We start from the raw sequence: 57,671 nt of genomic DNA, 5'->3' as shown, positions 1-57,671 counted from the left end.
GATATTGGTCAGGTAAAACAAGGACAGCGCGTAACTTTTACAGTTGATGCTTATCAGGGCGAAGAGTTTAACGGTGTCATTACACAAGTAAGACTTAATGCAACGACAACTTCAAATGTTGTGACTTATACTGTGGTAATTAAAGCGGATAATTCAAATTTAAAATTAAAACCAGGGCTTACGGCTACAATTTCTATTTACACATTAGAATTAAAAGATGTTTTAACAATAGAAGCCAAAGCGGCCAATTTTGAACCAGATGCTAAAATTTTAGCCAATTATCAAAAACAAAATAATATTTCTGTTAGTCCATTAGCATCTCCTAAAAATGAGGATAAAAAAACGGCTCAGGTTTGGATTTTAGACGGTAAAAATATAGTACCTACAATAGTTAAATTAGGAACAAGTGACGGTATTAATGTAGAAGTTTTAAGCGGATTAAAACAAGATGATCAATTGGTTTACGGCTTAAGAGAAATTACAAAACAAGATGCGCCAGAAACGTCTGGAGACAATGACAGTCCTTTTATGCCTAAACCTCCAGGAAAAAAGAAATAACAATGGCTAAAACAATTATAAAAATAGAAGATCTAAAGCGTTCGTTTGTAATGGGCGAAGAAACCATTCACGCTTTAAAAGGAGTTTCTTTTACTATAGAAGAAGGTGAATTTGTAACTATCATGGGTTCCAGCGGATCGGGAAAAAGTAGTCTTTTAAATATTTTAGGCTGTTTGGACCAGCCAACTTCGGGAATTTATGATATTGATAATGTGGCTGTAAAACAGCAGACTAAAAAGGAATTGGCCAAAATTCGAAATGAGAAAATAGGCTTTATTTTTCAATCTTACAATTTACTGCCCAAAACTACAGCGATCGAGAATGTAAAATTGCCTTTGATGTACAATACAAAATACGATTCAGAGGAAATGGATGTATTAGCATTAGCCTCTCTCGAAAAGGTAAATCTAAGCAATAGACTGCATCATACTCCAGCACAGCTTTCGGGTGGTCAGCAGCAGCGTGTTGCAATTGCGCGTTCTTTGGTCAATAATCCTGTTGTGATTTTAGCCGACGAAGCCACGGGAAATCTTGACACCAGAACTTCTTATGAAATTATGGCATTATTTCAGGAGTTAAACAAACAAGGAAAAACAATCGTTTTTGTAACTCACGAACCGGATATTGCCACATTCAGCAGTCGCACCATAGTGCTAAAAGACGGACATATTATAAAAGATAGTCCCAATACTAATATTCACTCTGCAGCAGAAGCACTTGCTGCACTGGGAAAAGAAGATGAATAATTATGAGAATTCTAAATTTATTTAAGATCGCATGGAGAGCCATTATTCTAAACAAGGTTCGAACTCTGCTTACAATGCTCGGAATCATTATTGGAGTAGCTTCGGTTATTGCAATGCTCGCTATTGGTGAAGGTTCTAAAGAAAGCATCAAAACCAAAATTTCGAGTATGGGTTCTAATATGATTACGGTTCGTCCTGGCGCCGATATGCGTGGCGGTGTTCGTTTAGATCCGAGCGCAATGCAAACCTTAACTTTAGGCGATTATGAAGCACTGAAAACACAAACCAAAATGCTTTCAGCAGTTTCTCCGTTGGTAAACGGAAGCGGACAATCTATTTATGGCTCACGCAACTGGCCAACTTCTATTTACGGAATCACTGAAGAATACTTAAAAATCAAAGTTTGGGAAGTAAAAACAGGAAGTATTTTTACAGATCAAGAAGTAAAATCGGCTGCAAAAGTAGCTGTGATTGGACAAACTGTAGCTACAAATTTATTTCAGAATGAAAATCCAATTGGTAAAATGATTCGTTTCAATAGTATTCCGTTTAAAGTAATTGGAGTGTTGGAGAAAAAGGGAGAAAGTACTTTTGGACAAGATCAAGATGATGTTATTTTATCTCCTTATACTACAGTCCAAAAACGTATTCTAGCTCAAGATTATTTAGAATCTATTGTGGCTTCTTCTTTAAGCGAAGAAAAATCACAGCAAGCTGTTGACGAAGTTTCGCAGATTTTAAGAGAAAGACATAAAATTACAGGAGACAAAGAAGATGATTTTAATGTTTTCTCCATGGAAGAAATGATTTCTACTTTTAGTTCAACGAGCGAAATGCTTACTATTTTATTAGTTGCAATTGCCAGCATTTCATTATTAGTGGGCGGAATTGGAATTATGAATATTATGTATGTTTCGGTAAAAGAAAGAACAAGAGAAATAGGATTGCGTCTTGCTGTTGGCGGAAAAGATACCGATATCTTGATGCAATTTTTAATAGAAGCCATTATGATTAGTGTCACTGGAGGAATAATTGGTGTATCTTTGGGATTAGGGACAACTCTTTTCATCGAAAAAGTACTCCATTGGCCAACAGCTGTAACAAGTTATTCTATTGTAATTTCGTTTTTAGTTTGTGCCATTACAGGAATATTTTTTGGATGGTATCCTGCTAAAAAAGCGGCTTCTTTAGATCCGATTACCGCATTGCGTTATGAATAAAACGATAAACTAATGAATTTTAAACAGAATAAATTAATAATAGGGTTTCTGCATATCATGATATGGTTTGTATTATTTATGCTGCCCTATTTGTTATCATCAGGTCAAAATCAAGCAATAAAAGCGGTACTTTTCTTTTCTTGGATTCCGTTATTCTTGTATTCTATCATATTTTATTGCAACTATTTTGTTCTTATTGAACGTTTTCTGTTTTCAAAAAAAATAATTTGGTTCGTTATTGCAAACCTAATACTGATTACTTTATTTATTTGGGCAAACCAATCGATCAAAGAGATTTTCTTCGATTTTCACGTACCGCATAATGATAAAAATGATGACTTTAGACCTTCAAGAAGTCTTTTTATCTATAGTGATTTTATATTATTTAGCGTTCCTGTCGTTTTTTCTATTGCAGTAAAAACAACAGAACGCTGGATAAAAACCGAAGTCGAACGCAAAGAAGCTGTCACTATCAAATTAGAATCAGAACTGCAGCATTTAAAATATCAATTACAGCCGCATTTCTTTTTTAATTCTTTAAACAACATTTATTCTTTGGTAGACACTTCTCCCGAACAAGCCAAACAGACCATTCATAGTTTGAGCAAATTGATGCGATATTTATTGTATCAGACTAATGATGAAAAAGTTAGCCTAAAAAGTGAAATCCAGTTTATCGTAAATTATATTGAATTGATGAAACTGCGATTTACAGAAAACACCAAAATTGAATATGACTTTCCTGTTCTAAAAACAGATCTGCAAGTTGTACCGCTTTTATTTATTTCTTTAATCGAAAATGCTTTTAAACACGGCGTATCGGCAAGTCAGCAATCAGAAATTATCTTTAAGATGACGATTGATGAAAACCGAATTGATTTCAGTATCAAAAATCATAATTTTCCTAAAACCGAAAGTGATAAAAGCGGTTCGGGAATTGGCTTGCAAAACATGAAAAAAAGGCTGAAATTATTGTATCCTGATAAACATGAATTTAATGCAGCTGTTGTAGATGGCTTTTTTATAGTAAACCTTACTTTAGAAACTTAATTTTTGTAATTAATAAACGAATCTATGTCTGATAAAATAACTTGTCTGATTGTTGATGATGAACCAATGGCTTTGAATTTAGTTGAAAGTTATGTGGCAAAGACTCCTTTTTTGCAATTACAAAAAAAGTGCAACAGCGCCATCGAAGCTTTGGAGTTTCTAAATGAAGAACGTGTTGATTTAATTTTTTTAGATATTCAAATGCCTGATTTAACAGGTTTAGAACTTGCCAAACTGATTCCGAAATCTACACGAATTATTTTTACAACGGCTTTTGATCAATATGCCTTAGAAGGCCTTAAAGCTGAAGCAATTGATTATTTATTAAAACCTTTTGATTATACAGAATTCTTTACTGCTGTCAATAAAGCGAGAGAATGGTTTTCGATGGTGAAAAATGCCAAAAAAGAAAAAACCGATCAGATGGAATTCATCTTTGTAAAATCAGAATACAAACAGCTGAAAATAAATCTGGATTCGATTTTATATATTGAAGGTTTGAAAGATTACATCAAAATTTGGGTTAAAAATGAACCGCATCCTATTCTCACTTTAATGAGTTTGAAAACAATGGAAGAAGAATTACCTGCAGATAAATTTATGCGTGTTCACCGCTCTTTTATTGTGGCACTAAAAAATGTTGAAGTAATTGAAAGAAGCCAGATTGTAATCAACAAACAAAGAATTACAGTTTCAGATCAATATAAAGCACAATTCATGAATTATTTATCTGAAAATTCATTGGACTAAAATCCGACTTTAAATGTAAAAAAAGCATTTCCTTTAATACAAGCCCCACAGAACCATCTTCTTGCTCAAGTCCTTTAAATACAATACTTCGCAGATTATTTCGTTAATTTGTATATTTGTGTATCCGAATTTTAATCAAGCTTAAGCCACTAAATGTTTGAACTTCTACCTGTAGATCCAAAAACTATTTTTCTGCTTTATTTGTGGGGGAATTTTTTTACCTGCATTCTTATTTTCAGTTTTTCTTTTTCTTATGCGACGAGCGATAATAGAAAAACATTAAAATGGTTTGGCTTAGGCAAATTGATTCTTACGGTTGCTTGGGTGCTTGCTCTTTTTCGAAATATCATCAGTGATTTTGTTTCAATTAATATTTCCAATTCCTTAATTTTTTGTGCCTGCTGTTTTGAAACGATAGCAATGTTATCGCTTATTAAAGCACATGCAAAAAAACATTATCAGCTGCAAATTGCAATTACCGCAGTTTTCATCTTGATTTTTAATATTGGAACTCTTTTTGAAGCCACAATGAATACTCGAGTTATAATTGGCGGCATCGGAATTTTTGCTATTTATTTACTCCCAACAATTACTTATTTTACAGAGAAAGAAAAAAGCTTTTTTAAAACCTTTTATGTACTCTGTTACATCGGATTTGAAATTTTAATCGTCATACGAACAATCTACAGATATCTGTATCCGCAAAATCTTATTATTTCTAATGATCTTTTTGATAGTTTGTATAGCATTTGTTTGTTTCTTCTAACTCTTATTGGAATCGTAGGATTTTTGCTTTTAGTAAAAGAAAAGCAGGATCATAAAATTAAAAAGCTTTTAAACGATAAAAATCAGTTCTTTTCAATTATTTCTCATGATTTAAGAGGACCATTAGGATCATCTGTTTCGCTTTCTGAAATTCTATTGGAAAATATAGAACAATACAGCCGTGAAGAAATTAAGGAAATATCTGAAATGCTTCATGATTCAAATAAAAACATCTACAAATTATTGGAGAATCTGTTGGATTGGTCACGAGTTCAAACGGGAATGATTGCTTTCAATCCTAAAAAACTATTGCTAAATGCCTTGATACAAGAAAATATTGAATTAAGTAAAAATGTCGCTTTACATAAAAATATAACAATACGATTTGAATCTGTTGATCTGATTGAAGCCGAAGTAGACCAAAACATGATTAGCACCATTTTACGTAATTTACTAAGTAATGCAATTAAATTTACTGACAAGAATGGTGAAATTAAAATTAAGCTTCAAAAAATAAATCATGAAGTAGAAATTTCCATTACAGATAACGGAATTGGAGTTCCTGAAAATATAAAAGAAAAATTATTCAAAATCAACGGAAAAGTTCTTCAAAAAGGAACAGAAAACGAACTCGGAAGCGGACTCGGATTATTACTTTGCAAAGAATTTGTAAATATTCATGAAGGCGAAATTTGGGTAGAAAGCGAAATAGGAAAAGGAAGTGTTTTTAAATTTACGTTGCCAATAAAAGTTGTTTAAATTATAAAAAATCCAACATAAAAAAATCCAAACCCCAGTTAATTTGGAATTTGGATTTTTAGTATTGGAATTTTATAAACGTCTAGTCTAATACAAAACTTACACTAACATTTGCTGTAATTTCGATTTCACCAATAGCAAGAGTTTCGTTTGAAGCTCCCATTGAATCTGCTTCTTTCATTCTCATCGCAGCGTACATTGGCTGAGGGTGATAAACTTGCGAATTATCAGAAATTGTAAAAGCTTTACCTACTTTTTGTCCTAATACAGACACATACTCTTCAGCTTTAGTTTTAGCATCTTTCATAGCTAATTTTCTAGCTTCAGATTCGTATTGAGCCATTTTAGATGATTCAAAAGAAACTCTGTCAATTCGGTTAATTCCTTGCTGAACAAGACCTTCCATCAACTCGTCGTACTTAGCTAAATCTTTTACTACAATTTCTACCGTTTGTGTAGCGTTATAAGAAGTTTTCTTTTTCTCATAATCGTACTGCGGATTTAAAGCAACTTGTTTTGTTTTAAAATCTGCTGTTGGAATATTCATTTTTTTAATGAATTTCAAAACAGCATCCATCTTTTCGTCGTTTTGTTTTTTAACGTCTTTAGCATTATTCCCTTTTGTTTCAACAGAAGCTGAAATACAAACCTGATCAGGGGCTACTTTTACTTTTCCTTCTCCATTAACATTAATTAGAGGTACTTGTTTGATTTCTTGGCCGTAAGACATAGTCATAAACATGATTGTTAAAAATAATACTAGTTTTTTCATTTTTGTTAAATTTTAATATTTAATAAAAGCTTTTCAAAAGTTATGCCAGCATTACAATTTCCCCAATTTTGCCATTACAAAAAGTATAACAATCGGGATTGCAAGCAGAATTACCATCATTGTATGGTCTGCAAATAATGAAGGCATTTTTATTAAAGTAATTAAATAACCGCCTATAGCACCTCCAAAGTGCGCCGTGTGTCCAATATTATCATTTTTAGCTTTCATTCCGTAAATTGAATATAATAAATACAAAATTCCAAAAAGATAAGCCGGTATCGGAATTACAAAAAATATTCCGAGCATCATATTCGGTTCAAGTAAAATCGCCGAATACAAAACTCCAGTTACAGCACCAGAAGCGCCAACTGCACGATAACTGTAATCGTTTTTATGAAATAACATCGTAAGAAGACTTCCAAAAATCAAGCTTCCAAAATAAACCAAAACAAAAGAAAACGTTCCAAGCCAATCTAAAACAACTGGCGCAAAAAAGTAGAGTGTCAGCATATTGAATATTAAATGCATCATGTCTACATGCAAAAATCCTGAAGACAACATTCGCAATTGCTCGCCAGAACGAATACTTCCTACATGAAATTCATATTTTCTAAAAAAAGAAAGATCATTAAATCCTTTGTAACTAATAACAGCGTTTGCAACGATAATACCTGCTAAAATGATATTCATAAATAATAATTATTGTGAATTGTAAATATAATCATTCTTAAAGATAAGTTAGCAAGAAAGCAAAATATCACTCTTTAATCATTTTTCATTTATATTTGTAAAAAAAATTACATGCAATTTATTGTTTATATTTTAGCCTATCCAATACTTTGGCTTATCTCTATATTACCTTTTCGTTTATTTTACTTATTCTCAGATTTTGTATATCTCTTGGTTTACAGAGTAATAGGATATCGTAAAAAAGTGGTTCGTGAAAATCTTGCACTTACATTACCCCATTTAAGTGATTCTGAAAGAAAAGATATCGAAAAGAAATTCTATAAACATATGTGCGATATGTTTTTAGAAATGATCAAGACAATGAGTATGTCTCCTGAAGAAATGGAAAGAAGATTCCAGGTAACCAACATCGATCTTGTGCTTGACTATGCTAGAAAAGGCAAAAGTGTAATACTTGTGGCTTCGCATTATGCAAGTTATGAATGGCTTTTAACTATCAATCCTAAACTTGGATTTCAGGGTGTTGCCGTTTATAAAAAATTAGCGAATCCTTATTTTGATAAATTGGTTCGAAAAATCCGTTCTAAATACAATACAGAAATGATCGAAACCAGAAAAGCAATTCCAACAATGGCACAAAACCAACGTAATGGGGTTTTAAGTCTCTATGGTTTAGCAAGTGATCAATCTCCAAAATTAGATCGAATTTTTCACTCAATGAAATTTCTGGGAATTGAAGTTCCCGTACATACTGGAGCCGAAATGCTGTCTAAAAAATATGATTTAGCTGTAATAATGGTAAAAGTTAAAAAAGTAAAAAGAGGATATTACGAAGCAACTTTTCTTTCGCTTGCTGATAATCCAAAAGATTATGAAGATTTTGAAATTACAGAAATGTATCTTAAAGAATTAGAAAAACAGATTCTTGAAGCTCCAGAATTTTATTTATGGACACACAAAAGATGGAAACATCGTATTCAATAATTTTAAAATAATACAACAAAAAGTCCGAAAAGCAACTTCTGTTTTTCGGACTTTTTGCTTTAAAATGATCAAAAAAAGCATTTCCAAGCCTTCGATAGCAGATTTGATGTGTTTTTGTAAAGATTTTTTTGAATGGATAAAAAAAGGAAACAATTTAAATTTGAAGTTCTCTAATTATCTAAAAAAAACAAAAAATCATAAACCATGATCAAAAACTCACTATTAACAATTCCATTATTGTTTCTGTTTTTTACTGTTTCTGCTCAAAGTCCAAAACGAGGAATTGCTTACGGAGGTCATTCTAAAGCAGATCTTCTGGCATTAAAACCTGGACTTACTTGGTGGTACAATTGGTCGCCAGAACCTGAAGCGGCTGTAAATGCTGATTACGAATCATTAGGAGTCGAATTTGTCCCAATGGCTTGGGGAAAAGTCAATGATGTCGATGTTCAAGCTTTTATCAATAAAATAAAACCTGGAGCAAAATATCTTCTCGCATTTAACGAACCAAATTTTAACGACGGCGCAAGATTAACACCTCAGGAAGCTGTAAATGCTTGGGTAAATATTGAGAAAATTGCTGCTGCTAAAAATCTTGAAATCATAAGTGCTTCACCAGCATATAATGGGCCAAGTAATTATGGCGGAATTTCAGATCCTGTGGTTTGGCACAACCAGTTTTTTCAATTGTGTCCAACTTGTAAAGTAGATTATATTGCTTTTCATACTTATGATGCTACTGCAGGTTCTGTGATTGGTGTCACCAGTCTTCTGAAAAAATTCAATAGACCACTTTGGATCACTGAATTTGCAAATAGAGTTATTCAAAGTGCTGCGGACAAAACTGCTTTTATGAAAGACATTGTAACCAATTATGAAAACGATCCTGATATCTTTCGTTATTCTTGGTTTTCTGGCAGAGTAAATCCAACTTGGACAGATATGTTAGAAGGACAATTACTAAGTCCTACAAGCGGTGTTTTAAGGCCAATTGGTACAGAATATATTAATGTTCCTTATACCACGAAAAAAATGAATGTTCCGGGTCGTGTTACAGCAAACAAACATTACAGAAGAAGAGGAACTGGTTTGCAAGCAACAACAGACTCAAACACTGGGCAAAATGTTTGTTACATTAATGAAGGAGATTGGAACGAATTTATGCTGAATGTTGCCGATGCAGGAACTTACAATCTAACTTTTAGAGTCGCTTCTCCTGTTCTTGATGGAAAGTTTGATATTCTAGTAAACGATGTTGTGGTAAAAGCAGACGAAACTTTTCCGCCAACTGGAGACTGGCAAACTTTTGCTGATAAAGTAGTAAATGGAGTTGCATTGCCAAAAGGAGAAGTTTATCTGAAAATCAAATTCAAATCAAATGATTTCAATTTTAATTTTATCGATATAGCTGTTGCTAATCTAGGCGTTAAAGATAATGATTTAGAAAAAGAGAGTTTTACGATTTATCCAAATCCTGTAAAAACACAATCAACTTTACATATTAAATCAAGCACAACAGAACCTTTAACTATCAAAATAATTGACATGAAAGGCGATGTTTGTTTTTCTTCTTCAGATTATTCAACAAATGAAGATATTAAGATTGGAGAAAAATTGGCAAAAGGAGTTTATATTGTAAATGCGTCATACGGAAATATTAAAAAATCGATTAAAATCATTAAAAACTAATTCATTCCGTAGGAACGTCTGATTAATCTCAGATGAATTCCTTTCGCAAAATCAGGTGTCCCTACGGGACACAAATGCAAACAACATCATTTTTTTTTCTACCGATGAGACATTCCTATGGAATGATTTTTTTACAGAAAAAGCCTCTTTCGAAAATTTCAAAAGAGGCTTTTTTATTTTCAAAACAGAAATCTTAAATTCCAGCAATCACTTTAATTTCATCAATAATTCGAAGAGCTAATTTATCAGCCGCATCTTGAGAAGGTGCTTCAGTATAAATACGAATAATTGGTTCTGTGTTTGATTTTCTTAAATGAACCCATTCTGTAGCAAAATCAATTTTTACACCGTCAATTGTTGAAATATCTTCGTTTTTATATTTCTCGGTCATTTGAGCCAAAATCGCATCAACATCAATTTGAGGTGTTAATTCAATTTTATTTTTACTCATATAATATTCTGGGTAAGAAGCTCTCAAAGCAGAAACTGGCATTTTTTTATTCGCTAAATGCGTTAAAAACAAAGCAACTCCTACCAAACTGTCTCTCCCGTAGTGCAATTCAGGATAGATAATTCCACCATTTCCTTCACCACCAATAATGGCATTATTTTTCTTCATTAATTCTACCACATTCACCTCTCCTACAGCACTTGCTTCGTAGCTTCCGCCGTGCGCTTTAGTCACATCTCTTAAAGCACGAGAAGATGACATATTAGAAACTGTATTTCCTGGAGTTTTGCTCAAAACATAATCTGCGCAAGCAACCAAAGTATATTCTTCACCAAACATTTCTCCGTCTTCGCTAATAAAAGCCAAACGATCCACATCTGGATCTACAACAATACCAAAATCAGCTTTTTCCTTTACAACAAGCTCAGAAATATCAGTTAAATGTTCTTTTAAAGGTTCTGGGTTATGAGGAAAATGTCCGTTTGGTTCACAGTACAATTCTACCACTTCAACTCCCATTAATTTTAGAAGTTTAGGAATAATAATTCCTCCTGATGAATTTACACCGTCAACAACCACTTTAAATTTAGCTTCTTTAACCGCTTCGATATCCACTAAAGGTAAGTTTAAAACTTCGTCGATATGAATATCCATGTAAGCATCATTCGAAATAATTTCGCCTAAACTATCAACATCAGAAAAATCGAAAGCTTCAGCCTCAGCAATTTCAAGAATTTTAGCTCCGTCTGCACCGCTTAAAAATTCGCCTTTTGCATTTAATAATTTTAAAGCGTTCCATTGTTTTGGATTGTGAGATGCCGTTAAGATAATTCCTCCATCAGCTTTTTCCAAAGGAACTGCCACTTCTACAGTTGGCGTTGTAGAAAGTCCAAGATCAATAACATCGATTCCTAAACCAATTAAAGTATTCACAACTAAATTATGAATCATTGGTCCTGAAATTCTTGCATCACGGCCAATTACAACAGTCAATTTATCTTTAGCAATATTATTTTTTAAGAAAGTTCCATAAGCCGATGCAAACTTTACTGCATCAACAGGAGTTAGATTATCTCCTACTTTTCCTCCGATCGTTCCGCGGATTCCAGAAATAGATTTTATTAGAGTCATTTTTGTGAGTTAGGGTTATTTTTTTACAAATATAAAAAAGTTACTGAGTTCCTAAGGTGCTATGTTTCCAAGATTTTAATTTTAACCTATAAGAAACTACTTGCAACTCGCTATTTTTATAACAAAATGATTTAAAAAAGTTTTTATACATTTACTAAAATAACTTAGAAACTTATCTGTTAAGTATCTTAGAAATAGTAAAAAAAATGAATTTCTTAGCCCATATATACCTTTCTGGAGAAAATGATTTAATAAAAATCGGGAATTTTATGGCAGATGGAATTCGCGGAAAACAATTTGAACATTTTCCTAAAGATGTACAAAAAGGAATTTTGCTGCATCGATTTATTGACACTTATACCGATTCTCACGATATTTTTAGAACCAGTACAAAACGTTTACACGAAAGATACCATCATTACGCCGGAGTTATTGTAGACATTGTGTATGATCATTTTTTGGCAAAAAACTGGACCAATTATTCAGATGAAAAATTAGAAAGTTTTATAAGCCGATTTTACAATTCGCTTCATGATAATTACGATATTCTAACTGAAAAAACTCAAGGTTTAATGCCTTATATGATCGAAAGAAACTGGCTTTTGAGTTATCGTACAAAAGAAGGAATTCATCAAATTCTGACTCAAATGGATCGAAGGTCTAAAAATATTTCTCAAATGCAATTCGCAATTGAAGAGTTGAATGAATTTTACGACGAATTTGAAGAAGAATTTACTTCATTCTTTGAAGACATAAAAATACACGCCAAAGAAAAATTACTTTCTCTTTAACTGTTTTGTTTTCAATTAAATCTATTTGCTTATGAAAAAAATTACGCTTTTAATAGCACTTCTCTATATAAATATCTCTCAAGCGCAGCAAACCAATCCGACTGGTTTAGTTGTTACAAAAGCAATGGTAGTTTCTGCCCGAGAAGAAGCTTCAAAAATTGGATCTGACATTATGAAAAAAGGCGGAAATGCTTTTGATGCAATGGTTGGAACCGAATTAGCTCTTGCAGTTGCTTTTCCTTTTGCGGGAAATATTGGCGGTGGCGGATTTATGGTTTATAGAAAAGCAAATGGCGAAGTTGGTTCTTTGGATTATCGCGAAAAAGCGCCATTAGCTGCTACAAAAGATATGTTTTTGGACAGCAATGGAAATGTTATAAAAGGAAAAAGCACTGAAACTGCTCTCGCTATTGGTGTTCCTGGAACTATTGCGGGCGTTTTTGCTGTACATAAAAAATACGGAACTATGCCTATTTCTAAAATTTTGGAACCCGTTATCGCTTTAGCTGAAAGAGGTGTTGTTGTAACAAAAAAACAAGAAAAAAGTTTAAAAGATTACCATGAAAGCATTGTAAAAATAAACGGTGAAAATTCGCTTTTATCTGGAAATTTTAAAGAAAATGATACGATCAAATATCCTGCTCTTGCCAAAACTTTAAGAAGAATTCAGAAAAAAGGAAGAAACGAATTTTACAAAGGTGAAACTGCAAAAATCTTAGTTGATTATCTTCAGAAAAAAGGTGGTATTATCACTATGCAAGATTTAGCTAAATATGAAGCAAAATGGAGAAAACCGCTTCAATTTACATATAAAGGTTTAAAAATTACTTCGATGTCTCCTCCAAGCAGTGGCGGAATTTGTTTAGCGCAGATTTTAAAAATGCTTGACCCATACGATTTAGCAAAAATGGGACATAATTCACCCGAAGCAATTCAAGTTATTGTTGAGGCTGAAAGAAGAGCTTACGCAGACAGAAGTTTCTTTTTGGGTGATCCAGATTTTGTCAAAATTCCGATAAAAGAATTATTAACAGAAGATTATTTACGAAACCGAATGGCAAGTTTTAATCCTGAAAAAGCAACTCTTTCTTCAGAAATAAAAGAAGGAAAAGTAAATTATGCAGAAAGCACTGAAACGACTCATTATTCTATTGTAGATCAATTCGGAAATGCAATTGCGGCAACTACAACTTTAAATGATGGTTATGGTTCTAAATATTATTGCGACGAATTAGGTTTCTTTTTGAATAACGAAATGGACGATTTCAGCGCTAAACCAGGTTCTCCAAATATGTTTGGTTTGGTTGGAAATGAAGCCAACAGCATTGCTCCACAAAAACGAATGCTGAGTTCGATGACACCAACTATTGTGGAGAAAGATGGCAAATTATTTATGGTTGTTGGAACTCCAGGCGGATCAACGATTATAACTTCGGTTTTACAGACGATCTTAAATGTTTACGAATACAATTTAAGTATGCAGGAAGCTGTAAATGCACCTCGTTTTCATCATCAATGGCTACCCGATTTAATTACATTTGAACCAAACACTTTCGAAACCAAAACAATTGATCAGCTAAAAGCGAAAAGCTATTTAATTAATGAAAAACCAACTCCAATTATTGGAAAAGTAGATGCCATTTTGGTTTTACCAGATAAAAAATTAGAAGGAGGTGCCGATTTTCGAGGAGATGATACCGCTGTTGGGTTCTAATCGTTTTCGGTTTTTATTTTTTTTATCTAAGATTATAACCTAATTTTGTAAGTCAGATAATTTTAAAACGGAATGCTAAAAAAATATTTCAGAAGACTAGAAAGCATAATTGCCTTGGCTCAATCATTAATGACTCCAAAGCAGTTTCTTTTTTTATCAAGCGTTTTAATTGGAATATCTTGCTCGCTGGCAGTAATTATCCTTAAAACATTCGCGCACAGCGTTTTCTCCTTTGCGACATACATCAACGGAATTCTAAAGTTGAGTTTCATTAATAGTATTCTTCCAATTATTGGTATCTTATTAACGGTATTTGTTGTAAAAAAAGTACTCAACGGAACCATTCAAAAAGGAACTTCACAAATACTTTATGCCGTTGCAAAAAAAGCAAGTATTATTCCGAAAAAGCAAATGTATGCGCAGATTATTACAAGTTCGTTAACCGTTGGTTTAGGAGGATCTGCCGGTTTAGAGAGTCCGATCGTGATAACTGGAGCTGCATTTGGTTCTAATTTTGCTCAAAATTACAAACTGCAATATAAAGACAGAACTTTATTAATTGGCTGCGGTGTTGCTGCGGGAATTGCGGCTGCGTTTAACGCTCCCATTGCAGGAGTTCTTTTTGCAATTGAAGTTTTATTGGTAGATGTCAGTATTTCTGCCTTTACTCCTATTATGATTTCTGCTGCAACAGGTGCTTTGGTTTCTGCTATTGTTTTAGATGAAAGCATTCTTTTGAGTTTTAAACAGCAAGAAACTTTTAATTTTCATAATATTCCTTTCTATGTAATTTTAGGAGTTCTTACTGGCTTGGTTGCGATTTATTATTCGAGAAATTTTCAGAGAGTTGAACATTATTTTGCGAAACAGCAAATTAATCCATACAGAAAAGCTTTAATAGGTTCGTCACTTTTAGCATTATTAATATTTATTTTCCCAACATTGTTTGGTGAAGGTTACGAAAGCATTAGAACACTTGCAGAAACAGATCCTGGAAAATTGCTAGACAATACTTTGTTTGCTGATTTTAGAAACAGCCAATGGGTTTTACTGCTTTTTGTTGGTGCAACAATGATGATGAAAGTTTTTGCTTCGGGATTGACTATCGGAAGTGGTGGTAACGGAGGAAACTTTGCTCCTTCTCTATTCTTAGGATCGTATTTAGGCTATTTCTTTTCTAAATTTATTACTTTAATCGGTTTATCAAAGCTTCCAATTACCAATTTTACGATGGTTGGAATGGCTGGAATTTTGAGCGGTTTATTTCATGCTCCATTGACAGCTATATTCTTAATTGCTGAAATTACTGGAGGTTACGGATTAATGATTCCGCTTATGATTGTTTCTTCAATCAGTTTTGCGATTTCTAAACGCTATGAAAAATATTCGCTGGACGTAAAAGGATTAGCCAAAAAAGGACATGCATTTACTAGCAATAAAGATTCTAATATTTTATCAACTTTAGATATTGACAGCATTATTCAATGCGATTATTTAACTGTTCATCCTGAAGAAAATTTAAGCAAACTGGTTGATCTTATTTCGCATTCCAATCAAGTTGTTTTTGCTGTTGTAAATAACGATAAAGATTTAGTCGGGGTTGTACATTTTAATGATATTAGAGAAATTATTTTCAATGCTTACCGCGTAAAATACACACAGATAAAAGATGTAATGAAAGCGCCAACAGCAACAATTTCTTCTCTTGACAGCATGGAAATTGTGATGAAGAAATTTGAAAACTCGAAATCTGCTTTTCTTCCTGTTTTAAGAGATGGAAAATATCATGGCTTTATTTCCAAATCAATAGCGCTAGAAGCTTATAGAACAAAACTGCGTTCTATGACTATTGAATAACTTTAATATCGGATACGTTAAAAATTTTATTTATCCGATATTAAGAAGTATCTTTGTAGGATTATGTTTAATATTGACCTAACATACCGAGAAGAATTTCAATCAACCTTTGATCGATTGTATCAAAAAAGGCAAGAACTGCAAGACAGCAGACCATTGCCCAATATCGCCTTGAACAAAATCCGAGAAAGTCTTTCCTTAGAATGGACTTATAATTCCAATAGTATTGAAGGAAATACGCTAAGCCTAAGAGAAACTCAAATGGTTATTCAAGAAGGAATTACCATTAAAGGCAAATCGCTTCGTGAACATTTTGAAACCCATAATCATGATAAAGCTATTGACTACCTCTACTCTATTGTAGATGAAAATTATAAGCTAAGAAGTATAGATATTTTATCTATTCATGGTTTGGTAATGCGTTCTATAGAAGAAGATTTTGCAGGCAGAATTCGTAATGGAGGAGTTCGAATTTCAGGAGCAAATTTTATGCCTCCAAATGCCAATAAAGTCTCTGATTATTTAGACGAATTAATAGAGTTTATCAATACAAATCCGTTAGGTTTAAACGATATTGAACTAGCAACAATCTATCATCATAAACTGGTCTGGATTCATCCTTTTTTTGATGGAAATGGGCGCACGGTTCGTTTAAGCATGAATTTATTATTGATGCGATGTGGTTTTCCGCCAGCCATTATTCTTAAAAATGACAGAAAAAAATATTACGAAGCACTCAATCAGGCGAATAACGGTAATTACCAGAAACTAACACTTTTAATGTGCCAGGCGCTCGAAAGAACACTCAATATTTATCTAGGAGCAATGCCTGGAAGCACTTATGATTATCAATCTATACAAAATATTGTTAGTGAACCTGATACACCTTATGGTCAAGAATATGTCAGTTTACTGGCTAGAACAGGAAAAATTGACGCTTACAAAGAAGGCCGAAATTGGTACACTACAAGAGAAGCTATTGAAAACTATATGGCAACCCGAAAAAGAAAGCGCTAGTTTAAACTAGCGTTTATTGTTACTATTTATAACATAAACTTTTGCTATCGAGCACTAAAAGAACAAATCAAAGTGGTAACTTTGCGTTTTGCTCAAAATTATGTTAGATAAAGACAATACTATTGAAGTTCTTGGTGCAAGAGTTCATAATCTAAAAAATATCGATATCTCTATTCCGCGTGAAAAACTAGTTGTAATTACTGGTTTATCAGGTTCGGGAAAATCATCTTTGGCATTTGATACGATTTATGCTGAAGGACAGCGTCGTTATGTAGAAACTTTTTCGGCTTATGCCAGACAATTCCTTGGCGGATTAGAACGTCCGGATGTTGATAAAATCGACGGACTTTCTCCAGTTATTGCAATTGAACAAAAAACGACCAGCAAAAGTCCTCGTTCGACGGTTGGAACTATTACAGAAATTTACGATTTCCTAAGACTTTTATACGCGCGTGGCGCTGATGCATACAGTTATAACACTGGAGAAAAAATGGTTTCTTATTCTGATGAACAGATTAAAGATTTGATTATTCAGGATTACAATGGAAAACGAATCAATATTCTTGCTCCAGTTATTAAAGCCAGAAAAGGTCATTATGCCGAACTTTTCCAACAAATTACCAAACAAGGATTTTTGAAAGTTCGTGTAAACGGAGAAGTTCAGGATTTGGTTTCTGGAATGAAATTAGATCGTTATAAAACCCACGATATTGAAATTGTTGTAGATAGAATGGTAATTGAAGATAATCCAGATACACAAAAAAGATTATCTGAAAGCATCAATACCGCGATGCATCACGGTGAAGATGTCTTAATGATTTTAGATCAAGATTCTAATGAAGTGCGTTATTTCAGTAGAAATTTAATGTGTCCTTCAACAGGAATATCATATCAGAATCCAGAACCAAATTTATTTTCGTTCAACTCTCCAAAAGGAGCTTGTCCACATTGCAACGGATTGGGAACGGTACACGAAATCAATGTTAAGAAGATTATTCCAAATCCGAAATTATCTATAAAAGCTGGTGGTTTTGCTCCGCTTGGCGAATACAAATCTTCATGGATTTTCAAACAATTGGAAACCATAGGAGAAAAATTCGGATTTAAAATTACAGATCCAATTGAGAAAATTCCTGAAGAAGCGATGCAAATGATTTTGTATGGCGGAAAAGATAAATTTTCGATTAATTCTAAAGACCTTGGCGTTACAAGAGAATATAAAATCGATTTTGAAGGAATTTCTAATTTCATCAAAAATCAATATGACGAAAGCGCTACAACTAGCATAAAACGTTGGGCAAAAGATTTTATGGACGAAATTAACTGTCCTGTTTGCGATGGTTCTCGTCTTAAAAAAGAAGCTTTATTTTTTAGAGTAAATGAAAAAAATATCACCGAATTGTGTGATATGGATATTTCTGATTTAACAGCGTGGTTTCATGATTTAAATAGCCATTTAACAGATAAACAGCTTTTAATTGCTTCTGAAGTTGTAAAAGAAATTAAAGACCGATTGAACTTTTTGATGAATGTTGGTTTGAATTATTTGGCTTTAAGCCGAAGTTCAAAATCACTTTCTGGTGGTGAAGCACAGCGAATTCGTCTGGCAACTCAAATTGGTTCGCAATTGGTTGGTGTTTTATATATTTTGGACGAACCAAGTATTGGTTTGCACCAAAGAGATAATGAAAAATTGATTCAGTCTCTGGAACAATTACGCGATATTGGAAACTCTGTAATTGTAGTTGAACACGATAAAGACATGATCGAAACTGCAGATTATGTAATTGATATTGGACCAAAAGCTGGAAAATACGGAGGAGAAATCATTAGTATTGGAACTCCAAAAGAAACATTGGCTTCAAATACCATTACCGCTCAATATTTGAATGGTAAAATGAAATTTGATATTCCGAAGAAAAGAAGAAAAGGAAATGGTAAATTCTTGAAACTGACAGGAGCAACAGGAAATAATCTTAAAAATGTTTCGATTGAAGTTCCATTAGGGCAATTAACCTGTGTTACAGGAGTTTCAGGAAGCGGTAAATCGACTTTGATTAATGAAACGCTTTATCCAATTTTAAATGCGTATTATTTTAATGGCGTAAAAAAACCACAGCCTTATAAAAAGATTGAAGGTTTAGAACATATTGACAAGGTAATTGATATTGACCAAAGTCCGATTGGTAGAACACCACGTTCAAATCCAGCGACATATACAGAGGTTTTCACCGAAATTAGAAATCTATTTACTATGACTTCTGAAAGTATGATTCGTGGTTATAAAGCGGGTCGTTTCAGTTTTAACGTAAAAGGCGGACGTTGCGAAACTTGCGAAGGTTCTGGTGTAAGAACAATCGAAATGAACTTTTTACCAGACGTTTATGTAGAATGCGAAACTTGTCAAGGAAAACGTTTCAATAGAGAAACTTTAGAAATTAGATACAAAGGAAAATCAATTTCTGATGTTTTGGATATGACGGTTGATGAAGCAGTTCCATTTTTTGAAAATATTCCGAAGATTTACAGAAAAATCAAAACGATTCAAGATGTTGGTTTAGGTTATATTACGCTTGGACAACAAAGTACAACCCTTTCAGGTGGTGAAGCGCAACGTATTAAACTGGCTGGAGAATTATCTAAAAAAGATACTGGAAATACATTTTATATTCTCGACGAACCGACTACTGGTTTGCACTTTGAGGACATTCGTGTTTTAATGGAAGTAATCAATAAATTGGTTGACAAAGGAAATACAATTCTCGTTATCGAGCACAATATGGATGTTATAAAACTTGCCGATTATATTATTGATATTGGTCCTGAAGGTGGAAAAGGTGGCGGACAATTGGTTGCTAAAGGAACACCAGAAGAAGTAGCTCAGAATAAAAAGAGTTATACAGCTAAGTTTTTGAAAAAAGAGTTAGAGTAATATTTTAAATATATGAAGAAAATCATTTTCCTTTTGTTATTGGTAAATCATGCTATATTTAGTCAACAAATAGAAACTTTTAACTTTCCTAAAGATACTTATCGAAGCGTAAAAAATAGATTTAGCATTAATCCAACACCAAATTATCAGGTTTATAATGAATATTACTTTGAAATTAATTTAGAAGACTTTTTTTTCAACAAAAACAAACCTATTAAAGATGTTAGTTATTATTACAATAATGATAAAGCCAAAATGTATTTCGTAGAGTTTACAGTTGATGGTAAAATACAAAAGATTGAGAATTTTTATGACCATAAAAAAATAACTTTCAATTACTCCAACAAAATTATTACAAGACAAGCGTACGCTATTGGAACCAATATTGCGGATAAATTATCTTCTACAGATAGTATTTTCTACGATTACAACAATAATATCATAAAAAAATCACTTACCAATTATGATCAAAAACAAAATATTATCGAAAGACATATTGAAGATTATCAATACATAGACAAGAATAAATTAGTAAAAAAATATCAATATGACATCAGAGAAAATGCAACATTCATTTCTGGGTCTTTATCTCTTTATGAATATAGTGATAATGAGATTACTGAAAAAATATATAATCTTGGAGTCAAGAATCATACCATTCAAGAATTAAAAAAAGATTCAACAATATTCAATTCCAATCATCAGAAAAAAGTTTACCATCTAAATGAGAAAGGAGAAATTTCAAAAATTGATATTTCTTTTTCAAATAAAATAGAAAATTCAATCACTATAAAATATGACGACTTTAACAGAATGAAATCGGTTAATTCTGCTCAATATAAAGTCACGGATACTTATGCCTTTGAATTCGATGTAAAAAATAACATTGTTGAATTATCTAAAGAAGGAGTAATTCTTAATTATAAATACGATGAGAATAATAATGTCATTTCTGAAATAATAAAATCTGACAGTAACAACGATAAAGATTCTGATGTTTTAGAATACGATTATGAATACGACATGAATGATAATTGGATTACAATTACAATCATTAGAAATGGATCTACGCATTCTAAAAGAACTCGAAAGATAAATTATTATTAAAAAAAATATTTTTCTTACTTCACAAGCAACTGGTATTCAACACACATATACAAAAAAGTCTAATTCCTTTACTTTTACAATCTAATAATAACAGATTTCTAGAAAAAAGCGTTAATTTAGTGTCCGCTTTTTCTGAAAAATTCAAAGTTTTTAAAGAAAGATCTTTCAATTAAACCAATTGTTTATTTGAAGCCAAGTGCCCTAGCCCTGATGGGAGCGGCATCTCCCGATTTAGAAAAACAAGGCTCTTTAGCTGTAGTTTTTGTTTATCGGGAATATAGCGGACAGCAGGAACTAGCTCCTTCTTCCGATTACATAAAACATAATAATAAATTAAAATACCTAAAATGAGATTAGAAGATTTTGATAATGATGAAGATAAAGTAATTCAGGACCGTTTGAAACAAAAAACGTGGAATGAAATTAGAACCAATGACAGCTGGGCAATTTTTAAAATTATGTCTGAGTTTGTAAATGGTTATGAAGCAATGGGACGTATTGGTCCTTGCGTTTCTATTTTTGGATCTGCAAGAACAAAACCAGATGATAAGTATTATAAATTAGCTGAAAAAATCGCTTACAAAATCAGTAAAGCAGGTTACGGTGTGATTACAGGGGGTGGTCCCGGAATTATGGAAGCTGGAAATAAAGGTGCACATTTGGGTGGTGGAACTTCTGTTGGTTTGAATATCGAACTTCCGTTTGAGCAGCATTTTAACCCGTATATTGATCACGATAAAAACTTGAATTTCGATTATTTCTTTGTTAGAAAAGTAATGTTCGTGAAATATTCGCAAGGTTTTGTAGTGATGCCGGGTGGTTTTGGAACTTTAGATGAAATGTTTGAAGCGATTACTTTGATTCAGACTAAGAAAATTGGAAAATTCCCAATTATTTTGGTAGGAGTTGAATTCTGGTCTGGATTGATTGACTGGGTTAAAACCGTTTTGGTTGAAAAAATGCACACAGTAAGTCCAGAAGATTTGAATTTATTTAAAATCGTTGACACTGAAGATGAAGTTGTAGATGTATTAGATAAATTCTATAAAAAATACGATTTAAGTCCGAATTTCTAAATTTAATTATCTCAGGCGAGATCGTATTTCGCTACGAACATAATACCATTTATCGTTAAATTACGTAAAGTATCGTAAAAATTGAAAGCTGTTTTTTAAAACAGCTTTTTTTATGCTATTTTTACAGAAAACCAAAGTCACAATATGTCCGTAAATTAAGTATATCTGCTAATTTTTTAAGCCATTATTTGAAAGCACTTTATAAAATTATTTGCCTCATTTTAGTTTTATTCTGTTCGATGAAACTTTCTGCACAACATCTTTCTAAGATGGAAGTGGCGGTAAATCTTGAGCTTAAAACACTGAATGTAAAACAGGACATTGCATATCATAACACTTCTAACGATTCCTTAATTTCGATTACTTTAAACGATTGGAACAACGCATTTGCTGATAAAAACACACCACTGGCCAAACGCTTTTCTGACGAATTCTACAGAGGTTTTCATTTAGCAAAAGCTGCAGATAGAGGAAAAACTACCATAATAAATCTAATGGATTCCAATTTTATGGCTCTTGAATGGGAAAGAAGTGCCGAAAATCCAGATTATATTATCGTGAGATTAAATCGCAAACTTCCTCCAGGTGAAAAAATCGATTTACATCTCAATTATATTGTAAAAATTCCGAATGATAAATTCACTCGTTTTGGTTTTGATCAAAATGGCGGTATGGCTTTAAAAAATTGGTTTTTAACTCCAGCTAGATTTGAAAATCATCGTTTCATAAAGTACAACAATTTCAATTTAGACGATATTGCTAATGCTGTAACTGACTATGAAGTTGAAATTAAAATTCCAAATCAATACTCAATTGTAACCGATTTAAATCCAGTTACAAAAGATATCACAAACCAAGATTACAGCATTTATTCTTTCGAAGGAAAAAATAGAACTGATTTTAGCCTTTACATCGAAAAACAAAATACTTTTAGAACCTATGATAATGGATTATTAGAAGTTTCAACCAATTTGAAAAACAAAAAAATTGACGAAATCCAGAAAGCCATAATTATAGATCGAGTAGTTTCTTTTGCTAATAATTTTATTGGAAAATATCCACATCAAAAAATAACAGTTTCTCAAGCTGATTATGATCGAAATCCATTTTACGGACTCAATCAGCTTCCTTCATTTATTAGTCCGTTTTCAGATGATTTTATCTTTGAAATTCAGTTTTTAAAAACATTTTTGAATAATTATCTCAAAAATAGTCTGACTTTAGATCCTAGAAAAGACAATTGGGTTTATGATGGAATCCAGATTTATACCATGATGAAATACATGGAAGAAAATCATAAAGACCAGAAAATGTTAGGTAAACTTTCAGACATGAAACTGTTTAAAAGTTATAACATTACAAACATCACTTTTAATGAGCAATACAGTTATTATTATATGCTGATGGCTCGTAAAAATCTAGATCAGCCGCTGGGAGATCCTAAAAACACGCTAATAAAATTTAACGAACAAATTGCTAGTAAATATCGCGCAGGTTTAAGTTTGAGTTATTTAGACGATTATTTAAATCATAATATTGTTCCTGAAAGTGTAAAAGAGTTTTATAATCTTAACAAATTTGGACAGTCAAATCGCTATGATTTTGAAAAAATCTTAACCCAAAAAAGTCCGAAAGATATAAATTGGTTTTTCAATACAATTATTGATTCTCGCGATATTATAGATTATAAATTCACTAATGTTTCGAGAACAGCAGATAGCGTTAAGTTTTCTGTCAAAAGTAAAACAGGCATCTACGCTCCTATTCCAGTTTACGGAACTAAGAAAAATGAAGTTGTTTTTAAAGAATGGATTGAGCCTAAAACCAAAGATTCTGTTTACGAATTTGAAAGAAAAAATGCAGACAAAATTGTAATTAACTATGACAATGAAGTTCCAGAATACAATCAGAGAAACAACTGGAAATCATTAAAACATGTTTCGTTAAATCGCCCTATAAAATTTAATTTTGCTAAAGATTTAGAAGATCCAAACTACAATCAGATTTTATATATCCCAACACTGAATTATAATTTATATGATGGTTTCACGCCTGGAATTCGTTTTCAGAACAAAACTATTTTAGACAAGCCTTTTAATTTTGATATAAATCCTGCTTACTCTATAAATGCTGGAACATTTTCTGGCTCTTCAGCCTTTTCGTGGAATCAGTATTATAGAAATAGCACTTTATTTAATGTACGTTATTCTATTAGCCAAAATTACTTTCACTACGCTCCCGATGCAACTTATTTAAGATTGAATCCGATGGTAGTGTTTCGCATTCGCGAAAAAGATTTTAGAGACAATAGAAAACAAACTTTTCTATTTCGCCAAGTAATAGTAAACCGTGAGGCTAGTGCCTATATTACTGATAATTCTGAACCAAATTATTCTGTTTTTAATGCTCGATATGTTAATAGCAAAACAGAATTGATTGATCATTTTAGCTATATGAATGATTTACAATTTTCAAGCGGATTCGGAAAAATTTCAGGTGAAGTCGAATACAGAAGATTATTTCAAAACAATCGAAAGCTAAATTTACGATTATATGCTGGCGCTTTCCTATATAATAAGACAAATTCAGATTATTTCAGCTTTGGTTTGGATCGCCCAACCGATTACTTATTTGATTATAACTTATTTGGAAGATCTGAAACAACTGGTTTTTTTAGCCAACAATATGTAATTGCTGAGGGAGGTTTTAAATCACAATTAGAACCATCTTATGCTAACCAATGGATGACAACTTTAAATGTTAGTTATGCTGTTTGGAACTGGGTGGAACTTTACGGAGATGTTGGTTTTTTAAAGAATAAACACCAAAGCGAGTTTTTTGCGTACGATAGTGGCGTGCGTTTAAACTTGGTTCCAGATTACTTTGAACTCTATTTTCCGGTATATTCTAATAACGGATGGGAAATATCACAACCTAAATACAATGAAAAAATACGATTTATAATCACTTTTTCGCCAAAAACTTTAGTCACACTTTTTACCCGAAAATGGTTTTAATCAAATAAATTTTAAACAAAAACTTGCGAAATTATCAACAAAATTAATTTTTACATAAAAATCACTTAAAAAAAATACGTAGTTTTTTGAATTTGAATACAAATAATTAAATTATATTTAGTTTAAAGAATTATGATTATTGATTGTTTTTAAGTAATTTCGCGACATAAACAATGACCTCTCAAAATGATGATAAAAGAAAAAAGCAATACTACACTGACATTTGAAGATTTCAAAACTGAGGTATTGAATGACTACAGAATCGCTGTAACAAGCCGTGAATGTAGTCTTTTAGGTCGAAAAGAAGTATTAACAGGAAAAGCTAAATTTGGAATTTTTGGCGACGGAAAAGAAGTTCCACAGCTAGCAATGGCAAAAGCTTTTAAGAATGGAGACTTCCGTTCTGGATACTATCGCGATCAAACTTTTATGATGGCTATTGGCGAATTAAATGCAAAACAATTTTTTGCTGGTTTATACGGTCATACTGATTTAGCTTTCGATCCGATGTCTGCAGGAAGACAAATGGGCGGACACTTTGTAACGCACAGTTTAAACGAAGACGGTTCTTGGAAAGACTTGACAAAACAAAAAAATTCAAGTTCAGATATATCTCCAACTGCTGGGCAAATGCCTAGATTATTAGGTTTAGCACAAGCATCAAAAATATATAGAGAAGTTGACGGAATCACAATTAAAGATAAGTTTTCTGTTAACGGAAATGAAGTCGCTTGGGGAACTATAGGTAACGCAAGTACTTCTGAAGGTTTATTTTTTGAAACCATAAATGCAGCTGGAGTTCTGCAAGTTCCAATGGTTATGAGTGTTTGGGATGATGAATACGGAATTTCTGTTCATGCTAAACATCAAACTACCAAAGAAAATATCTCTGAAATTTTAAAAGGATATCAACGCGATGAAGATTCTAAAGGTTATGAAATCTTTAGAGTTAAAGGCTGGGATTATGCCGAATTGGTTTCGACTTATGAAAGAGCCGGAGCAATTGCACGCGAAGAACATATTCCTGTTTTAATTCACGTTAACGAATTAACTCAACCTCAAGGTCACTCTACTTCTGGTTCTCACGAACGTTACAAAAGTGCAGAAAGACTGGCTTGGGAAAAAGATTTTGACTGTATTCGCCAAATGCGTCTTTGGATGATTGCCATTAATATTGCTTCTCCAGAAGAATTAGCAGAACTTGATTTCCAATTAAAGAAAGAAGTTCTTGAAGCTAAAAAATATGCTTGGGATGCTTTTATTAATCCAATTATAGAAGAACAAAAAAATCTTCTTAATTTATTAGAACAAATTGCTGAAGCAAGCATTGATCATAAAGATAGAATCAAAAAATTAATTTCTGAATTGGCTGCAATTAAAGCGCCTTTAAAAAAGGAATTATTGGTTTATGCTAGAAAGATTCTTCGTTTTATTGAAGTTCCAAACAGCAAAGTTATTTTATCAAACTGGATTACAAACTTCTTGAATGAAACCCAAGAAAAATTCAGCAGCAATCAGCATTCAGAATCTGCTCAAAATGTATTTTCAGTACAAAAAGTTCTTCCAAAATATGCAGAAAATGCAAAACCAGATTTGGACGGAAGAATGATTTTGCGTGATAATTTTGATGCCTTATTTGCAAAATACCCTGAGACTTTAATTTTCGGTGAAGATGTTGGAAACATTGGAGACGTAAATCAAGGTTTAGAAGGCATGCAGGAAAAATACGGAGAACTTCGTGTTGCTGATGTTGGAATTCGCGAAGCGACTATTATTGGTCAAGGAATTGGAATGGCTTTAAGAGGTTTACGCCCGATTGCTGAAATTCAATATTTAGATTATTTATTGTACGCTATTCAGATCATGAGTGACGATTTAGCTACTTTACAATATAGAACGGTTGGAAAACAAAAAGCGCCGTTAATCATTAGAACTCGCGGACACCGTTTGGAAGGAATCTGGCATTCTGGTTCTCCAATGGGAATGATTATCAATGCTATTCGTGGAATTCACGTTTTGGTTCCAAGAGACATGACACAAGCCGCTGGTTTTTATAACACTTTGTTAGAATGTGACGAACCTGCTTTGGTAATTGAATGTTTAAATGGATACCGCTTAAAAGAAAAAACACCTTTAAATTTTGGTGAATTTAAAACACCAATTGGAGTTGTAGAAACTTTAAGAGAAGGCTCGGATATTACTTTAGTTTCTTACGGATCAACTTTAAGATTGGTTATGCAAGCAGCTAATGAATTAGCAGAAAAAGGAATTAACTGCGAAGTTATTGACGTTCAATCTTTACTTCCGTTTGATATTAGCAAAGACATTGTAAAAAGTGTTGCAAAAACAAATCGCCTTTTAGTAATTGATGAAGATGTTCCTGGTGGAGCTTCAGCATACATTTTACAGCAGATTTTAGAAGAGCAAGACGCTTACAAATATTTAGACAGCAAACCACAGACTTTAGCAGCAAAAGCACACAGACCTGCATACGGAACTGACGGTGACTATTTCTCTAAACCTTCTGCAGAAGATATTTACGAGAAAATTTACGATATGATGCATGAAGTTAATCCTTCTAAATTCCCTGCTTTATACCAGTAATTTAGAATGTTTTAGATATTAAAAAAGCTCCAATATTTTGGAGCTTTTTTTGTTTCTGAGGAACGAAGGATCACACTCGTAAATCGACAAAGATTGGCGACATTCTATGCGTAGTTTCTAGTGTGATCCTTCGTTCCTCAGGATGACAAAATTGTGTATAATGATTAAAAATCAATTAATTAAATATCTCGTAGCATTGCTCTCGCTCTTTCCAGATCTTCAGCCGTATCAATCCCAATACCCACATGAGTAGTTTCGACCATTTTAATACGTTTTCCGAACTCTAAATAACGTAATTGCTCTAACTTCTCAGAAGCTTCTAAAGATTTCATTGGAAGGCTGTAAAAGTCTAATAAAGCTTGTTTTCTAAAAGCGTAAATTCCGATGTGCTGAAAATATCTTACGCCAACGTTTTTCTCTCTTGGATACGGAATTACAGAACGAGAAAAATACAATGCAAACTGTGATTGATCTACAACCACTTTCACATTATTTGGGTTATTGATTTCCTCTTCATTTGTAATTTCACGCATTAACGAAGCCAAATCAACCTTTTTATCTGGATCATTTTTAAAAACCGATAAAACTTGCGCTAAAGGTTCTGCTTCTGTAAAAGGCTCATCGCCTTGTACGTTTACTACAATATCGACATCAAGATTTGCAATAGCTTCAGCAATTCGGTCGCTTCCTGATTCGTGTTCTTTGATGCTCATAATCGCTTTTCCACCATTAGAAACAATTTCATCAAAAATTAGATCAGAATCAGTTACAACAAAAACATCATCGAATAGATTTGTTGCTACTGAAGCTTCGTAGGTTCTTAGAATTACTGTTTTGCCTCCCAAATCCTGCATTAGTTTTGCAGGAAAACGTGTTGAAGCATATCTGGCTGGAATTACCGCTATTATTTTCATTCTTATATTTTGCTGAGTTTAAAAAACTCAAAATTTAGTAATTTAATTTTCACCCGTTTTAAGTGTTTGCAAATATGCAAAAATTACTTTTAAATTTTCTGTTTTCTATTTCTGTAAAGGATGAAAATCATGTTCAATAATTTTCTGTCTACTAGCAAACAATACATTGATTATTCTTAACGACTTTCTTGTCTTATTTATTAAGACAAAAAATTAAGCCAAAACTGTAACACGAAGATAAGTTGCGGGAATTAATGTAGAATTTGTGTCATTACTTTTGTTTTGGCTATTAACTAATCCTTCAAGTTTAGCATACAAATCTGAAGTTTTCCCATTTTGTTCAGCAGCTTCAAAAGCATTCATAGTTGGGCCATAGTAATTTTTTAATCGATTTAGCCACTCCGAAGGTGGGAATGCTGCTTTAAATGTAAAGGTATCTCTCTCAAAAGAAATATTTTCTTTAGGAACACCCGCATTTGTAAATCTTTCGATTACGTTATCCTCAATACCCCAAAGCATTGGGCTTACAAAACCCTCAGGAGGCGGTGGTGTAAATTCAGAACTAATCTTCAAGATTTGTGCAATCAACGTTGGATCTCCCGGTATCCAATTACCCATAATAATTTTACCTCCAGGTCGTGTGACACGAACCATTTCTTTAGCAACATCAAAAGGTTTTGGAGCAAACATTGCTCCAAAAATGCTCATCGTAACATCGTAAGATTGATTTTTCAATTCATTCAAATCGGTTGCATCACCTTCTTTAAATACAATATTAACCAATCCTTCCTTTTTTGCTCGAAGATTGCCAGCTTCAACTAAATTTCTTGCTATATCAACACCTAAAACATTGGCTCCTAATTTTGCCGAAGGTATTGCAGTAGTACCATCGCCACAGCCGAGATCTAAAACGTTACTATTCTCTTTAATTCCAATTTTGGCAACCAATTCCGCACCACTTTCTCTCATAGATTCTGCAACGCGCGTAAAATCGCCTTTTTCCCATAATGCTTTGTTTGGATTCATCTTACTTTTATCAGTGATTATAGTGCTGATGCCGCACTTTTACATAATTTGTAATCATCTTCTATCATTTTTTAAATTATCACCAGTTAATCACAAAAGGCATTTAAAAAACTAATTAAAAAAGAAGATACAAACCAAATAATCAACTGACAAACAATTACTTATGTAAAAATAAACAAATTTGCATGAAACATTTTACTATCTCACCAATTTATTTTTTAAACAAATTGTGTAGATTATAACTTTTAGACCATTATCACATAAATGGAAAAAGATTGGAAAACAATTTAAAAAAAATATTATTACAATATTTTTACTGAAGTCATACTCAACGAACCTGCCAAAAGTTTATCATTAAACAATTCCAATTCATCGTTTTTATCTTTTAAACCTAAAGTATATAATAACGGAAGATAATGTTCTGGTGTTGGAACAGCTAATTGAACGGCTTTATTTAATTTTTCGAAATCAATTAACGGCTGAAAATTTCCGTCTAACAAATAATTATTTACGGTTTCTCTTGCTTCAATTGCCCAATCGTAACCGTAATTGTCTTTATCAAAATTTCTAAAATCAACCATTCTTAGGTTGTGGACAATGTTGCCGCTTCCGATAATTAAAACACCTTTATAACGAAGCGCTTGCAGTTTCTGAGCCAATTCAAAATGATATTGTCCCGATTTAGTGTAATCGATACTCAACTGAATTACAGGAACATCTGCGTTTGGATATAAATGTTTAATTACGCTCCAAGCGCCATGATCTAATCCCCAATGTTCGTCTAATTCGACCATAACTGGATCTAAAATCTTCTTTGTTTCAACTGCTAATTCTGGGCTTCCTTGTGCGGGATATTGCACATCAAAAAGCGCTTGCGGAAAACCACCAAAATCATGAATCGTTCTTGGCATTTCCATCGAGGTCACTTTTGTTCCTTTGGTAAACCAATGCGCAGAAACGCATAAAATAGCATTTGGCTGCGGAAGTGTTTTTGCCAAATCTCGAAATCCAGTGACAAACTGATTTTCTTCAATGGCATTCATTGGACTACCATGTCCTAAAAACAGAACTGGCATTTTATCGGTATTCGAAAACGTAGATGAAATCGAATGTAAGTCGTTTAGTGTTGTCATTGCAAAAGCATTTATTGTTAGCCACGAATTCACGGATTTTTGTTTAAATAATTCGTGAATTCGTGGCTAAAAAACTATTCTTCAAAACTCTCGTCTTTAAATCCTATCAAATATAGCTTATTTTTAGCACGTGTCATAGCAGTATAAAGCCATCTAATATAATCAGTGTCAATGCCATTTGGAAGAAATGGCTGTTCGATAAAAACCGTATTCCACTGCCCCCCTTGCGATTTATGACATGTTATCGCGTAAGAGAATTTCACCTGTAAACCATTGAAATATTCGTTTTCTTTTACCTTTTGAAATCTCTTGTATTTGGTTGGCTCATCTTCATAATCTTTCATCACTTCTTCATACAAACGATTCGATTCTTCGTAAGTTAAAGAAGGCGATTCACTTGTCAAAGTATCTAAAATTAAAACCGTCTCAAAAGGTTTTTGCTGTGGATAATCGACCATTCTTATTTTTACTTTCGCAAACTTAAATCCGTACAATTCTCTGATTCCGAAAAGTTCTAAAACTTCGATAATATCACCGTTGGCAATAAATCCAGCTTCGTCGGTCTCTTTTAGCCAGAAATAATTGTTTTTTACAACCATTAAAAAATCTCCAACCGAAAGTTCGCTTTCCTTAAATAAAATTCGGCTTCTGATTTGCTCATTGTATTGATTCGCTCTTTTATTTGAACGAACAATAAAAGCAGTATCTTCAATGCTATAGTTGCTATAAGCGGTATTAATCGCGTCCTGAATATCGTAACCGTCTGTTAGTCGAACGATATCTTTAAACTTCTTTACATTGAATTTAAATTCGGTTATAAAACTTTCTTTCAATAACTCACGTAATTCTGTTGCGTTGTATAAAATCCCTGAACTTTCTTCCTGACGCATCACTTCGTCCAATTCGATATGTTCGATTTCTTTATCGTAATGAATACCCAAGGTCTGAATATCAAGCGCTGGACTAATATCTAAATTCACAGGAGGCAACTGTGCAGTGTCTCCCAAAAGAATCATTTTGCAATTGTTTCCAGAATATACATAATTAATCAAGTCGTCCAGAAGCGAACCGCTGTCTAAAGTACTGTCTGAAATCATCGAAGCCTCATCAACGATAAAAATGGTGTTTTTATGTTTGTTGACTTGTTTGGTAAAAGCGACTCCTCCGCCAGAAGATTTCTTAGGAAAATAGATCTTTTTATGAATTGTAAATGCTGGGTTATTTGAATAATTGGCAATTACTTTTGCAGCGCGTCCCGTTGGTGCAAGCAAAACGTATTTTTTGTTGATGTCGCCTAAATTATTGACAATAGTCGAAATAACGGTCGTTTTACCTGTTCCAGCATATCCTTTCAAAACGAAAATTGTATCATTTTGAGGTTCGGTTAGAAAAATCGCAATTTTCTGAAAAAAAATATCCTGTTTGTAAGTTGGAGCAAAAGGAAATCGTTTTTGTAAAATACCGTAAAACTGTGCAGAATTCATAAAGTAATATTGAGAGACAAAGGTCGACTTTTTTAATTTTAAATTCCAAGAATCAAATTCCAAATTCCAAACTTTAAAATTTACCTGCAATTATGCTCAATATTCAAAAAAACAAGCAAATTATATTCATAAAAAACACAACTTATTAATTTTCAAATAAATATACTTTTTCTTAACCTTCTTTTAAACTTAGATTGAAATTGTTTTTTGAAATTGCAATTATAATTGTTCCTTTTTAATTTGTAAGTTTGTGGTCGCTTAAATTCTTTCTTGATTTAAAACAGGTAACGAATTGTAAATCAACTATGTCATTACAAAATACTAACATTACTTCAAAAAATTACAGAAAACTTTCTATTCAGGTTTCACTGACTGGATTTTCATATTGCTGTTTTGATACTTTAAATAATATTATTACTTCTTTTAAAGAAATAAAGTTCGACACGTCGACTAAAACAGCAAAAATTGAAGATTTATTTAGCGAGGCATTCAAGAATAATCCTGAATTAAAAGAGACTTACGATGAAGTAATGGTTATTCATAATAATAATCTTTCGACTTTTGTGCCAACTGCTTTGTTTGATGAAAACTATTTAGGAAGTTATCTTCAATACACAAAAAAAGTATTTGAAACGGATTTTTTCACTTTCGATCAAATTCCAAACTATCAAATGAATTCTGTTTATATTCCATACATAAACATCAATAATTTCTTGATTGACAACGTAGGATCTTTTGATTACAAACATGCTAATACAATTTTGGTCGAAAAAATTCTGGACAATTCGCGCAATAATGACGATAAGAAAATGATCGTGAATTTTAATCCTGAGAATTTCGAAATTATTGTGGTTCAAAATCAAAAGCTTCTGTTATTCAATTCTTTTGAATATCATACACCAGAAGATTTCATTTATTATGTTCTATTTACAGCTGAACAATTGAGTTTGAACCCAGAAAGTTTTAAATTAGAATTACTGGGAACAATTACAGAAAATGACCCTTATTTTGAAATTGCTTACAAATATGTTCGCCATATTTCTTTTCTAGACGTTACTAAACTTAAGGAAAAGAACAATTTTACAACTGCTCAAAATCAAAAACATTATATCTTATTTCAATCATGAGAATCATTTCAGGAAAATACAAAGGACGCAGAATTTTTCCGCCAAAAAATCTACCTGTGAGACCAACCACTGATATGAGTAAAGAAGCATTGTTTAATGTTTTGAATAACCATTTTAGTTTTGACAGCTTAAAGGTTTTAGATCTTTTTTCGGGAACGGGAAACATTAGTTACGAATTCGCTTCACGCGGAAGCGCTCCTATCACCTCTGTTGATGGTGATTTTGGTTGCGTTAAATTTATTAAACAAGTTTCGTCAGAATACGATTTTGATATTGCTGCAACTAAAAGCGATGTTTTTAAATTCTTAGAAAATTCTAAAACAACTTACGATATTATCTTCGCAGATCCGCCTTACGGATTAGATCAGGCGACTTTTGAAAAGATTGTTTTGACAGTTTTTGAAAGAGGTTTGCTTGAAGATGACGGAATGATGATTATTGAGCATTCAAAATATACAAAACTTGAACATATGAGTAATTTCTCGTTTCAGAAAAGTTACGGCGGTTCTTTCTTCAGTTTTTTTGAACTAAATTCAACCGATGATGACGAAGAATTACCTCACGACCTTTCAATAAAAGAATCTGAAGAAGACGAAGGATAGTTTTTTTCATTTTTTAATATATTGCCCTCTTGTAATGAATTTTACAAGGGGGTTTCTTTTGACTAATTTTTAAAATCAAAAATGTCTTAATATATTATAAAAAAGTCCTAAACGGTTATTTCTGTATAGATTTTCTACATTTTTTTGTATAAAATTCAAATCATGAAAAAATTCCTTTTATCACTTGCTTTCATTTCCTTAATCTCTTGTTCGAAAGATGATGATTATAAAGAAAAAAAATACAACGGACCACGATATATGGATCCGCCAGTTTGGATTCAGGGAACTTGGAAAGACAACAAAGACAGAATGATTCAATTTACTGAAGACAATTTGTTATACAAATATCCTATGCAAAAATATACTTCTGCTACTACTGAAATATTTGATTATGAAAGATATTACTTAAAAGAGTATGGTAATTATCAAAATCCAAATGTTCAGGAAGTTGAATTAATAGATTATTATAGCATAAAGTATAATTGCCTAAATGATGCACCAAGCAAAAAATTTAGTTTTATACGAATATCAGAATCTGAAATTGAATCTACAGGTTTAATGCCTGGAATATATATAAAACAATAACTTAAAAAGAAGAGAAAACTCTTAAAATTAAGAGTTTTCTCTTCTTTTTATTTCTTTGATGGCTTTTTTACTCCTAGATAAAAAGAAAGTCCCACTCCAAAACTATCATGTCTTTCATATTGAAAATTTTCATGAGTAATCTTGCTTAAGCCTTTCGTTAGATTTATTCGATTATAAGAAGCACAAATTGCAATCGAATTTGAATTATTCTCAGAAAGAAAAATTTCATAGCCAATTTCTATTCCAAAATAAACTTGCCAGCTTGAAATACTTCGCTCTTCATCAAAAGAATGGGAAGGATAAAAATAATCAGTGCTACTGAAATTTTCTGTTGCTCGTATCCGCGCTAGATTCAATTTTGGCATTATATAATAAGTAAACGTCTTTTCTTCATACTGATTTAAAAAAACATTATAAACTTTTAAACCTAAACTAGTATTTATAGCAGAACCTTTTGTAGACAGTTTTTCTAAAACATAATTATCATAATCATAATGTTCTTTGTCTTTATTATCAGAGTTTAAATAACTTGCTGAAAGCTGAAAAGCTAATGATGGAAAATCTCCGTGATCTATTCCTGCCTCTACACTTCTTATTGTTCCAGTATTTTTATTCCCAAAATACATAGAATAATTACCAAAAGCCCTCATTTCTTGAGCTTTAACATTAAAAAAACACAATAAAAATAGTAGGCATAAAACAGCATTTCTTAGATTATAAAATTTCATCATTCAAATATTTAATTTTAAATTAAATATTCAAAAATCATTCCAAAAAAGAAAGAATTAACTTACTTTTTTATTCCAAAATAATAACTAACTCCTGCTCCAGCTAATAAAGTGCCATAATCTGTAATGTTGTAAGGAAGTCTATTTAAAGTTTTTCCCATATTAATTTTATTTACTGTAACACTTAGAGCTATAGCATCTGAATTAAATATTGGAAATTCCATTCCAAAAGTTAAACCAAAAGAATGCTGCCAATCTGCTCTGTGTCCTTTTTGAATTAAATTATTCTGTGGATCGTCATAATCTATAAATTGATAATTCCCATTAGCAACAATTCTTGACATGTTTAATTTTGGGATTATGTAATATGAGCAGGCAGCGGTATCAAAAGTTTCTCCGCTATACCAAAAGTATATTTTAGGTCCTACATTAAAGTTTAGCATATAAACATCTCCAGATAGTTTTTCTAAAGTATTAGTGTAAAAATCATAAAACTCTTGATCGTTGAGTCCCATAAGAGAATAACTAAGGCTTACTTCTGGTTTAAATAAAGGATGGAACTCAAATTCTGCTCCCCCACCAATATCGACAATTGCACCTTTTTTAAAATCATTGCTAACACTATAAGCTGTAACATTTCCGAAACCTCTAATAGCTTGGGCTTTTCCGGCTGAAAACGACAACACTAATAAAATAAATAAAACTCCTTTTTTTAGATTACAAAACTTCATTACTCAAATATTTGATTTTAAAAAATCAAATATTCAAAAATCATTCCAAAAAAAGAAGGAATTAACTTACTTTTTATCTAATCCTATTTTCACTATCATTAACGCTTTTTTCTTTAAACTCGGAATCTTTTACTTTCCCAAAAGAATAACGAATTGCAATCGAAATCTCATTTGCATCGACCAAATATTTAAACTTCGAATTTATATTGTTTACCGTAAAACTATCGGTATAACTCGTGGTTTTAAAAACATCATTGTAATTTAAAGTACAATTCCAGTTTTTGCCAAATGCTTTTGCCAGCGACAAATCGACTATAAAATTGGCTTTTCGTTCAAAAATTCCATCGTTTTGTTTTGTCATTCCCCAAAAAGATAAAACGAAAGTAAAATCTTTAGGTAATTTAAATGTATTATTGGAGTAATAATATAAATATGGTTTTGAAGGATGTAAAACCGCTGTATCATCTTCAACCTTACTTTTTACAAAAACCAAATTATTCGTTGTCGTCCAGAATTTATAGGTAAATGGAAGTGATAAATCTATTGTAAAACCAGTTTCTCTCTTAAAATTAATATCAGTAATCATCAGCACATTTGTTTCTTCATTAAAGATAAAACTCGGATTGGTCACGTTTTTGGTTTGAAAATAACTCAATTTTAAAGTTTTGTCGTGGTATTGAAATGAACTCGAAACTTCATCCACAAATGCCGGACCTAAATTTATACTGCTTCCATACAAAAAATACGGATTGATGTAAGTTGCTATTTGGCTTAACGAAGAATATTTTGGCCTCTCAATGCTTTTCGCATAATTTACATTGATGCTTTTTGTACTGTCTATAGAAAATGTAAAATCGGCTTTAGGAAATAAATTAGTGTAATTTTTATCAATTGAAGGAGAAACTTCTGTTCTAAACTTTGAATACACATTCGTATTTTCAGTTCTTAATCCAAATGAAAAATCGATCTTTTTTAGTTTTCCCGAAAACTGAATATATGCCGCCAAATTTTCTTCTTTAAAATCATAATTTGAAACTGTAATTTCATCTTTTTCAAAATCAAAAATCGTCGCATCAGACTTTGATTTCGCTTTCAAATATAATCCGCCGTATTCCAGATTCATTTCATTTTTAAACTTTTTCTCCAAATCAATTCTTCCCGAAAAAACATCAACATTAAATTTCTGATCACGGTTTTGCGACAATTCAAAATTGGTTTCATTATAATTATTGGCCACTAAACTTTCTAAATGCTGATTAAACTTTGAATATTGAAAACCAGCAAAAAACTGTGTATCAATCGATTTAATCTTTTTAGAATAATTCATAAAAGCATTTACAAAATCCTTTTTACTTGCATTATCACTTAGAGTAAAAACATTGTTTTCCTCATTTTGATTTTTATTGTACGTAAAAGTATTGATGTCGAAAGTATCATTTTGGAGTTTTCCATTTACATTAATTGAGAAATAATCTTCCTCTTTAATTTTGTAAAACACGCCACCTCCAAAAACATATTGATTGCGTTTTGTATTTGCCATTACATCATAATTAGAAACAATCGAAGCTTTTGGAATCTCATATTCTAAAGTATGATTTTCCCAAGGATTCAATTTATTATAATTGAAATTGGCTTTCCATTCTAATTTGCCTTTTTTAAAACTGGAATTAAAACCTAAATAATTATTGTAATTTCTTTTAAAAGATGCCACCTCAGAAATTTCAGTTTTAAAGCTGTCTTTTTTACTTAATTTTCTTGTGACTAAAATCACTGCGCGGCCTTCGGCTTCATATTTTGAAGACGGATTTTTAATAATTTCAACTGTTTTAATATCGGCGACTGTCAAAGCATTCAAATCGTTTATAGTTGCTTTTTGCCCGTCAATATAAATCAGCGGATTTCCTTTTCCAACAATCGAAATACTTTCACGATCTGTACTTACTTGAACCGATGGAAGTTTTGAAAGCAAATCAATAGGATTTGGAATTGTACTGTAAACCGAATTGGCAACATCAACTTTTATATTTCCGTGTGAGTTTGTAAATGTTTTTTTCTCCTGACTGATTACAACTTCATTTAATTGATTCGAAATCGAATCTTTGGGAGTTTCATTTTGAGCATTTGCTATAAATGAAAGGAAAAAAAGTAAAATTGCAACAAGCAGTTTTAATGGCAGATAAATATTCATTTTAAAATTGATAATGGTTAGCATTGCTGCAAAAATGCTTTGAAAACCTGCTTCTGAAAGTTAATCGTAGGTTAATGCAAGGTTAATCTGCTATTTGTTGCCTAAAAGCTGTATTTTTGAAACAGATTTTCAGATGAATATGAAACAAAAAATCAATTTACTAATCGCATTTTCTATTGTCGCATTAATTGTACTGACGGCTGTGCAATGCTATTTGGTAAAAACCACTTATGACTACAAAGTGGCACAGTTTCATACACAAATCAAAAATGAAATTGCGCAGATTACCAATGATTACAGTGATATCGATTCTGTTTTAGTTTCTAAAAAAGAAGCGTTATACAAAAGCCTTTCTGAAAATTATATGAAAGGTAAAAACACCAAATTGAACGTAAAAAATGGTGTTTTAAAAAATGATTTTCAAAGGGCTTTAACGAAGGAAATTCAGCGGAGATTTGAAAGGGATTTGCCAAATTTCAAAATTGATTTTGCAATTGTACTCAACAAATTTATTCTTTATAAAAGCACTCAAAAAGTAGACACTATTTTCTCTGAAAAGCCATTTATAAAAAACAAGCTTTATGGAAATTTAGCTTCTTTAAATCAAGCTTTTTTGGTTCGAAATTATGTTGGAACGACAAACGGAACTTTTGAAAATCAAGAATATCAATTATTGACTGAAGATTCGATGTATGTTTCGGTTATCGATTGGGAAATAATCATTTTAAGACGAATGACAATTATTTTGATTTTATCCCTTATCTCTATTACAACCTTGATTAGTCTTTTTATAATTGCGATAAAAGGATTAATTAAACAAAAAAAAGTGAGCGATGTTAAAACCGATTTTATCAATAATATAACACACGAACTTAAAACGCCTTTGGCAACTTTAGGAATCTCAACAAAGATTTTAGAGCAAAAAAACATTCGTGATAATGACGAAAATTTCAATGCGATTGTCAATACCATTTCACGTCAGAACAATCGTCTTCAGAATTTGATTGATCAAGTTATGGCAAATTCTTTGGCTGAAAATGAAATTGAATTGCAAAAAGAAAAAATCGAAATAGAAAATTTTATGCTTTCTATTATAAATGATTTTAAAATTACTTTTCCTAAAATCAACCTAAAAACCGATTTTCAAACGGAGAAAACTATTTTGGTTTTAGACAAATTTCATTTGACAACGGCTTTCTTAAATGTCTTAGAAAATGCTGTAAAATATGGTTCGAACACGATTACAGTAAAAACTAAAATCGTAGAAAACCAATTTTCTATTAGCATTGAAGATGATGGAATTGGTATTGCTAAAAACAAACAATCGCTTCTTTTTGAGAAATTTTATCGTGTAGAACAAGGAAATCTTCACAATACAAAAGGCTTAGGATTAGGTTTGTATTATGTTAACCAAATCGTAAAAGCGCACCAAGGTTCTATTAGCGTTATTAGCGATTTAGGAAAAGGAACTCAGTTTACTATTTTATTAAAAGTTTAATTCCCTTATTTTGAAAAGATTACTTTTAGCCGAAGACGATTTTGATTTTGCCGCGATTTTAAAACAATATTTAGAACTGCATCAATTTGAAGTAATCTGGGCAGAAAATGGCGAAATAGCTTTAGACTATTTTAAAAACCAGACTTTTGATATTTGTATTTTTGATGTAATGATGCCCAAAATGGATGGGTTTTCATTGGCCGAAAAAATAATTACCATCAATCCCGAAATTCCCTTTATTTTTCTAACTGCAAGAAAGTTAAAAGAAGACAAAATCATTGGCTTGAAACTTGGCGCAGACGATTATATTGCGAAACCTTTTGAAGTTGATGAATTGGTTCTTCGTTTACAGAATATTTTAAAAAGAATTGATCAAAAAAGAAGTTTAGAAGGAAATAATATAATTGAAATTGGTTCGTATATTTTTGATAATGAACGATTAACGCTTAATAATAAAAATCACGTTCAGCAACTTACAGAAATGGAAGCTTCTCTTATTGAGTATTTATATCTAAATCACAATCAGTTATTAAAAAGAGATCAAATTTTAATGTCGGTATGGAAAAAAGACGATTATTTCTCAGGTCGAAGTATGGATGTTTTTATCAGCAGGCTTAGAAAATATTTCAATTCTGATCCAAAAATTAAGATCGAAAGTGTTCGCAATATTGGCTTAGAATTTAAAATAGAAAAACCTTGATTCGTCAAGGTTTTTCTATTTTAATAGGAGAATTATTTTCCAATTACCCAACCTAAAGTAAAGTTTCCGGCAGGAATAAATTGAGTTTCGTATTTGTCAAATTGAACTCCGGGACCAACACTAAATTCTAAATTAAATCTTCCTTTATAAGTACGTTGCAATCCCCAAAGCACCGCAACTGCAGTTGAGGGGACATAATTAAAATGCTCTGAATTCCCTGTAAGAGGTTTGAAATAGTAAGTAGCATTTAATGCTAAATAATTTCCAGAATTGCGCTCTGTTCTTTTACCTTTATTTGCTCTTTTTTGTAAATTATAATAATGGCGAAATTGTTCTGTAATTAATGGAGCAATATAAGTATTTGATTCTCCATAATAGTCATTGTAACTATAGCCTATACCCAAAGCAACCTCAGAATAAAGTGTGTTTTTTTCTGAAAATCCGTGTTCATAAACGAAACCAGGAAATAGCAAATTGATTTTAAATTGATTTTTAGCAACGGAAACTGGAGCTTCTTCTTGCGCTTGAACTGCGCTAAATGGAATAATAAATAAGAGTAATAAAAAGTAGTTTTTTGTCATTATATCAATTGGTTAGTTGAGGCAAAAATAACAATTAAACCATGCGAAATTCTCAAACTCAGTTTTATTTTCTTACAATTCTATCCTTGAAATCATATAATTTTCATAAACAATTGTATAACAACATGTAAGGTTCTAGAGTATAACTTTGTTATAAACTTTTAAATCTAACAATCATGAACCTAAAAAGATTTTTCGGAGGATTATTAACGATTCTCGGAATTGTAGGACTTATTTATACGGCCGTGATTTTTGCTGATACATCGGGCGAAACCAGAGATATAAAATCATTAATTATTTACGGAATATTAGGAATCGTATTTTTTACTTCTGGAATTAGTTTGGTACGTACAACAAAAGACGAATCTTAGACCTAAACATTTTAGAAACACATAGAGATATAAACTTATAATTGAAAAGTCGTTTCACTTAAATTGGCAATCAAATTACCAAGTCTGAAAGCAAGCTTTTCAAATAATTTAGTTTTATGTTTCTATGTGTTTTGCATTTGTATTACTTCATTAAAATTGCAGCAATTTTTTCGTAAAGCGGTGTTTTTAATCCATACTTTTTTCCTTCGTTTACTACAAATTGTGTAAGCGAAATTACTTCTGTATTCTTTCCTGCAAGTAAATCCCTGTGCATAGATGATGTTGCTTCTTTTGGCGATTTTTCCAATTTTACAACAGATTGAGCAACAATATCATGTGGCAGTTTTAAGCCTTTCGCTCTCGCTACATCTTCAATTTCGTGAAGCAATTCTATATACGTTACTTTAGATTCAGAATTACTTAAAATCTGTCCAATATTCTGATTCAAGTAAGAAGTGGCAGAAGCTAATGCAGAAATAAAAATGAACTTTTCCCAAACGGTTTCTTCAATATTTTCAACCAAGTAGCTTTCTATTTTTGCTTTTTCAAAAATAATATGCAATTCTTCTAAAACGGCAAAAGGAGTCGTTTTTGATCCAAAAAATACTTTTTCGTAAAAACCAATCTTACGTATTGTTCCTGGTGAAAAAATCATCGAAACGATATAAACACAGCCCTGAAGCACTTCATTTTTAGGAAATATTTTTTTAATTCTTTCTTGTGCATCGACACCATTATATAATGGCAGAAATACTGTTTCCGCTTTTACACAATCTTTTAAAGAAGTCAAACTTTCTTCAATATCGTATGTTTTGGTAGCGCAAATCAAATAATCTAAAATTCCAATTTCTTCTGGATTATTAGAAACCAAATCTGGAAAAACAACTGTTTCGGTTTCGTCCGTAACAATTTTCAATCCGCTTTCTGTAATGGCTTTTTGTGTTTCGCCACGTGCAATAAAAATAATCTCTACATTATCAATGTTTTTATATGCTTTCGCTAAAAGTCCACCGAAGTAACCTCCTACACCACCAAGCCCTAAAATTCCTATTCTTGTTTTCATGATAATTTAATTAATGCCACGAAGGCGCTAAGTCGTAAAGTTTTTTTGGATCTAGTAAAGTAATTTTAAGCCCAAAGGAAAAACAAAAACTTAGTGTCTTTGTGTCTTCGTGGCTAAAAAACTATTCCTCCAAAACTGGATTCAAGTTTAATTCTGTAAAATCTCTTTCTGTTTTCGAAATGATGATTGTCGCCACAGTATTTCCAATCAAATTGGTAATCGCTCTGGCTTCGCTCATAAATTTATCAACTCCCAATAAGAACGCCAAACCTTCAACTGGTATTTTATGTAACGCTGTTAAAGTCGAAGCTAAAACAATAAATCCGCTTCCTGTAACTCCTGCCGCACCTTTCGAAGTAATCATCAAAATTCCGATTACAGTTAGAATTTCAAAAAAACTTAAATGCACATCATACAATTGCGCGATGAAAAGTACCGACATCGAAAGATAAATCGAAGTTCCATCGAGGTTAAAAGAATAACCTGTTGGAATCACCAATCCTACAACCGATTTACTGCAACCCATTCTTTCCAGTTTGACCATAATACTTGGTAAAGCCGCTTCAGAAGATGAAGTTCCTAAAACCAATAAAAGTTCTTCTTTTATATATTTTAAAATCGAAAAAATACTGATTTTATAATATCTCAAAATACTTCCTAAAACAAGAAACACAAAAAGTGCCATCGTCAAATAAACGCAAAGCATCAATTTTCCTAACGGAATTAAAGTTGCTAAACCAAATTTACCAATTGTATAGGCCATTCCGCCAAAAGCTCCAATTGGCGCCAGATACATTACATATTTTAAAGCCGTAAAAACGACTTTCGAAAATCGCTCTAAAACCAAAATGGTCTGTTCTCTTTTTTGATAGAAATTCAAGGCGATTCCGCAGACAATTGCAGCGAGCAAAACTTGTAACGTAAAATTAGACAAGAAAAACTGCAACCACGAAAAATGTTCAGAAGCACCTTTTGTATATTGACTAGCATCGCCAAAAGTTAAACCTGATTTATCAATTTTTCCTGGTTTAAAAATATAGGCAACTGCAACGCCAATTGCCAGTGCAACAGTCGAAACTACTTCAAAATAAGCCAAAGCTTTAACGCCAATTCTTCCCACTTTCTTTAGATTTCCCATTCCTGAAATTCCTAAAACAATAGTCAAGAAAATAATTGGGCCAATAAAAAGGGAAATTAGCTGAATGAACTTCTTCCCTAGAAATTCCATTTTTACGCCATTTTCTGGCGAAAAATGTCCAAGTAAAATGCCAGCAATAATGGCAATTAAAACCCAAAAAGTGAGATTCGTCAATACTGAATGGGAAAGACTTTTCTTGGTTTTAGGAGAAGGATTTGGAGTGGTTATATTCATGAAAAAATGATTAGATAGTTTCACAAATATATAAAAAATGCAGACCTGTAAGCCGGATTCTGTTCTTGTCTGGTTTTGCAACAAGACAATACCTTATCATTTATCTAGATCCACCATTACTGATGGACTCAATCTACCTACCCTTCGGCAACGAACGAGAAGCCCTTAAATGCCGATATACTTGGTATTTCACCGCATAGAGTTTACCTGGTTTCACTACAGCATTACCTGTACATACTTTCTGCTGCACTTGTCCTAATCCCTTTCGGAACCGACGGGCGTTACCCGCTATGCTTCTCTATGGTGTCCGGACTTTCCTCCCTCCCGATGAATCGGGACGACGATAAGGCGGTCTGCGCTGCAAAAGTAGCGATTTATGAACTAACAATAATGATTTTAAATTTCAGATTTTATGACTTTTACTCTAACTTTTTAATTTTAAAATAGTTATCTTTAGAAATCTATTATTAATAAATTCAGTTTATCATGAAAAGAATGTATCATTACGCAACTGTTTCAAAAGCTTTAGATCAATTGAATGAAAAAGGATTTACGTGCGATTTTAATCGAAATGCTGATGCGATTAAAAAGAATCCTGAAAAATTTGAAATTGTACATGTGTATCGATACGAGGGGAATTCGGACCCGGCAGATGAGGCAGTTGTATACGGAATTAAATCGACTTCTGGTAAAAAAGGAGTTTATGTTGCTGGCTTTTCAGCCGATTCAGATCAGGAGACAGCAAAATTTTTATTTGATTTAAGTATTAGAGGACGTTAGAAAATCAAGTAAAAAAATGAGAACAAAAAAATTATTCAATAATCTATGCCATTCCTGGAAACGGAATTCAAACCTTTCTAGGAATGACATAAAACATTATCAAAATTTACTTTTCAAATCCATTCTTCCATGAAGAATTCTTATAATTTCAATTTCTCCTTTTGAAATAACCTGATAAAATAAAATGTGTTCATTAGATTTATAACCCAATAATTTTTCTGTAACATTATCGTATTTCTTTCCAAGATTAGGATTTTCAGCAACTTCCTGACAAGAATCTAAAAGTAACAAATAATACTTATCGGCTTGTTTTTCTGACCATTCATCAAAAGTATAATTCCAAATATCAGCTAAATCTTCAACAGCTTTATTTGTCAAATAATATTTAGCCATTTTTTCTCTTTGCTCTTAAACTTTTAAGCTGTTCTTTCGGATCAAAATTTTCGGCACGTCCACTATTAACTCCATCCTGAATTGCTTTTTTTAAAACAATCAATTTACTTTCTTCTTCTTCCAAAAGTCTTAATCCTGCCCTAACAACTTCACTAGCATTCTTATATCTTCCGTCTGAAAGACTGTTTTCTATGAAGTTTTCAAAATGATTTCCAAGCGATATTGAAGTATTTCTTCCCATAACTTTTTCTTTTAACAATGTAAAGTTACCAAAAATTGGTAATTATTCATAATTAACTTAATTAATTTGTTCCTTGCAATGACATAAAATCACAACAAAAAAGTCCATCATTAAGACAGACTTTTATAACACAACATATGTAAAATTATGCTGTTGGTATTTTTAACTTCCAGCCGGGTTTAATCAAGTCTGGATTTGAGATAATGTCTTTATTCGCTTCAAAAATATCTTTCCAAGAAATACCGTAAGCCGCAGCAATTTTAGATAGCGAATCCCCTCCTTTCACAATATATTCTTTTGTTGCACCTTCTGTAACTGCAATATTCATTACAACATCTGCCGATCTGTATTCAGGATCAATTTTTTCGTACGCATTCCAAAGTTTTTCCTTATCAGAAGCCGATTTAGCTGTACCATCAATATAGAGCACATTATCATGTTCTCTCACCTGCAAATTAGCAATTCCAATTTCGGATGCTAAATTTACTACCTCTCTGTATTTATCTTGCAAACTCATAACCGCCCTATTTAATAGTTAATTTATTGTCTACTTTCTTGGGATGCAATTCTTGAATACTTTGTATTAAAGGCTGCAATCTATCTTTTGCAATTTCTCCCGAAAGTGTAACAACACCTCCAACAACAGTTGCGCTAACACCATCATAAGCATCAACTACTTTACTGACAGCTTTATCCAAATCGGTATCTGAATTAATTACAACAGTAGCTGCGGCTGGCTCTTGATTTGCTCTTTTAATTTCGCAGGTGTTCACAACAGATTTTACGCCTTTGGTTGCTCGTACACTTTTTTCGATATTTTTTTTGAAATTTTCATCATCACAAGTTCCTGTAATAGTGGCAACACCTTCATGAACTGTAACTTGAATTTCTGGAGTATCGTTTAATTTTTCACTGATTGCTTTTTCAATTTCTGCATCTTTTGGAGCACAAGCTATTAAAGAAATCGCAAGTCCCGTTCCTAATAAAATTGATCTGATTTTCATGATAATCTCTTTTAATAATTACTTTTTTAAAATTAAATAGATTAACTATCAAAAGATTATATGATATTGTTACGGATTTTATAAGTTTTCCAGTAAAAGAATAAATAAAAACGTCTTTTTATATAAAATATAACGTTAGGAACTCAAACTCAATCTACTCAAAAAGCTTCTAAAAGTTTTATGATTTTCAGATTTGTGATTTGGTAATTTTCAGACTATATTTGCTATCGAATAAAAAAGAATATGGAACAATTTGTAGTATCGGCACGTAAATATCGCCCGCAGACCTTTAAGGATGTTGTGGGACAAAAAGCCATTACAAACACTTTGTTGAATGCTATTGAAACCAATCACTTAGCTTCTGCTCTTTTATTTACAGGACCGCGTGGAGTTGGTAAAACTACTTGTGCGCGTATCTTGGCTAGAAAAATAAATCAGCCTGGATATGACGACCCTACAGAAGATTTTGCATTTAACGTTTTTGAGCTAGATGCTGCTTCAAACAACTCGGTTGATGATATTCGTAACCTTATCGATCAGGTTCGAATCCCGCCACAAACTGGACAATACAAAGTATATATCATTGACGAGGTCCATATGTTGTCTTCGGCAGCTTTTAATGCTTTTCTTAAAACGTTAGAAGAACCGCCAAAACATGCTATTTTCATTTTAGCAACAACAGAAAAACACAAAATCCTTCCTACGATTTTATCTCGCTGTCAGATTTTTGATTTCAAAAGAATTACGGTAAAAGATGCTAAAGAACATTTAGCTGATGTTGCTGAAAGTCAAGGAATCGTTTTTGAAGATGATGCACTGCACATTATTGCTCAAAAAGCAGATGGTGCAATGCGTGATGCTTTGTCAATTTTTGACCGTGTAGTTTCTTACTGCGGAACAAACTTAACTCGTCAAGCCGTAACCGAAAACCTAAACGTTTTAGATTACGAAACTTATATTACTGTTACCGATTTAATTCTAGAAAATAAAATTCCAGATCTTTTAGTAGCATACAATGATATTCTTGCTAAAGGTTTTGACGGACATCATTTTATTGCTGGTCTAGCATCGCATTTTAGAGATTTATTAGTGAGTAAAACTCCTTCGACTATTGCTTTATTAGAAGTTGGAGAACAAGCTCAGCAAATGTATGCGGTTCAATCTCAAAAATGTTCTCAGGAATTTTTATTGAAAGGAATTGACCTTGCAAATGACTGCGATTTAAAATACAAATTAAGTCAGAATCAACGACTTTTAGTTGAATTATGTTTGATGCAATTAGCCTCTATCAACTTTGATGGAGAAAAAAAAAAGCTGAGCAATTCATAATTCCGCCAACTTATTATAAAAATGGAAGCTTTTCTATTGTTGAAGTTGTAAGTCCAAGCAAAGAAAATCAAAATACAAAAGCACAAACAAGTTCGGAAGAAAATGCAAATAGCAATGCTACTAATACTGCTGTTGTAAATACTCCAAACACAGTTCAAACTCCAGCTGAAACTCCAATAGTTCAGGCTCAGGAGACTCCTAAAATAGATACAAGTGGTTCTCCAAAAGTTTCAGCTTTTTCTCTTGCCAGTATCCGTAAGAAAAAAGAATTAGAAGCAAGCAGTAAATCGTATGTTAAGCCATCTTCTGTTTTACCGACCGAAGAGTTTAACGAAACCGATATGCGTCTTCATTGGAACAAATATGCCGAACGTTTAGGTCAAAAAGGTCTCAAGATCATGGAATCGATTCTATTGATTAGTGATCCTGTTCTGAACGGAACAACAATTTCTTATGAATTGCCAAATGAAGGATCGAAACTAGAATTTGAAAGTCAGATGAATGGTTTGTTAGGGCATTTAAAAGGCCATTTACATAATCACGATATTACAATTGAAGTAATTGTAAATGAACAGGCTGAAACGAAAAGAACTTACAACAACCAAGATCGATACAATCGTTTCTTGGAAATCAATCCAAACATCGAGCTTTTGCGTTCTACATTTGGATTGGATTTGAAGGATTAATTTTTTTTTAATAGCCACAAATTCACGAATTTTTCTTTTTTATGCTATTTTTTTCTGTTTCGTGTTACTAAATAATTACTCCAATTATTTATTTTTGAACCCGAAATTATAGACTTTATCTAGCCATTTTTTTCGTTGTTCTTCATTAGAACCTTTTACAATTCCAATATAACTTACTTTAACCGGTTTTACACCGCAAAATTCTAAAGTAGATTTCTTTAATTGATTCACGCTAGGTCTTCCAAAAAACAAACGATAATACCAGCTTGGCTGATCTAAAGTTGTAATAATATGTGCTGTTTTACCTTTTAGTAATTTATCCCACCAAACTGAATTTTCGCGATACTGAAATGCCATTCCAGGAAGAAATAAACGATCGATAAAACCTTTTGTAATTGCAGGAAGTCCGCCCCACCAAACGGGATGAATCCAAACTAGATGTTCTGCATTTTGTATTTTTTGCCAAGCCTCTAGAAGATCTGGTTCTAAATCTGTACGTTTTTGATATCCAAATTGAAGATTTGGATTGAATTTTAAATCGGCAATTGTAATGGTTTCTACTTTTGCGCCTGAAGCAATGGCTCCATTTTTATAAGATTCTGCAATTCCAAAATTGAAGCTTTCTGCATTTGGATGTCCGTTTACAATCAGTATTTTTTTCATATCAATGTTTTTCCAAAAATACTATTAGTACATTTTCTTTTATAGGACAAATGTCCTATTCTTTTTTTTCAAGCAGATTTTGCCGATAAAGCAGATTTTGAAGACTGTCAAGATTTGCGCAGATTTTAATATCAGAATAAATAGAATTAAAAAAAATCTACTTAAATCATTTTAAATCTGCGTGAAACAAAAATTCAAAGTTTATAAAACAGCTTTACGAATTCGGCTTAAATGTCTTGGGGTAATTCCTAAATAAGAAGCTAAATATTGCATCGGAATTAACTGTATGTATTTTTGATGATTCTGATATAATTCTTCGTAACGTTCTGCTCCAGATAATTTCTGAAAAGAAACCATTCTTTTGTGCAGATTTACAAATTCTAATTCGGTCAATTTTCGACCCGTTTCCTGCCAATTGAATCCTGATTTATAAAGCTTTTCCAAAGCTTTCCGATCCAGAATCTGCAATTCTGTTTCGGTTAGAGCCTGAATATTTTCTTCTGCTTTTTCTTCGGTTATAAAACTGGCAAAAGATGCCATAAATTCATTTTCAAAAGCAAAACAATTGGTGATTTCATCACCTTTATGATTCATAAAAAAAGAACGAAGAATTCCTTTTTTTATAAATACTATTTCATTACAAATCTGGTTTTCAGTTAATAGAAGTTCTCCTTTTTTCAACGTACGAAACGTAATTAAATCATCTAAAAGATTTAATTCTTCCTCAGAAAAATCTTGAACAGACTGAAAAACGGTTTTCATTTTTACTATTATAAATCAATATTTAAGAAAAAACTCTTTCGATTCTTTTATCAGGAACAAGCCAAATTAAAGCCACGATAACATAACAAGCACCAGAAATCCATTGATTGTAAAATGAGGAAACAATTCCAATAACATTCAGAACTGCAGAAACTTTACCTTTTACATCTTTACCAATAGCTTTTCGTAAAGGCGAATTTATACCTTCTACATCTAAAACCATTTTCTGCAGAATAATATAAGCTACTGCACATCCCAGCAAAATAATTCCATACAATGCTAAAGGCGCTTTTTCAAAATTATGTTCTCCAACCCAACCTGTAGAAACTGGAATTAGGGATAACCAGAACAACAAATGCAAATTGCTCCAAAGTATTTTTCCGTTTACTTTAGATAAACCATGAAGTAAATAGTGATGGTTGTTCCAATAAATTCCAACATAAATAAAACTCAAAACATAGCTTAGAAATTTAGGAATTAAAGGCTTCAAATCAGCGAATTCGTTTCCGTGAGGGACTTTAATTTCTAAAATCATAATCGTGATAATGATTGCTAAAACACCATCACTAAAAGCTTCAAGCCTACCTTTATTCATTTATAAAAAAATAAGAAAATTAAATTTTACCGTAATACATCGCTTTTACAATACCATCAGAAAGTCCAATTTTTGGAACATAAATCTGGCGTGCTCCACTCCATTTCATCGCATTCAAATAGATACGAGTTGCGTGGATAATTACGTCGGCACGGTCAGAGTTTAAACCTAATTCGGCAATTCTCTGCTCATAAGTCAAAGAGTTTAAAAATGCGTACTGCGAGTTAACATAAATATACGAAAGCGGTTTTTCCTGCTGTTTTCCAGACATTTTAAACAATTTGTTAATGTTTCCTCCAGAACCTATAAGCGTTACCTCATCATAATCAGCTGTGTTGGTTTTAATCCATTTTTCGATTTCATCCCAAACTACATCATGAACCATGTTGTTCAATAAACGAACTGTACCCGCTTTGAAAGATCGTGAAGTAATCATTTTTCCATCTGAAAATAATGTAAACTCGGTACTTCCACCACCAACATCGACAAAAAGATAGGTTTCGTCAGATTTAATTAAATGATGCAAATCTGTTGAAGCGATAATTGCAGCTTCTTTTTTACCATCAATAATCTCGATTTTTATGTCGGCTTTTTTCTTAATTAAAGCCACAACTTCTTTAGCATTATATGCTTCGCGCATTGCAGAAGTTGCAAATGCCATATAACGCTCTACTTTATGTACTTTCATCAAAAGATTGAATGCTTTCATTGCATCAACCATTCGATCGATATTTTCTGGTGAAATTTCTCCAACCGTAAAGGCATCTTGTCCTAAACGAATTGGTACACGAACGAGGGAACTTTTATTAAACTGTGGTTCTTTTCCTTCTTGTTCTACAACGTTAGCTATCAAAAGCCTCATGGCATTCGAACCGATATCTATTGCTGCAAACTTCCTAATATTAATCATGCTCACTTTATGATTTGAAATTGGTTTTAATTATTAATTTACTTTTTGAGGAACCTCTTCTAGCGCTGCTACTTTATTCTGATAATATTTATAGGTCTCAAATTGTGCTCTAAAAGGGGCATGATTGTTCTTTGGCTTATATTTATTATCTAATTTATACGAATGATATCTCACTTTTACATTTCCTTTCCAAGCAATGTTGAAATTATCAATTAATTCTTTTTTAATTTCAAGGTCATAAATTGGACAAGTTACCTCAACTCTTCCATCTAAATTTCTTGTCATGAAATCGGCAGAAGAAATATAAACTTCGGTTAACCCTGCATTTCCAAAAATATAAACTCTTGAATGTTCTAAATAATTATCAACGATACTTATCGCTTCGATGTTTTCGCTCATTCCCGGAATTCCTGGAATTAGAGAGCAAATTCCTCTTACTTGAAGTTGGATTTTTACTCCTGCGTTACTTGCTTCATATAATTTATCGATCATTTTAAAATCAGACAAACTATTCATTTTTAATTTTATGTGCGTTTTTCTGCCAGCCAAAGCATGAAGAATTTCGCGGTCAATCAGCTTTATAAATTTGCTTCTTGTATAATGTGGCGATACGATTAAATGTTTGTATCTGTGAACTCTATAATTGATATCAAAAAACTCAAATATTTTTGATGTATCTTTTAAAATACCTTGATGGCAAGTTAAAAGTGTTACATCGGTATAAATTTTAGCTGTTGATTCGTTGAAGTTTCCGGTAGAAATAAATCCGTAACGACGGTTTTTACCTTCTTCCAATCTTTCTATAACACAAATTTTACTGTGTACTTTAAGGCCTTTAATTCCAAAAATAAGTTCAATTCCTTCTGTCTGCATTTGTTCTGCGTACGAAATATTCGAAGCCTCATCAAAACGCGCTTGAAGTTCGATCTGAACCACTACTCTTTTTCCGTTTTTGGCAGCATTAATTAGCGAACTGATAATTTGCGAATTCTTTGCCAAACGATATAAAGTAATTTTAATACTTGTTACTTTTGGATCTAAAGCTGCTTCACGCAAAAATTTTGTCAAATATGAAAATGATTGGTATGGGGCGTGAACTAAATAATCTTTTTTAGAGATTTTTTCTAAAATACTTCCTTCCAAACTCAACCCTGGAACCGGCATTGGTTCGTTTGGTTTATATAATAAATCGTAACGTCCTAAATTTGGAAAACTCATATAATCACGACGATTGTGGTATCTTCCACCCGGAATTATACTATCTGTTTCTACAATTTTCATTTTATCTAAGAAGAAATGAAGCGTGTCATCTTCAATTAAACTATCATAAATAAAACGAACTGGCTCTCCAATTCTACGGTCTTTTACCGATGAAGCAATTTTTTCGAGCATACTTTTACTCAAATCGCTATCGATGTCTAATTGGGCGTCACGAGTAATTTTGATCATGTGTGCCGAAACACTCTTATAATCAAATATATTAAAGATGTTTTTCAGTTTGAAACGGATAACATCATCAATTAAGATTACATATTGTTTTTCGTCTTCAGAAGGAAGAACTACAAAACGATTTATAGTTTTCGGAATTTCGATTAAAGCATAACGAACTTCTTCATTAGCCAATTCTAAACGAACTGCCAAATAACCTAATGTATCTTTTAGAATTGGAAAAACAGCTAAATCATTCAAAATAATGGTTACCAATTCTGGACTTAATTTTTGATTATAAAAGTCCTTCAAAAAACATTCTTGTTTTGGGGTAATTTGAGTTTCGTTTATAATAAAGATGTTTTCAGCTTCAAGCTCTGTTTCGATATTTCCTAAAATACGTAAACTTTCAGATTGCTGCTGAATTACGATTTCGGTAATATCCTTAATTAATTGATGAGCAGAAATACCACCTAAATATTTTTCGCCAGAAATACCAGAGAGACTTAATCGTCGAATGGCTGCGTACCGAACTCTAAAAAATTCATCTAAATTGTTTGAAAAAATTCCAACAAAACGGAGTCTGTCTAAAAGAGGAACCGTATTATCTCCAGCTTCCTGAAGAACTCTTGCATTAAACGCTAACCAGCTTTTTTCTCTATCGATATATTTCTGTTCGTACACTGTTATTATTTTAAATCTTTGGGGAAAATAGTTTTATGTGTTTTGCCTTTATTGATTGCATCCCAGCTGTCAGAGTCAAATCGCAATGACACAAATCCCGAAGTTGGAACATTTTCTATAAAAACATCCCCAAATTTATTAACAAAATTTGTAATAGCCTCGTTATGTCCAAAAAGAATAACGCTTTCAAAACTATTATCACACGATTTGATAACTTTTTCTAATTGTTTTTCGTCAAAAGTGTAAAGATCGTCTCTGTAAACGATACTTTCTATGGGGTAAGAAATGTTTTGAGCAAAAATCAAAGCCGTTTCTGAAGCTCTCGCTGCAGTACTACTCCAGATAATATAAGTCTTTGGAAGATATTTAGAAATATTTAATGAAACATCATGCGCATCTAAAATTCCTCTCTTCATTAAAGGACGATCGAAATCTTTTAATGGTGCTTCCCAACTTGATTTGGCATGACGTATTAAAATGAGATTTTTCATAAGCATCAATTTTTTAAAACCCTGATTTGGAGGTTCTTTTTTTAAATAAGTTCTAATTTACAAAAGTTATTTTAAACCTTTTCTATTTTTTATTTCTGTTAACATTATATCTAAATTTTAACAAGAATGAATTATTCGCAAAACACAAAAAGTTAAAAAAAAAATAATCTTCAAAATTTGTGTTTTATGTACTTCATCTATAAAATAAGTATTTGATCGATATTTTGCAATTTCGTAAAATTTTAACCAAATACTTGATTATTAATTATTTAGCCAGTTTAAAAAGTTTCCATTTTAGACAAAAAGTCAAAATTTTAAGACGATATTTTTTGCTTTTTAAAGTTAAAAAAAATCGTTTTCGACGGAAATTTTAATAAAAAACGAACACTTTAACGAGTTTTTAGGTTAGTTACAGATAAAAAAATATAATTAGAAAAACTCTAATATAACTTTGATTCTGTTAAAATTTCATAAATACTTTAAAACAAAATCTTAAGTTATGAAAACTAAATCTACTCTTGAAAAAGCAGTAAAATTTGTAAACAATTGTAAGTATATTTTTTTCTCGAAAAGAAATATCTTCAAAAAGAGCATTTTTTTCCTGCTGTTTTTTTTGATAACAACTTTTTCATTTGCTCAAAGTGAGAATGTGGATTCGTACTTAACAAACTTAGAAAACTCTGGTCAGAATTCTAAGCTTAGCCACGTCAAGCATCTTCTGTATGATTTACAGTCGGCGGTTTATTCTTCGTCGGGGGAAATAAACGTTTATGGCGATCAGCCTACTGTCTTATTTACAGATATGAACTCAATCAATAGTCTAAATACTTCTGTGTCTTTAAAAAACAATATTGAAATTGCCACGATTAAAATTGAGAAGTCATCAGATTTAAATAAATCTATCGATCTAAATTCTTTCTCTGGCTTTGAAAAGTTGCAATACATTTTCATCATTTCAGAAATTGAAACCAGCCCTTCTGTCATTAATAATCTGATTAAAAATGACTCTTCAAAATATATTCTTATTTATAAAATCTCTATAGGCGGATAATTTAAAACCCATTACTATGAAAAAATTCTACTCTCAACATTTTGCGGTTTTTTATTTCTTTTTGATGCTTGTTATTGGCATTACTGAAGGAAAAGCGCAAGTTATAAAACCGTTTAAAGAAAGAACTTCTTCGTATTCTCCTACAAAAACTATCTATAAAATTAAAGGGAATTTTACGATGATGGGGAATACTAACTTGACTTTACAGAATTATGCTGTTGACAGAACCAATGGAACAAATGCAATGGTTTATGTCGATAAGGATAGTGATAATCAAACGCATAACTCTTCTTCTGCGACTTTAGATTTGCTAAACGATAGCGGAACAAAATTGACAAACTGCTACAATATCGTTTATGCTGGATTGTACTGGACAGGAAGGGTTTCTGATGCAAATAATAGCCCTAACTCTTTTTCTGTTACTAAAAATGGGGTGACCAAAACTTTAGATAAAAGAAAAATTTTATTTAAAGGTCCGCTTGATAGCAGTTATGATGAATTTACAGCTACCGATATTTATTTTCCAACAAATGCCGATAACAATATGTTTACTGCTTATGCAGAAGTTACAGACTATGTAAGAACAAATGGAGTTGGTGAATACTTCGCAGCTAATATTGCAGCGACTGAAGGATCTGATGGAGGTTCAATTGGAAAATATGCTGGATGGGGTTTGGTAGTAGTCTATGAAAACTCTAATATGAAAAACAGAGATATAACTGTTTTTGATGGTCATGCTTTTGTACAAAATTCAGTAACTGCAAATTACAGCATTCCAGTTTCTGGATTTAACTCTGTAGCCTCAGGCCCTGTTGGAATTAAACTTGGGGTTATGGCTGGTGAAGGTGATGTGAATTATGACGGAGATTATTTTCAAATTCAAAAATTAAATACCAACAATTATCTTAGTTTAAGCCGAACAGGAAATACGGCAAATAATTTCTTTAATTCATCGATCAGTACTGGAGGAAATTCCCGAAACCCTAATTTGGTTAATAATTCAGGAGTTGACATCAGTATGTTTGATCTTCCAAACAGTGCTAAAGATATTATTGGAAACAATCAAACTTCGACCACTTTTAAGTACGGATCAACGATTGACACCTACACCATCTTCTCTATTGTCATGGCAGTCGATGCTTATGTGCCAGAAATAGAAGGTGTTCTTACTGCAACAACAATTAATGGAAGTGCTGCTGGTGCTGGTCCATACACCGTTTTACCTGGTCAAGAACTTGGTTATAAAATTCAAATAAAAAACAGAGGATCTGAAGCAATACAAAATAGTAAAATTGTTATTCCGATCCCGTACAACGCTACGTTTGTAAGCGGAAGTTTAGCAAAAACAGTAAATTTCACTCCTGCTCCTACACCAAATGCTTTGACGTATGAACCTACAATTGGTGCAAATGGGTCAATTGTTTGGGATATAGGAACATTACCACTTCCTTCTGATCCAAATACTGTTTTAGCAGAATTAACATTCAAATTAAAATCTACAGAAAACTGCGCTTTACTTAAAAATTCAAATTGCAGCAATGTAATTCAAGTAAACGGTTCATTGAGTGGAAAAGGTGTTAATTCTGGCGTAACCGTAACTGATAAAGCTTTAATCTTAGGTTATACATCATCTGGAAGCTGTACAGGAACTGCGATTTCTGCTCCGCTTCAGACCACAATAAATTCTACGAATTATACTAATGCAAATTGTCAGGCAACTTCGCCTACTATTGCTTTTACTTTTTGTAATGGTGCGTCTTCAATACCAATTACAGATGTAACAGGTTCGTTTCCTCCTGGATCTACATTTTACAATGCATATCCAGTAGTTGCTGGAACAACAACGCAATATACAATTAACAATCCGTTCCCTGCTACAGTTGGTACATCAACATATTATGCAATTCCTCCTGGAGCTACTGGTGGATGTTATTTCCAATTTACTATAACTATCGAAAGCATTACAACAATGCCGACAGTTACTACTCCATTAAATTATTGTGTTGGTGATACTGCAGTTCCATTAACTGCTGTACCAAGTAAACCGGAATATATATTATACTATTATCTAAATGCGAATTCAACAGGACAGCAAACGTTAACTCCTTCTACTGATACTGCAGGGCAATTTACTTATTATGTAGCCGAAGGAAAAACAAACGCTTGTATTGGTCCTAAAAAAGCTATTGTAGTTAATGTAAATGCGAAACCTACAGTAACAATAACTAATCCGCTTCCTATTTGTGCGCCAGCCACTTCGTTAGATTTGACTGCTACAAGCATTACTGCTGGAAGTTCATCAGGATTAACTTACACCTATTGGACAGATTCGGCAGCGACAATTCCGTATGCAAATTATGCAACCGCGATTCCTGGCACATATTACATTAAAGGAACAAACGCTTCTAATTGTTACGATATAAAACCAGTTGTTGTTACAAAAAGTACTGTAACTGTAACTGAAGTAATAGCTTCTCATGTAGATGTAACTTGTTTTAATCAATCTACAGGGTCTATTACTGTAAACAATGCTTCTGGCGGTGTTGCCCCTTATAGCTATTCATGGAAAAAAAATGGATCTGCTTATGCTGGCACTTCTCAAACTTTAAGCAATTTAGGATTTGGAAGTTATGAGGTTACTGCAACTGATACAAATGGATGCCAAGGAAAATTGACAATCACTATTACACAGCCTTCTGCGGCTTTGGCTTTGGGTGCTTCCTCTAAAACAGACGCTTCATGCTACGGAGCTAGCACCGGAACTGTGACTGCGGGAACTGTAGCAAACTCTGTTGGAACCGTGGCCTATTCTTGGAAAAACAGCGCTAACGCAGAAGTGGGAACAACAGCTTCAGTTTCAAACCTGCCTGC

52 protein-coding genes and 1 other RNA gene (1 of these 53 running past the window's edge) are annotated in these 57,671 nt (G+C 32.3%); 29 read left to right on the top strand and 24 right to left on the bottom strand.

What is annotated here, in order from left to right; genetic code table 11:
- The 6 genes from DM444_RS02035 to DM444_RS02010 all read left to right on the top strand — a co-directional run.
- Positions 1-558, top strand: partial view of an efflux RND transporter periplasmic adaptor subunit gene (locus tag DM444_RS02035; protein ID WP_111283488.1) — the 3' portion only. The gene continues 657 nt to the left of window position 1, outside the view; only the last 558 of its 1,215 coding nucleotides appear in the window; the start codon falls outside the window, past its left edge; its stop codon occupies positions 556-558.
- A 2-nt stretch (positions 559-560) separates the two neighbouring features.
- Positions 561-1,304 (top strand): ABC transporter ATP-binding protein, encoded by a 744-nt coding sequence (locus tag DM444_RS02030; protein WP_111283486.1) that lies wholly within the window; start codon positions 561-563, stop codon positions 1,302-1,304.
- A 2-nt stretch (positions 1,305-1,306) separates the two neighbouring features.
- Positions 1,307-2,524 (top strand): ABC transporter permease, encoded by a 1,218-nt coding sequence (locus tag DM444_RS02025; protein WP_111283484.1) that lies wholly within the window; start codon positions 1,307-1,309, stop codon positions 2,522-2,524.
- 12 nt (positions 2,525-2,536) lie between these two features.
- The gene (locus DM444_RS02020) at positions 2,537-3,574 is read left to right on the top strand and encodes a sensor histidine kinase (RefSeq protein WP_239455558.1); all 1,038 of its coding nucleotides are present in this window, start codon (positions 2,537-2,539) and stop codon (positions 3,572-3,574) included.
- A 24-nt stretch (positions 3,575-3,598) separates the two neighbouring features.
- A complete protein-coding gene (locus DM444_RS02015) occupies positions 3,599-4,324 on the top strand; it encodes a LytR/AlgR family response regulator transcription factor (RefSeq protein WP_111283481.1) in 726 nt (241 codons plus the stop codon).
- A 420-nt stretch (positions 4,325-4,744) separates the two neighbouring features.
- Complete coding sequence (locus DM444_RS02010; protein ID WP_162614905.1) at positions 4,745-5,848, top strand: sensor histidine kinase; 1,104 nt, start codon at positions 4,745-4,747, stop codon at positions 5,846-5,848.
- Between the two features lie 82 nt (positions 5,849-5,930).
- Here DM444_RS02010 and DM444_RS02005 read toward each other — a convergent pair whose 3' ends face one another.
- Complete coding sequence (locus tag DM444_RS02005) at positions 5,931-6,620, bottom strand: SIMPL domain-containing protein (protein ID WP_111283479.1); 690 nt, start codon at positions 6,618-6,620, stop codon at positions 5,931-5,933.
- Between the two features lie 51 nt (positions 6,621-6,671).
- Positions 6,672-7,310, bottom strand: coding sequence for a rhomboid family intramembrane serine protease (locus DM444_RS02000; RefSeq protein ID WP_111283478.1), 639 nt, complete (start codon positions 7,308-7,310; stop codon positions 6,672-6,674).
- Between the two features lie 111 nt (positions 7,311-7,421).
- On the opposite strand from DM444_RS02000, the gene DM444_RS01995 reads away from it, so the two are divergent.
- Positions 7,422-8,294, top strand: a complete 873-nt coding sequence (locus DM444_RS01995; protein WP_111283477.1) for a lysophospholipid acyltransferase family protein — start codon at positions 7,422-7,424, stop codon at positions 8,292-8,294.
- 204 nt (positions 8,295-8,498) lie between these two features.
- A complete protein-coding gene (locus tag DM444_RS01990; RefSeq protein ID WP_111283476.1) occupies positions 8,499-9,983 on the top strand; it encodes a glycosyl hydrolase in 1,485 nt (494 codons plus the stop codon).
- Positions 9,984-10,176: 193 nt separating this feature from the next.
- Here DM444_RS01990 and glmM read toward each other — a convergent pair whose 3' ends face one another.
- Positions 10,177-11,565: a phosphoglucosamine mutase gene (gene glmM, locus DM444_RS01985; protein WP_111283475.1), complete on the bottom strand. Its 1,389-nt coding sequence runs from the start codon at positions 11,563-11,565 to the stop codon at positions 10,177-10,179.
- Positions 11,566-11,771: 206 nt separating this feature from the next.
- Here glmM and DM444_RS01980 point away from each other — a divergent pair, with 206 nt between their 5' ends.
- The 10 genes from DM444_RS01980 (at position 11,772) to DM444_RS01940 (ending at position 27,680) form a co-directional block, all read left to right on the top strand.
- Positions 11,772-12,356: an acyl carrier protein phosphodiesterase gene (locus DM444_RS01980; RefSeq protein WP_111283474.1), complete on the top strand. Its 585-nt coding sequence runs from the start codon at positions 11,772-11,774 to the stop codon at positions 12,354-12,356.
- Positions 12,357-12,387: 31 nt separating this feature from the next.
- Entirely contained in the window at positions 12,388-14,070 is a 1,683-nt protein-coding gene (ggt, locus tag DM444_RS01975) for a gamma-glutamyltransferase (protein ID WP_111283473.1), read from the top strand.
- Between the two features lie 72 nt (positions 14,071-14,142).
- Positions 14,143-15,927, top strand: a complete 1,785-nt coding sequence (locus tag DM444_RS01970; RefSeq protein WP_111283472.1) for a chloride channel protein — start codon at positions 14,143-14,145, stop codon at positions 15,925-15,927.
- Between the two features lie 63 nt (positions 15,928-15,990).
- Complete coding sequence (locus DM444_RS01965) at positions 15,991-16,944, top strand: Fic family protein (protein WP_111283471.1); 954 nt, start codon at positions 15,991-15,993, stop codon at positions 16,942-16,944.
- Positions 16,945-17,044: 100 nt separating this feature from the next.
- Positions 17,045-19,876: an excinuclease ABC subunit UvrA gene (gene uvrA, locus DM444_RS01960; protein ID WP_111283470.1), complete on the top strand. Its 2,832-nt coding sequence runs from the start codon at positions 17,045-17,047 to the stop codon at positions 19,874-19,876.
- Positions 19,877-19,888: 12 nt separating this feature from the next.
- Positions 19,889-20,983, top strand: coding sequence for a hypothetical protein (locus DM444_RS01955; protein ID WP_111283469.1), 1,095 nt, complete (start codon positions 19,889-19,891; stop codon positions 20,981-20,983).
- A 186-nt stretch (positions 20,984-21,169) separates the two neighbouring features.
- Positions 21,170-21,334: a hypothetical protein gene (locus tag DM444_RS23565; protein ID WP_162614904.1), complete on the top strand. Its 165-nt coding sequence runs from the start codon at positions 21,170-21,172 to the stop codon at positions 21,332-21,334.
- A complete protein-coding gene (locus DM444_RS01950; protein ID WP_111283468.1) occupies positions 21,331-22,059 on the top strand; it encodes an LOG family protein in 729 nt (242 codons plus the stop codon). The genes DM444_RS23565 and DM444_RS01950 overlap by 4 nt, the downstream gene beginning before the upstream one ends.
- A gap of 269 nt (positions 22,060-22,328) precedes the next feature.
- Entirely contained in the window at positions 22,329-25,076 is a 2,748-nt protein-coding gene (locus DM444_RS01945) for a gluzincin family metallopeptidase (RefSeq protein ID WP_111283504.1), read from the top strand.
- Positions 25,077-25,265: 189 nt separating this feature from the next.
- Positions 25,266-27,680, top strand: coding sequence for an alpha-ketoacid dehydrogenase subunit alpha/beta (locus DM444_RS01940; RefSeq protein WP_111283502.1), 2,415 nt, complete (start codon positions 25,266-25,268; stop codon positions 27,678-27,680).
- A gap of 179 nt (positions 27,681-27,859) precedes the next feature.
- On the opposite strand, the gene kdsB is transcribed toward DM444_RS01940, so the two are convergent.
- The 4 genes from kdsB to DM444_RS01920 form a co-directional block, all read right to left on the bottom strand.
- Positions 27,860-28,594 carry a 3-deoxy-manno-octulosonate cytidylyltransferase gene (gene kdsB, locus DM444_RS01935; RefSeq protein WP_111283467.1) on the bottom strand — a complete coding sequence of 245 codons (735 nt, stop codon included), beginning with the start codon at positions 28,592-28,594 and terminating at the stop codon, positions 27,860-27,862.
- A gap of 213 nt (positions 28,595-28,807) precedes the next feature.
- Positions 28,808-29,620, bottom strand: a complete 813-nt coding sequence (locus DM444_RS01930) for a class I SAM-dependent methyltransferase (protein ID WP_111283466.1) — start codon at positions 29,618-29,620, stop codon at positions 28,808-28,810.
- A gap of 302 nt (positions 29,621-29,922) precedes the next feature.
- Positions 29,923-30,753 carry a 4,5-DOPA-extradiol-dioxygenase gene (gene ygiD, locus DM444_RS01925; protein WP_111283465.1) on the bottom strand — a complete coding sequence of 277 codons (831 nt, stop codon included), beginning with the start codon at positions 30,751-30,753 and terminating at the stop codon, positions 29,923-29,925.
- A 74-nt stretch (positions 30,754-30,827) separates the two neighbouring features.
- Complete coding sequence (locus tag DM444_RS01920) at positions 30,828-32,237, bottom strand: ATP-dependent DNA helicase (RefSeq protein ID WP_111283500.1); 1,410 nt, start codon at positions 32,235-32,237, stop codon at positions 30,828-30,830.
- A gap of 305 nt (positions 32,238-32,542) precedes the next feature.
- Between DM444_RS01920 and DM444_RS01915 the strand changes: the two genes are divergently transcribed.
- The 3 genes from DM444_RS01915 (at position 32,543) to DM444_RS01905 (ending at position 34,551) form a co-directional block, all read left to right on the top strand.
- Positions 32,543-33,364 carry a DUF3822 family protein gene (locus DM444_RS01915; protein ID WP_111283464.1) on the top strand — a complete coding sequence of 274 codons (822 nt, stop codon included), beginning with the start codon at positions 32,543-32,545 and terminating at the stop codon, positions 33,362-33,364.
- Positions 33,361-33,966, top strand: coding sequence for an RsmD family RNA methyltransferase (locus DM444_RS01910; protein WP_111283463.1), 606 nt, complete (start codon positions 33,361-33,363; stop codon positions 33,964-33,966). Before DM444_RS01915 ends, DM444_RS01910 begins: the two co-directional genes overlap by 4 nt.
- Positions 33,967-34,128: 162 nt before the next feature.
- On the top strand, positions 34,129-34,551 hold the full coding sequence (locus DM444_RS01905; protein WP_111283462.1) for a hypothetical protein: 423 nt from the start codon (positions 34,129-34,131) through the stop codon (positions 34,549-34,551).
- 47 nt (positions 34,552-34,598) lie between these two features.
- On the opposite strand, the gene DM444_RS01900 is transcribed toward DM444_RS01905, so the two are convergent.
- The 3 genes from DM444_RS01900 to DM444_RS01890 form a co-directional block, all read right to left on the bottom strand.
- Complete coding sequence (locus DM444_RS01900) at positions 34,599-35,279, bottom strand: hypothetical protein (protein ID WP_111283460.1); 681 nt, start codon at positions 35,277-35,279, stop codon at positions 34,599-34,601.
- A 62-nt stretch (positions 35,280-35,341) separates the two neighbouring features.
- Positions 35,342-36,010, bottom strand: coding sequence for a hypothetical protein (locus DM444_RS01895; RefSeq protein ID WP_111283458.1), 669 nt, complete (start codon positions 36,008-36,010; stop codon positions 35,342-35,344).
- 73 nt (positions 36,011-36,083) lie between these two features.
- Positions 36,084-38,198 (bottom strand): TonB-dependent receptor domain-containing protein, encoded by a 2,115-nt coding sequence (locus tag DM444_RS01890; protein ID WP_111283456.1) that lies wholly within the window; start codon positions 38,196-38,198, stop codon positions 36,084-36,086.
- Between the two features lie 133 nt (positions 38,199-38,331).
- Here DM444_RS01890 and DM444_RS01885 point away from each other — a divergent pair, with 133 nt between their 5' ends.
- On the top strand, positions 38,332-39,696 hold the full coding sequence (locus DM444_RS01885) for a sensor histidine kinase (protein WP_239455557.1): 1,365 nt from the start codon (positions 38,332-38,334) through the stop codon (positions 39,694-39,696).
- Between the two features lie 10 nt (positions 39,697-39,706).
- On the top strand, positions 39,707-40,396 hold the full coding sequence (locus tag DM444_RS01880; RefSeq protein WP_111283452.1) for a response regulator transcription factor: 690 nt from the start codon (positions 39,707-39,709) through the stop codon (positions 40,394-40,396).
- A 32-nt stretch (positions 40,397-40,428) separates the two neighbouring features.
- On the opposite strand, the gene DM444_RS01875 is transcribed toward DM444_RS01880, so the two are convergent.
- The gene (locus DM444_RS01875; protein ID WP_111283450.1) at positions 40,429-40,977 is read right to left on the bottom strand and encodes a hypothetical protein; all 549 of its coding nucleotides are present in this window, start codon (positions 40,975-40,977) and stop codon (positions 40,429-40,431) included.
- A gap of 176 nt (positions 40,978-41,153) precedes the next feature.
- Here DM444_RS01875 and DM444_RS01870 point away from each other — a divergent pair, with 176 nt between their 5' ends.
- Positions 41,154-41,348, top strand: coding sequence for a hypothetical protein (locus tag DM444_RS01870; protein WP_111283448.1), 195 nt, complete (start codon positions 41,154-41,156; stop codon positions 41,346-41,348).
- Between the two features lie 142 nt (positions 41,349-41,490).
- Here the strand turns inward: DM444_RS01870 and DM444_RS01865 are convergent, their stop codons facing one another.
- From DM444_RS01865 to rnpB, 3 genes are all read right to left on the bottom strand, one after another.
- Complete coding sequence (locus DM444_RS01865) at positions 41,491-42,411, bottom strand: ketopantoate reductase family protein (protein ID WP_111283446.1); 921 nt, start codon at positions 42,409-42,411, stop codon at positions 41,491-41,493.
- Between the two features lie 121 nt (positions 42,412-42,532).
- A complete protein-coding gene (locus tag DM444_RS01860) occupies positions 42,533-43,783 on the bottom strand; it encodes a cation:dicarboxylate symporter family transporter (protein ID WP_111283444.1) in 1,251 nt (416 codons plus the stop codon).
- A gap of 32 nt (positions 43,784-43,815) precedes the next feature.
- Positions 43,816-44,143, bottom strand: an RNA gene (rnpB, locus tag DM444_RS01855) — RNase P RNA component class A.
- A gap of 126 nt (positions 44,144-44,269) precedes the next feature.
- Here rnpB and DM444_RS01850 point away from each other — a divergent pair.
- Complete coding sequence (locus tag DM444_RS01850) at positions 44,270-44,563, top strand: SH3 domain-containing protein (protein ID WP_111283442.1); 294 nt, start codon at positions 44,270-44,272, stop codon at positions 44,561-44,563.
- A gap of 99 nt (positions 44,564-44,662) precedes the next feature.
- On the opposite strand, the gene DM444_RS01845 is transcribed toward DM444_RS01850, so the two are convergent.
- From DM444_RS01845 to DM444_RS01830, 4 genes are all read right to left on the bottom strand, one after another.
- Complete coding sequence (locus DM444_RS01845; RefSeq protein ID WP_111283440.1) at positions 44,663-44,956, bottom strand: type II toxin-antitoxin system RelE/ParE family toxin; 294 nt, start codon at positions 44,954-44,956, stop codon at positions 44,663-44,665.
- On the bottom strand, positions 44,949-45,197 hold the full coding sequence (locus DM444_RS01840) for a type II toxin-antitoxin system ParD family antitoxin (RefSeq protein ID WP_111283498.1): 249 nt from the start codon (positions 45,195-45,197) through the stop codon (positions 44,949-44,951). The genes DM444_RS01845 and DM444_RS01840 overlap by 8 nt, the downstream gene beginning before the upstream one ends.
- 145 nt (positions 45,198-45,342) lie before the next feature.
- The gene (locus tag DM444_RS01835; RefSeq protein ID WP_111283438.1) at positions 45,343-45,714 is read right to left on the bottom strand and encodes a LysM peptidoglycan-binding domain-containing protein; all 372 of its coding nucleotides are present in this window, start codon (positions 45,712-45,714) and stop codon (positions 45,343-45,345) included.
- A 7-nt stretch (positions 45,715-45,721) separates the two neighbouring features.
- Positions 45,722-46,201: a BON domain-containing protein gene (locus DM444_RS01830; RefSeq protein WP_111283436.1), complete on the bottom strand. Its 480-nt coding sequence runs from the start codon at positions 46,199-46,201 to the stop codon at positions 45,722-45,724.
- 243 nt (positions 46,202-46,444) lie between these two features.
- Here DM444_RS01830 and dnaX point away from each other — a divergent pair, with 243 nt between their 5' ends.
- Complete coding sequence (dnaX, locus tag DM444_RS01825; protein ID WP_111283434.1) at positions 46,445-47,530, top strand: DNA polymerase III subunit gamma/tau; 1,086 nt, start codon at positions 46,445-46,447, stop codon at positions 47,528-47,530.
- 398 nt (positions 47,531-47,928) lie between these two features.
- Entirely contained in the window at positions 47,929-48,216 is a 288-nt protein-coding gene (locus DM444_RS01820) for a DNA polymerase III (RefSeq protein WP_239455556.1), read from the top strand.
- Between the two features lie 84 nt (positions 48,217-48,300).
- Here the strand turns inward: DM444_RS01820 and DM444_RS01815 are convergent, their stop codons facing one another.
- From DM444_RS01815 to DM444_RS01790, 6 genes are all read right to left on the bottom strand, one after another.
- On the bottom strand, positions 48,301-48,879 hold the full coding sequence (locus DM444_RS01815) for an NAD(P)H-dependent oxidoreductase (protein ID WP_111283430.1): 579 nt from the start codon (positions 48,877-48,879) through the stop codon (positions 48,301-48,303).
- Positions 48,880-49,080: 201 nt separating this feature from the next.
- Positions 49,081-49,641: a Crp/Fnr family transcriptional regulator gene (locus DM444_RS01810; protein ID WP_111283428.1), complete on the bottom strand. Its 561-nt coding sequence runs from the start codon at positions 49,639-49,641 to the stop codon at positions 49,081-49,083.
- 22 nt (positions 49,642-49,663) lie between these two features.
- Entirely contained in the window at positions 49,664-50,236 is a 573-nt protein-coding gene (locus DM444_RS01805; protein ID WP_111283426.1) for a TMEM175 family protein, read from the bottom strand.
- 19 nt (positions 50,237-50,255) lie between these two features.
- On the bottom strand, positions 50,256-51,146 hold the full coding sequence (locus DM444_RS01800) for a Ppx/GppA phosphatase family protein (RefSeq protein WP_008467933.1): 891 nt from the start codon (positions 51,144-51,146) through the stop codon (positions 50,256-50,258).
- A gap of 33 nt (positions 51,147-51,179) precedes the next feature.
- Entirely contained in the window at positions 51,180-53,258 is a 2,079-nt protein-coding gene (gene ppk1 / locus DM444_RS01795) for a polyphosphate kinase 1 (protein ID WP_162614903.1), read from the bottom strand.
- A 5-nt stretch (positions 53,259-53,263) separates the two neighbouring features.
- Entirely contained in the window at positions 53,264-53,749 is a 486-nt protein-coding gene (locus DM444_RS01790) for a SixA phosphatase family protein (RefSeq protein ID WP_111283496.1), read from the bottom strand.
- 649 nt (positions 53,750-54,398) lie between these two features.
- Here DM444_RS01790 and DM444_RS01785 point away from each other — a divergent pair.
- Both DM444_RS01785 and DM444_RS01780 read left to right on the top strand, forming a co-directional pair.
- A complete protein-coding gene (locus tag DM444_RS01785) occupies positions 54,399-54,800 on the top strand; it encodes a hypothetical protein (protein WP_162614902.1) in 402 nt (133 codons plus the stop codon).
- 16 nt (positions 54,801-54,816) lie between these two features.
- Positions 54,817-57,671: SprB repeat-containing protein (locus DM444_RS01780; protein ID WP_162614901.1), on the top strand; the 2,855-nt coding region annotated here is incomplete at its 3' end.

The organism is Flavobacterium ginsenosidimutans (genome assembly GCF_003254625.1).
GTDB lineage: Bacteria > Bacteroidota > Bacteroidia > Flavobacteriales > Flavobacteriaceae > Flavobacterium > Flavobacterium ginsenosidimutans.
Note: the sequence above shows the minus strand (reverse complement) of the source record. Positions and strands in the feature narration are given on the sequence as shown.

Coding starts and splice junctions, on each gene's coding strand:
- DM444_RS02030 (WP_111283486.1), top strand. CDS start 561: ATGGCTAAAACAATTATAAAAATAGAAGATCTAAAGCGTTCGTTTGTA.
- DM444_RS02025 (WP_111283484.1), top strand. CDS start 1,307: ATGAGAATTCTAAATTTATTTAAGATCGCATGGAGAGCCATTATTCTA.
- DM444_RS02020 (WP_239455558.1), top strand. CDS start 2,537: ATGAATTTTAAACAGAATAAATTAATAATAGGGTTTCTGCATATCATG.
- DM444_RS02015 (WP_111283481.1), top strand. CDS start 3,599: ATGTCTGATAAAATAACTTGTCTGATTGTTGATGATGAACCAATGGCT.
- DM444_RS02010 (WP_162614905.1), top strand. CDS start 4,745: ATGTTATCGCTTATTAAAGCACATGCAAAAAAACATTATCAGCTGCAA.
- DM444_RS02005 (WP_111283479.1), bottom strand. CDS start 6,620: ATGAAAAAACTAGTATTATTTTTAACAATCATGTTTATGACTATGTCT.
- DM444_RS02000 (WP_111283478.1), bottom strand. CDS start 7,310: ATGAATATCATTTTAGCAGGTATTATCGTTGCAAACGCTGTTATTAGT.
- DM444_RS01995 (WP_111283477.1), top strand. CDS start 7,422: ATGCAATTTATTGTTTATATTTTAGCCTATCCAATACTTTGGCTTATC.
- DM444_RS01990 (WP_111283476.1), top strand. CDS start 8,499: ATGATCAAAAACTCACTATTAACAATTCCATTATTGTTTCTGTTTTTT.
- glmM (WP_111283475.1), bottom strand. CDS start 11,565: ATGACTCTAATAAAATCTATTTCTGGAATCCGCGGAACGATCGGAGGA.
- DM444_RS01980 (WP_111283474.1), top strand. CDS start 11,772: ATGAATTTCTTAGCCCATATATACCTTTCTGGAGAAAATGATTTAATA.
- ggt (WP_111283473.1), top strand. CDS start 12,388: ATGAAAAAAATTACGCTTTTAATAGCACTTCTCTATATAAATATCTCT.
- DM444_RS01970 (WP_111283472.1), top strand. CDS start 14,143: ATGCTAAAAAAATATTTCAGAAGACTAGAAAGCATAATTGCCTTGGCT.
- DM444_RS01965 (WP_111283471.1), top strand. CDS start 15,991: ATGTTTAATATTGACCTAACATACCGAGAAGAATTTCAATCAACCTTT.
- uvrA (WP_111283470.1), top strand. CDS start 17,045: ATGTTAGATAAAGACAATACTATTGAAGTTCTTGGTGCAAGAGTTCAT.
- DM444_RS01955 (WP_111283469.1), top strand. CDS start 19,889: ATGAAGAAAATCATTTTCCTTTTGTTATTGGTAAATCATGCTATATTT.
- DM444_RS01950 (WP_111283468.1), top strand. CDS start 21,331: ATGAGATTAGAAGATTTTGATAATGATGAAGATAAAGTAATTCAGGAC.
- DM444_RS01945 (WP_111283504.1), top strand. CDS start 22,329: ATGGAAGTGGCGGTAAATCTTGAGCTTAAAACACTGAATGTAAAACAG.
- DM444_RS01940 (WP_111283502.1), top strand. CDS start 25,266: ATGATAAAAGAAAAAAGCAATACTACACTGACATTTGAAGATTTCAAA.
- kdsB (WP_111283467.1), bottom strand. CDS start 28,594: ATGAAAATAATAGCGGTAATTCCAGCCAGATATGCTTCAACACGTTTT.
- DM444_RS01930 (WP_111283466.1), bottom strand. CDS start 29,620: ATGAATCCAAACAAAGCATTATGGGAAAAAGGCGATTTTACGCGCGTT.
- ygiD (WP_111283465.1), bottom strand. CDS start 30,753: ATGACAACACTAAACGACTTACATTCGATTTCATCTACGTTTTCGAAT.
- DM444_RS01920 (WP_111283500.1), bottom strand. CDS start 32,237: ATGAATTCTGCACAGTTTTACGGTATTTTACAAAAACGATTTCCTTTT.
- DM444_RS01915 (WP_111283464.1), top strand. CDS start 32,543: ATGTCATTACAAAATACTAACATTACTTCAAAAAATTACAGAAAACTT.
- DM444_RS01910 (WP_111283463.1), top strand. CDS start 33,361: ATGAGAATCATTTCAGGAAAATACAAAGGACGCAGAATTTTTCCGCCA.
- DM444_RS01905 (WP_111283462.1), top strand. CDS start 34,129: ATGAAAAAATTCCTTTTATCACTTGCTTTCATTTCCTTAATCTCTTGT.
- DM444_RS01900 (WP_111283460.1), bottom strand. CDS start 35,279: ATGAAATTTTATAATCTAAGAAATGCTGTTTTATGCCTACTATTTTTA.
- DM444_RS01895 (WP_111283458.1), bottom strand. CDS start 36,010: ATGAAGTTTTGTAATCTAAAAAAAGGAGTTTTATTTATTTTATTAGTG.
- DM444_RS01890 (WP_111283456.1), bottom strand. CDS start 38,198: ATGAATATTTATCTGCCATTAAAACTGCTTGTTGCAATTTTACTTTTT.
- DM444_RS01885 (WP_239455557.1), top strand. CDS start 38,332: ATGAATATGAAACAAAAAATCAATTTACTAATCGCATTTTCTATTGTC.
- DM444_RS01875 (WP_111283450.1), bottom strand. CDS start 40,977: ATGACAAAAAACTACTTTTTATTACTCTTATTTATTATTCCATTTAGC.
- DM444_RS01870 (WP_111283448.1), top strand. CDS start 41,154: ATGAACCTAAAAAGATTTTTCGGAGGATTATTAACGATTCTCGGAATT.
- DM444_RS01865 (WP_111283446.1), bottom strand. CDS start 42,411: ATGAAAACAAGAATAGGAATTTTAGGGCTTGGTGGTGTAGGAGGTTAC.
- DM444_RS01860 (WP_111283444.1), bottom strand. CDS start 43,783: ATGAATATAACCACTCCAAATCCTTCTCCTAAAACCAAGAAAAGTCTT.
- DM444_RS01850 (WP_111283442.1), top strand. CDS start 44,270: ATGAAAAGAATGTATCATTACGCAACTGTTTCAAAAGCTTTAGATCAA.
- DM444_RS01845 (WP_111283440.1), bottom strand. CDS start 44,956: ATGGCTAAATATTATTTGACAAATAAAGCTGTTGAAGATTTAGCTGAT.
- DM444_RS01840 (WP_111283498.1), bottom strand. CDS start 45,197: ATGGGAAGAAATACTTCAATATCGCTTGGAAATCATTTTGAAAACTTC.
- DM444_RS01835 (WP_111283438.1), bottom strand. CDS start 45,714: ATGAGTTTGCAAGATAAATACAGAGAGGTAGTAAATTTAGCATCCGAA.
- DM444_RS01830 (WP_111283436.1), bottom strand. CDS start 46,201: ATGAAAATCAGATCAATTTTATTAGGAACGGGACTTGCGATTTCTTTA.
- dnaX (WP_111283434.1), top strand. CDS start 46,445: ATGGAACAATTTGTAGTATCGGCACGTAAATATCGCCCGCAGACCTTT.
- DM444_RS01820 (WP_239455556.1), top strand. CDS start 47,929: ATGGAATCGATTCTATTGATTAGTGATCCTGTTCTGAACGGAACAACA.
- DM444_RS01815 (WP_111283430.1), bottom strand. CDS start 48,879: ATGAAAAAAATACTGATTGTAAACGGACATCCAAATGCAGAAAGCTTC.
- DM444_RS01810 (WP_111283428.1), bottom strand. CDS start 49,641: ATGAAAACCGTTTTTCAGTCTGTTCAAGATTTTTCTGAGGAAGAATTA.
- DM444_RS01805 (WP_111283426.1), bottom strand. CDS start 50,236: ATGAATAAAGGTAGGCTTGAAGCTTTTAGTGATGGTGTTTTAGCAATC.
- DM444_RS01800 (WP_008467933.1), bottom strand. CDS start 51,146: ATGATTAATATTAGGAAGTTTGCAGCAATAGATATCGGTTCGAATGCC.
- DM444_RS01790 (WP_111283496.1), bottom strand. CDS start 53,749: ATGAAAAATCTCATTTTAATACGTCATGCCAAATCAAGTTGGGAAGCA.